The sequence below is a fragment of the Clostridium sp. UBA871 genome (assembly GCF_002295255.1).
Classification (GTDB): Bacteria; Bacillota; Clostridia; order Clostridiales; family Clostridiaceae; genus Clostridium_J; species Clostridium_J sulfidigenes.
In genome coordinates this window covers 1-57,671 of the sequence record NZ_DBFV01000011.1, presented here as the reverse complement: position 1 = coordinate 57,671, position 57,671 = coordinate 1, and the positions used below count along the sequence as shown (strand labels likewise).

Here is a 57,671-nt window from a genome sequence, read left to right as displayed (position 1 = left end):
CTATCTTATACGCCTTATCCATTTCATCTTCTAATACCGCATCTACATCAGCTTTAACGTATTCTGGCCATTTACATAGGTGAACACTCTCTTCTGCATCCTTATCAAAAGCAACAACAAGATTTTGATATAACTCTTCAGTTATAAATGGTATAAACGGTGCAGCTATTTTAGAGAATGATACAAGTACTCTATATAAAGTCATGTAAGCACCTATCTTATCCTCTGTAAGCTCTTCACCCCAGAATCTTGCTCTGTTTCTTCTAACATACCAGTTAGATAATTCATCTACAAAATCTTCTAGTTCTTTAGCTCCTTGAGTTATTCTGTAGTTTTCTAAATGCTCATCTATATTTTTAACTAATGTATTCAGTTTAGACATCATCCATTTATCCATTACATTTTCTGATTTAAAATCTTTATAATCTATTGGATTAAAATTGTCTAATTCTGCATATAGAACATAGAATGAATACACATTCCATAGAGTTCCTATAAATTTTCTTTGAGCTTCTATAACAGCCTCTTCATAGAATCTTGATGGAAGCCATGGTGCACTACCAGTATAGAAATACCATCTTAAAGCATCTGCGCCTTCATTTTCAAGTACTGTAAATGGACTAAGTACATTTCCTTTATGTTTAGACATCTTAAGTCCATCTTTGTCTAAAACGTGTCCTAGTACTATACAATTTTCAAAAGGATTATTCTCAAACACAGTTGTAGAAATAGCAAGAAGTGTATAGAACCATCCTCTTGTTTGGTCTACAGCTTCAGAAATAAACTGTGCTGGGAAGTTTGCTTCAAATAGTTCTTTATTTTCAAAAGGATAGTGATATTGAGCAAATGGCATTGAACCTGAGTCAAACCAACAGTCTATAACTTCTTCAACCCTTGTCATTTCTTTTTGACAGTGTGGACAAGTAACCTTAACCCTATCAATATATGGCTTATGGAGCTCTATACCATCTGGTACACTTACACCTTTTTCCTTAAGTTCTTCAACACTTCCTATTAACTCTCTGTGTCCACATTCACATTCCCAAATTGGAAGTGGAGTACCCCAATATCTATTTCTAGAAATTCCCCAGTCAATTACATTCTCAAGGAATTTACCCATTCTACCTGTTTTTACATTGTCAGGCATCCAATTTATTTTATTATTATTTTGAATAAGTTGATCCCTTACTGAAGACATTCTTACAAACCAACTTTCTCTTGGATAATAAAGAAGTGGCGTATCGCATCTCCAGCAATGTGGATATGAGTGTGTAAACTTCTCACTTTTATAAAGAATATTATTTTCTTTTAAATAAGCTAAAATCTTCTCATCTGCTTTTTTTACAAATATTCCAGCCCAAGGAGTTACTGCTGGAACAAAGTTACCTTCCCCATCTACTAGATTAATCATAGGAAGACCATATTTCTTTCCTAATTGATTATCGTCATCTCCATAAGCAGGTGCTATATGAACTATTCCAGTACCATCTGTTAATGTTACAAAGTCTCCATGAACTATATAAAATGCTTTTTCTTCAGGCACTTCGAACTTAAACATTTGCTCATATTCTTTTCCAAGCAATGTTTCTCCTTTAAATTCAGATACTACTTCATATTCGCCTCGAAGTTTGTTTAAAAGAGTTCTTGAAAGAATTAGATATTCACCTTCATGTAAAACTTCTACATAATCATAAGATTTATTAACAGCAAGAGCAACGTTACTTGGTAATGTCCAAGGAGTTGTTGTCCATACTAATACATATTTGTCCTCATCTTTTAGTTTAAATTTTACATAAGCTGAGCTATCCTTTACATCTTTATAACCCTGTGCTACTTCGTGAGATGATAAGGTAGTTCCACATCTTGGGCAATAAGGCATTACTTTGTGTCCTTTATATAATAAATCCTTATTCCACATTTGCTTTAAAGCCCACCATACTGATTCTATATAATCATTGTGATAAGTTACATATGGATTTTCCATGTCAACCCAGTAACCAAGCCTTTCAGACATTTCTCTCCACATTTCAACGTAAGAGAATACACTATCTTTACATTGAGTAACAAATTCTTCTACTCCATACTTTTCAATCTCAGGTTTTCCTGAAATTCCAAGTTTCTTTTCAATTTCAAGTTCTACTGGAAGACCATGAGTATCCCATCCAGCTTTTCTTAAAACCTTATAACCTTTCATAACTTTATATCTTGGGATTATATCTTTCATAACTCTAGTTATAACGTGACCTATGTGTGGTTTACCATTAGCTGTTGGTGGACCATCATAGAACGTAAAATATTCACCTTCATCATTTAAGTCGAAGTTCTTTTGTATTACGCCTTTTTCTTCCCAAAGCTTTAACATATCTTTCTCAATGTCCATAAAAGACTTTGAGTTATCAATTTTCTTATACATATATTTTTCCTCCTTACATAGTTTATCTGTACCATTTCTGGTTAATCTCATGGAATCATTTAAATATTGTTAAGTAATTATAAGGTAAAATTAATTTAATAGTATCTAGCCTTAATTTTATCCATAGCATTAATTAATTAATCTCATATATCATGGATAAAAATTAAAACTCCGCCCTACTAAGGACGAAGTTACTTCGCTATACCACCTACAGTGTTAATAATTTCGGATACTAACATATCCTATTCCTTAACGCAGAAATACGGAAAAACTTACTAAATTTCAGTTCTCAGCTCCTAGGTGATCTTCCTCTAATTATTCACTATGGGTTTTCACCTACCCCCACTCTCTTTAAGCTACCTTTTAGAGTACTGTCCTATTCTCAGCTTTTATATGTACTATGTTGTAAATTAATTTTACATCTATTATATTATATAAAAATTTTAATGTAAAGGGCTTTATTTCTAATAACATACTAAAATATTATTTAATCTATTACAATTGCATCTACTCTTATTATTGTAGTCATCTTATTATTGTAGTCTTCTTATTAAATTAAAATGTTCTTTTTACATACTAAAGCATAAATTAAGCAAAGCTGTTAATAATTAAAATAGACTAAATAGTTAACTTTACTTAATTAGGAGGTACTAACTATGGTAATTACTTGGTTTGGACATTCTTGCTTTCTACTTGAAAATTCTCATGGAGAAAAGATACTTATGGATCCTTTTAATAAATGTTTAGGTGGAACGCCCTATAAAGGTTCTGTAGATATAGTTACCATCAGTCATGACCATTTTGATCATAACTATACGGATTTAATAAACCCTGGTGCAATTATTATAAACACACCTTGCTCATATGAAAGCTCTTCTATTAAAATTCAAGGCTTTCCATCTTATCATGACAATATAAAGGGAGCTAGACGCGGTGATAATATAATTTATTTAATAGAAACGGATAACTTAAAACTATGTCATTTAGGCGATCTTGGACATATGCTAACAGCTGAAGAATTAGATTTATTAGGTACTGTAGATATACTCTTCATCCCAGTAGGGAGTAATTTTACAATTGCTCCTGAAATTGCTGCCACTCTTTGCAATAAAATCCAAAGTAAATTAGTAATTCCAATGCATTATAAAGTTCCACATATAGATTTTCCTGTTCATGGAATAGAAAATTTCATATCTTTTATGAAAAATGCTGTGAATATAAAATCTCATACATTAACTATAAACCCACCTTTAGAAGGTGTAAATTTAGTTAAAATTTTTGAACTCTAATCTTAAAACTAGATTAGAGTTCTATTCAATTAAAAAAATATAAATGTATTTGATGTTATTTGTTGTTATATATCATTTTTTACCTTATAATTTAAGTAATAATATGAAATATATTCTATGGGGAAATATTATTGAGAAAGGACTGTTAATTAATGAATGATAAAGCATTGAAAGTTTTATGTACACTTGCAACGGGTACAGCCATTGCTACTTCTATGCAAGTTATAGCTATAGCTGATCCAGCTCAAACTTCGAATTCTTCATACAACTCTACAGTTACAGGAACTATAACTGCAGATGTATTAAATATAAGATCAAATCATAATACTAGTAGTAACATTATTGGTAAAATAAATTATAATACTAAAGTATCAATTCTAGAGATAGCAAATGGATGGTATAAAATTAAATATAATAACACTACTGGTTGGATTTCTGGAGAATATGTAAAGCTAGATAGTAATTCTAATACAGTACAAGCATCTAAAACTGGAATTGTTACTGCTACTGCCTTAAATGTTCGTTCTGCAGGTAATACTAGCAGTAGAATTATTGGATCTCTTTCTAAAAATGCCAAAGTGCAAATAATATCTACTAGCAATGGTTGGCATAAAATTAAATATAATAATACTACTGGTTTCGTTAGTGCTGAGTACATTAATACTTCTTCAAGTAATTCAAACTCAGGTAATGGTAATACTAATAATAACAATAGTAACTCTTCTGATAGTACCGTTAAATCTAATGGTATCGTTAATGCAGATGCTCTAAATGTTCGTTCTGGAGCAAGCACTAGTAATAAAATTATTGGTTCCCTTCGTAAAAATGCTACAGTACAAATAATATCTACTAGTAATGGTTGGCACAAAATTAAGTATAATAATGCTATTGGCTTTGTCAGCGCTGAATATATTACCATTTCTTCAAATAATTCTGGTAATAATAACTCAAGTAGCGGAAACAATAATTCCTCTAACAACAATACCGTTATATCTACAGGCATTGTTAAAGCAGATGCTTTAAATGTTCGTTCTGGTGCAAATACTAGCTCTAAGATAGTTGGTACTCTATATAAAAATTCTAAAGTTGAAATATTATCTACTAGTAACGGTTGGCACAAAATTAAATTTAAAAGTGGTACGGCCTTTGTAAGTTCAGAATTTATATCAAACAATAATAATACTGAAACTACTCCTGGTACCGTTACCCCACCTGAGACGACTCCACCTTCTCACACTGTGGAAGGTAAAGTTGCAATTGTTAATGCTGATGCTTTAAATGTTCGTTCTGGTGCTAGTACTAGTTATAGTATAGTTACTACAGTAAGATATGGTAGTAAGCTACCTATAATTTCTTATACTAATGGTTGGTATAATGTTAAGGTAGGTAATACTAATGGATATATTAGCGGTGACTATGTAACCATAGCTGATGAAAATCAATCATCAAATCCCATAGTAAAGGAAACTCCTCTTATACAAAGTAGTTATACTGGAGAAAATATAGTTGCTAAAGCTGAAGAATATCTTGGAGTTCCATACCTTTGGGGTGGATTTACCCCTGTAGGCTTTGATTGTTCTGGTCTTGTTCAATATGTGTACAAGCAACTAGGAATATGCCTAGAAAGATCTACATACTATCAAGTACATCAAGGTATCGTCGTTGATCGTAAGGATTTAAAACCTGGAGATTTAATTTTCTTTACTACTAACGATGATGATCCTAATGATATATCTCACGTAGGAATCTATAAAGGTAATGATTTATTTATCCAAGCTCCTCAACCTGGTGATTGCGTAAGAGTTTCTAATTTAAATTCTGCTTATTATAGTAATAGATATTATGTTGCTAAACGTATAATAAAATAGTATAAAAAGTTTCAAATTGAGAACACTATAGTTAATATCTAAGAAGTTAGATATGGTCAAATATTTTGAAAGGAGATTCCGTGCTTATCTTAATAATATTAAGATTTGATGCCCTCGAGTACACGACCAACAGGAGTAGCACCGCAAAACTGAGTATGTTGAAAAGGGTGCAACTATTTAAGTTGCTTAACGGAGATTATATGGAAGTAGGAACAGTAAAATGGTTTAATAGTGAAAAAGGGTTTGGATTTATATCTATGGAAGGTCATGAAGATGTATTTGTACATTTCTCTGCTGTAACGGGAGATGGCTATAAGGTCCTTGATGAAGGACAAAAAGTTCAATTTGAAATAGTTAGTGGGGATAGAGGCCCTCAAGCAGCAAATGTTACAAAATTATAGATATATATTTTAAAGAAATATGTATTATTCATCATTTTAGAGACACGATTTAAATTCGTGGTCTCTATTTTTATTCGGTTTATATAGGGCTCTATTGAACTATAAAACTATGTATGCTATTATGAAAATATAAAATAATATATTGTGCTAGGGGTGCTCCGGCTGAGAAATGATTTTTCATTACCCTTTACCTGACCTAGATAATGCTAGCGTAGGGAAGCGATTAATAAGCTTAAGTTAATGCTTAGTTATTTAGCCGTGTTCTTACGAACATGGCTTTTTTTCAGAGTATAACTTCTGCTTTAACATTAGTCCTTAGCACTACTTAATTTAAGGAGGACTCTTTATGAATATCTTAGAAAATATGAAAAATATTCTAGCTAGTTGGACAACTCTTGCCACCTTACTTGGTGTCCTAATTCTATTATGTGTGTTTATAAAAGTTAAACACATCAAGTTTACTTCTAGGTTAACAACTCATATAGCTTTAGCAGTTGCCATGTCGGTAATTCTTCAATTTTTCAAATTTTTTGAATTTCCTTTAGGTGGAAGTGCAACTCTTGCTAGTATGCTACCTATAATTATAATATCTTTAATTTATGGACCTACTATAGGAATGTTCACTGGCTTTGTGTATGGTATATTAAACTTCGTTATAGGACCTACATATATTCTTCACCCCATTCAAGTTCTTTTTGACTATACTCTGCCTTTTATGGCAATTGGACTTTCAGGATTTTTTAAGAAAAATAAATATTTAGCTATAATAGTTGCTTTCTTTGCACGATTTACATTCCATTACATAGCTGGAATAATTTTTTGGGGAAGTTATGCTGCTAAATATAACTTAACTCCAGCAGTATATTCACTAGTATATAATGGTACTTATATTCTTATAGATTGTATAATTTGCATAGCTGTATGCTCAGTTATAAATTTAAATAGTCTTACAAAAAGATTAGCTCCTTATACTAATAATTCTATATAAAATAATTTAAAAAGGATATAGCATGACGATCATTCAATCATCATGCTATATCCTTTTAATTACTATATTTATTTTACTTTTAGAAATCTTCCGGTTTTTCATCACTTATGCTAAACTTCCATTCTCCACGATCATAAACGTTACTTATATAATAGCTAGTAGAGGAAGCATTTTTAGTCTTTTCAAATGTAACAATACCTTTATATTTCTTAGATGTATATCCTTCTGTTTTTATATTCATAACTACATTAAAATCATCTCTGGTAACAGAGGTATCCATGAATGTTACTGATTTAAGTTTATTTACTTTCTTCTTAAATTCCTCAATCTCTGTGGATATTTGAAAACGTGCAGCCATATTATCACTAGATACATTAACTCCAACATTACCTGCATCTTTATTAGCGGATACGTACTTATCTATACAACTTAAAATAGAAGTATAATATACATACTCAAAGTCGATAGGTTTTCTTATATTTGCAAAGTTTTTTATGATATCATTATCAAGCCTCTTAGAAACAATATACTTATTATCATCATTATACAGATTTGCCCCATCCTTTTTGTCAAGTCCAGCTACATAATTAAAGGTCTTAAATTCTGTTGGGCTCTCATATATCTCCAGAGTATAGTCTGGGTCTAAAGTTGACTTTTCTTCAACAACACTTGCACTAGAAAGTATACTATATATATCATTTATTACATCTTTGTCAGTAACAGTAAACTTATAACTTTTATCTCTAGTACTCTGAATTGTAACCTTCATAATGTTCCTTTCTTGCATATAGTTAAAATCACTATTTCCCCTTATACCACAAGCGGAAATTAGTAATGATGATATTATTAATAATATAACTATGAAATTACTTTTTACTCTTCTCACCTTTGCCCTCCACTTGAAAAATTCTTAGAATTTTTCATTCTTTATCATATGTTTTATTATAATAGTTGTTATACATTAAATCAAATAACTCTTTTACTTTTCAAAGGAAAAAGTTTTAACTATATTTTCAAATACCACTTGTGTATTCTCTCTAGCTTTTTTATCACTAATTATAAATGTTATTCTAGCCACATAATCATCGTATGGAACATAATATTCATAGGTTCTTTTTACATTTTCTTTACTACTTTTTAAATCATACTTAATATAATCTAATTCTATATTATCTATCTTCACTTTTTCTTTTTTATAGTCTTTTATTCCCATACCCTCTACATCTGCTATGCACTTATCTATTGTTGCTTTAACACCTTCGCTGTTACTTATAAGCTCTATAGAACCATAAGTATTAGCATCATCTGAAACAAATTCATTTAAGTATACAATTTTATCATCTTTATTCTCTTTTATTGTAGTTAACCAGCTACTAGGCAACTTATATTTTATTTTACCATCTAGAATATCATATTGCTTAAATTCAACCATACTATTCTGAGTTAATGTAGCTGTTCTTAGACTTTCTTCAAAATATTTTCCAACTCCTAATATAACTATCATAAGCCCTGCTAGTATTATTGCTAATCCTAATTTTCTCATATTATCATCTACTAATTTCATATGTTACCCTCCCTTTATTAATATACTATGTCCCTTTTTCAAAAAATAGAATAAACTCCGAATAAAATTCGGAGTTTTAAATTCACATATTATCTTACCTCTTAACTGGTACAACCACAGTATTGCCTTTTATATCATAATACATTAACCAATGACCTGTTTTATCATTATCTTCATCTGGCATGAAAGTTACGAAACCAGTCTTTCCTTCATATGGTTGGTCTGCCAAATCTCTTGTGCCTGGTATTGCATATATAATATATTTTAAATTACCTTCATCATCACATTTATATCCAACCATGAAATTTCCATGTCGTGATATATAAGGATAATAGCAAATCATAGGGTAGAACACCACAGAATATTTATTGTAATCATAAACACAATACATATCCTCTAATTTTTTTACATGAGCTTTGTACCAAAAACAATTTTTAATATTCTCATTACTACCAATCTTTTCTAAGCCATAGATAACTTCTTTAAAAAATTTACCCATAGTTCCCATTGGATAATCCTTATCATTCCATTCACTTTTTTTATGTTTCTCAGGTTTGCAATCTTCACATTTTTTATCTATATCGTCATAATCATATGATTTTTTCACCTTACAATCATCATATTTATTCTTCTTTTTAGAGTGTTTTTTTCTATAATCTTTTAACCTTTCTATTTCTTTTTCATATTCTTCAAATATTCTATTCTCATCATCAATATAGTCTTCATCATTACTTTCTAATTGTTCATTTATTAGATCATTCTTTACTAAAGGTTCAATTTCTTCAACATCAATAATATCTACTTCATCACTTATATAATTTTCATCGCTCCTTGTATTAGACATTGGAGTAGGGGTGATTCCAGGTATATTGATATTAGGAATAGGAGTAGAAGTACTTCCAGGTATATTAGGAATAATTCCACCATATGGAGTATTAGTAATGTTTGTATTATCAGTTCCTATATTTTGTGGCATTCCTGTTTGTTGCTGTATATTATTGGTGTTGTTTTGTATAATTCCAGCATTACTTTCTTGCTGCCCTAAATTTGTATTTTGAATTTGAGGCACTACTTTATTCATATTTCCATTATCTGATTTTGGAGTTTCTTTTACTGGTGTAGTTGTACTATTATTTTCTTTTACAGTATTACTATCACTCTTAGCTAGAGGATAGTTCTGCCAGTTTTTAAGCTCTTCCCCTCCAATAAACCCTACCATTACAGGCATAACTTTATCTGCACTTATCTTACCAATAGCTGCTCCTTGCACCTTGTTCATACCTATGTTTGTATTTACTAAATTATTGGCATCAAACTCATTGCTAACATCAGCTTTTCCGCCATCATCTATATTGATTCGACCAAGATTTATTAGTTCATTACCATTGTTTCCTTGAACTATTAAAATCATAAAGTATGGGCCCTTTTGCTTTTTAAGATTTTGAGCATAAAATGAGGCTTTTGCTTTATCATTTCTTACCTCTAACTTAGCGTAGCCTGAAGGTGTTTTATTGGAATCTAGTCCATATCCTTTTTGATCTTCTTGTAATATTATAAAAAATCTATTATAGCTTTTTCTAGACGGCATACTCTCTACCTCCATTTTTATTTATACATTATAATATATGACTATTATGTATAAAAAATGAAGGATATTCTTTATTTATTTTTATAAGAAAAAAGATTCGTCTATTTAAGGCGAATCTCGTATATCTTATTTGCTAAAGTAGCAAACTCTTCTATTGTTAGAGTTTCACCTCTTCTAGTTGGATTAATACCCGCATCTTCAAAAGCCTTTTCTTGCAGTTCCTTAGATAATCCTATAGCCTTCATACTATTCCATAGAGTTTTTCTTCTCATATTAAAAGACTGCCTTATTATATTAAAGAAAAGTTTTTCATCCTTCACTTCAACTCTAGGTTTATCTAATTTATCTAATCTAATAACTATAGAATCTACTTTAGGAGATGGTATAAAACAACTTGGAGGTACATTCCTTATAATTTTTGTATCACAATAATACTTTGCAAGTAGAGTAAATGCTCCATATTCTTTAGTACTTGGTTCTCCATTAATTCGTTCTGCAACTTCCTTTTGAATCATAATAGTTATAGATTTTATATCTAATTTATCATTTAAAAGATTTGCTATTATAGGCGTAGTTACATAATATGGTAAATTAGCTACTACCTTTACACTTTTTTCTTCACCTATTAGTTCTCTATAATTTACCTTTAAAGCATCTTTATTTATTAAACTAAAATTCTCATAACTAGATAACTCTGATTCCAAAATAGGTATTAATCTAGAATCTAACTCTATACTAGTAACTCTTTTAGCCCTTTTAAGTAACTCCCTAGTTAAAGTTCCAACACCTGGACCTATCTCTATTACGTAGTCATTCTCAGTTATATTTGCACCTTCTACAATATCCTCAAGCACTGTGTAATCAGTTAAAAAATTTTGTCCTAAACTTTTAGTAAACTTAAAATTATATTTTTCAACTAGTTCTTTTGTATTTAATTTATCCATACTAAATCTCCTTATCTACCTTCTTCATAGCTTCTACAAACTCATCCTTAGATATACCATAATTATTTAATCTAGTTAATAGCTGATTTGTATTACTATACCCTATTCCTAATTCTCTTCCAATAGCATCTCTTCTTTTTTTAGCATCTTTATCTGCTGTTAATCTAAAATAGTGCATATCTTGTATAGTAAACTCATGTCTAGGCTCTTTTAATTCACACTTTGCTCCATTTAAAGCCTTGATAATAGTTTCTGGTGAAGCATTTTCAACTCCTATATTATCACCTTTTCTTCCTTCACTTTGAGTTATATAAGCATGCTTAATATTAGGGACTCTTTTAGCTATAATTCTTCTTATTTTTTCTCCAGCAAAATCAGGGTCTGTTAAAACTATTACCCCTTGTCTCTTATTAGCCTCTTTTATTCTTTCAATAACTTTACTATTTATACCAAATCCACTAACTGATATTACTTCAGCATCAACAGCTCTTTTTACAGCTGTCACATCATCTCGTCCCTCTACCACTATTACTTCCTTAATCATAAAAGCCTCCGTCCTGCATTATGCTATATAAAATATTATGTAACCTTTATATAAAAATTATCCTATGACTACCTGCTCTAACCCCCCCCATCTTCTTCAAAGTGGGAGTAAAGAGCAGCTACGTCCCTGGATAACGATTTCTAAAGCTTCGAAGAAGCTAAGAACTCTGTTTATATATTTCTTTGTATTTTAAAATTTCTCAATGTAATTATATCATAGCATATTTAATTTTAGGCATCTGAAATAAAAAAATAGGAGCCTATGCTCCTATTTTAAAATATAAACGTTAACCTGTCTTCTTCCCCAGTTAACAGCTTCATCATAGCTATTAACATACACATCAACCTTATTACCTACTATGGCTCCCCCTGTATCTTCTGCAATGGCAAGTCCATATCCTTCGATATAAAGTTTTGTTCCTAATGGAATTACTCTTGGATCTACAGCTACAGTGCTGTATCCATTTGGATTACGTCTAACAGTTGTACCTGTTGCTGTTATAGTACCTGAATCTCCCCTATCGGAAGTATATGCAGTTGATACACAAGATATCATACTTGAATATGCAAAGTCTTTTGCATTGCCACCACGTGATGGTCTTACAACAGCTAAGGTTCCTATATCTATTATCTTATTTATAGGATTTTTACTAACAACCTCTTTTACAACTCTTCTATTAACCTCTTTACCATTTTCATACACAACCTCTGTTGTGATAGTTCTCTCACCCATAGAGCCTTTTTGAACTTCTTTTTCTACTCCTTGGTTAAGTTCAGAGTTTTTTCTTGTTTCAGTTTCAAAAGCTATTGGTTGAACTTCTTTTAAAAGCTCCTTCTTTACTCTTGTAACCTCAACAGTCATACCTGCTTGTAGATTTTCATCCATAGACGGAACTATCTTGTCCTCTTGACTTATTTTAATATTCTCAGCTTCTAACATATCTTCTACTGTTTTCTCTGCTGATGCTATTGATAAGTTTTTTCCGTCTACCATTACTTCTACATCTACTGCCTTATTAATATAAATTATGTCACCATCATTAACTTCGCTGTCTAGTTCCACAGAAATTTTATCCTTCTGAGCAACTGTTATGCCGTTGTTCTCTAGTATAGTATTTAAATTTTTTGATAATGTAGTTATTTCTACTTTTTGACCATCAACTACTACTTCAACGGTATTCCTTAACCCCCAAATAGTAACTGCGGCACTTAATAGAATTAATACAACAACGAACACCGTCTTTGGCCAAATTGAAAAATTGCTTTTCAATTTATCTTTGAATTTAATCATCATAAAGATTACCTCCCTCAGACAAGAGTACTTTGCTATTATATATTAGATACCATAGTTATGTCAAATTTAGCACTCTAATCATTGAATTGACTGAACTTAATGCATACTATGCATAATAAAATAATAATTAAAATAATAGCTTTTCTGTGTTTTAGTTTCAGTCTTTCCGGGGTGATAAGTACAGGTTTATACTATACATATGCAAAAATAAGTTCATTTATTCTTTATATACATTTGACTTAAAAACTAATGAAATTTATATCTATAATTTAATATATCTAAAACTACACTTTCAAATTTATATTTCAAATTATACCTCACTAATTTAAATTAAACAAGCTTTTTGTGTTAAATATTGTAATTTCTTCAATTTGTTTTCTGCTTGTACCTTTAATGTTAGCTATTTCTTCTATGATAAACTTTATATAATTTGATTGATTTCTCTTTCCTCTATTTGGTGTTGGTGCCATATATGGACAATCAGTTTCTACCAATAACCTATCTAGGGGTAATTCCTTTACCACTTCTTTTATAACCTTAGAATTTTTAAAAGTAACTACTCCAGTAACCCCTATATAATATCCTAATTTTAAACATTCTTTAGAGAATTCTACACTTCCTGAAAAGCAGTGAACTACACCTATTACATCAGGAAATTCCTTTAATATTTCTAGGGTATCTCCATGGGCATCTCTATCATGAATTATAACAGGCAAATTAAATTCTTTAGCTATAGCCATTTGCTCTCTAAAAACTTTCTTTTGTACTTCTCTTGAAGGGTTTTCTTCCCAATAGTAGTCTAATCCTATTTCTCCTATTGCAACTATCTTCTTGTCCTTAGCCAAGCTACGTATTCTCTCTTTAACTTCATCCCTAAATTCATCAGCATTCTCTGGGTGAATTCCTGCAGCGGCATAAATGAAATCATAATCTTCAGCTAGCTTTACAGACATTTCAAGACCTTTCAAGCTAGAACCACAATTTATTACGCCTATAACCTCTTTATCTTTTATCTCTTTTAAAATAACATCTCTGTCATCATCAAATTGTTCATCATCATAATGAGCATGTGAATCAAATATCATATTATCCCCGCTTTCATAAGTTAAATTTTTATCGATTCCATCTTTATCATTTAATTTATCATATATGGTAAATTAATCTTTGTCCATAGCTAAAATTCACTAATAAACAGAGTTCTTTACTTCAGAGGGAGTTTTTTACTCCCTTTGAAGGTTACTAATAGAATTCTAAGTATCAATTTATTTGATACTTAGAATTCGTTGTCCTTTAGGGGAAATCGTTATCCAGGGACGTAGCAGCTCTTTATTCTCTCTTCAAAAAAGATGAGAGTATTAGAACTGGTAGTCATCGGATAAATATAAAAGCTAGTAAGGTATTTAGATTTTATCCAACATATGTAAATTTATTCATGATACCAAAGGAGTAAATTTCATACTGTGTTATAATTATATAGTAATATTTAAGGGGGTAATCTTATGATTTTTGATAGCCACATACATACTTGTTTTTCTACTGATTCTAACATGAAGCTAACTGATGCTATTAATACAGCAGGTAAACACAACATAGGTTTAGTTATTACAGACCATATGGATTTAAATTATCCTAAGGAAGCTGGATTTCGTTTTAATGTAGATGATTATTTTGAAAAATACGGAGAATACAGAAGTAATAATCTATTATTAGGTATAGAAGTTGGAATGTCTCTAGATTATAAAGAAGATAATGAAAAGCTTATAAATTCCTATGGCTTTGATCAGGTTATAGGTTCTCAGCATACAATAAGCAATATTGATATTGGATACTGGGATATTTATGAAGGCTTATCCTATAGAGAAGTTCTAATTAAGTACTTTCAAGAAATTTGTGACTGTATAAAAACTCATCCTTACATAGATACTTTAGGTCATATAGATTATATATCCAGATACGCACCTGTAAGTGATAGTGAGATTTACTATGATAAATATAATGATTTAATAGATAGTGTTATAAAAACTTGTATTGATACTAATACTGCTATGGAAATAAATACTCGTAGAATAAAAAGCAATGTAACCTTTGATAATCTAAAAAAAATCTATAGTAGATATAAAGAATTAGGAGGAAAGTATATAACTATTGGTTCTGATTCCCACACCCCTTCTGCTATTAATAACAATTTTAAAGAAGCTCTTTTATTATGCCATCTATGTAATGTTAAACCAATATATTTCAAAAATAGAAAGCCTGAATTTTTCTAAATACTCAGGCCTCTATTTTTTTATTCTATAACTTCTCCCTTAACTTTCACCCTTCCTCCATCTGGACATGAAAGCTGAAACATCTTTCTACGTTCATCTCCAAAATCTAAATCTCCTCCATTAAGTAAAGTATATACACTTGGATAAATATTTTGCCACAATTCATGACAAATAGGAGGACAAATATCTTCCACTTCATATATGTCTCCTTTTTTATGATATCCACACCTACACTTACTTTCTAAAACAGTTATTCTTACCTTTCCCATATAATTCCCCCAATGATTTATTTACCTTTAATTATATAATAAAAAAAGCTACATCCAAAGGATGTAACTTTTTTTATTATCGTACTATTGAACCTGATTCAATGTCACCTGGATCTACTACACATAATTTTGAATCATCATCTGTAGCTGCAGAAAGAATCATACCTTGAGATATTTCACCTCTTAAAGTTACAGGTTTAAGGTTAGCAACTAAGACTACGTTCTTTCCAATTAACTCTTCTGGCTTGCAGTGCATTGCAATACCTGATATAACTTGACGAATCTCTCCACCCATATCTACCTTAAATTTCAAAAGTTTTTTAGCTTTCTTAACTGGCTCACATTCTAAAACTTTAACTACTCTAAGGTCAATTTTTTCAAAATCATCTATAGTTATTTCTTCCTTTATTGGAGTTATTTCTCTTTTTTGTGCAGCTTTTTTAGCTGCTTCAGCGATTTCTTCAAGTTCTTTTATTTTAGCTTCCACATCTATTCTTGGGAATATTACAGCGCCCTTATTAACATTAGTTCCTGCAACAGTACCATCAAAAGAAGTCAAACTTTCCCATGTAAAATTAGAAATATTTAATTGCTCATTTATTTTGGCACTTGTTGTTGGTAAAAATGCTGAAGTTAAAGAAGATATTATTCTTAAACTTTCACATAAGTTATAAAGAACTGTAGCAAGTCTTCCTTTTAAGTTTTCATCCTTACCTAATATCCAAGGAGTTGTCTCATCGATGTACTTATTGGTTCTTCTAATTAATGTCCATATAAGATCTAGTGCATCAGAAACTCTTAAATGCTCTATTTCAGCTTCAACCTTCTTAGGTACTTCTAATGCAACGGAAATTAACGCTTCATCGATAGCCTCCTTAACATCTGGAGCTGGAATTACTCCTCCAAAGTATTTCTCTACCATAGTTACAGTTCTTGAAACTAAATTTCCAAGGTCATTAGCTAAATCTGAATTAGTTTTCTTTATGAATATTTCATTATTGAAAAGTCCGTCAGAACCAAAAGGTATTTCATGTAGTAGGTAATATCTTACAGCATCTACTCCAAAGTGATCTACAAGTATCACTGGATCTACTACATTTCCTTTAGATTTAGACATTTTACCACCATCAACTAAAAGCCATCCATGACCAAATATTTGTTTTGGCAACTCTAATCCTAATGCCATTAACATAATTGGCCAATATATAGTATGGAATCTTAATATATCTTTTCCTATTAAGTGTACATCTGCTGGCCAGAACTTCTTATAAAGCTCCGTGTTTTCTTGGTTATAACCTAATGCAGTTATATAGTTTGAAAGAGCATCTATCCAAACATAAATTACATGACCATTATCAAACTCAACCGGTATTCCCCAATCAAAAGATGTTCTTGATACACATAAATCTTGTAATCCTGGTTTTAAGAAGTTATTTACCATTTCATTTTTTCTTGATTCTGGTTGTATAAAGTCTGGATGAGATTCTATATACTCTAAAAGTCTATCTGCATATTTAGACATTTTGAAGAAATATGCTTCTTCTTTTGCCTTTTCTACTGGTCTACCACAATCTGGGCATTTTCCATCTACTGCTTGAGTCTCTGTCCAGAAAGCTTCACAAGGTGTACAATACCAACCTTCATAAGAGCCTTTATATATATCTCCTTGTTCATATAGCTGATTGAATATTTTTTGTACAGAGCTTTTATGATAATCATCAGTAGTTCTAATAAATTTATCATAACTAATGTCCATAAGCTTCCAAAGATCTTTAATTCCAGATACTATTTCATCTATGTATTCTATTGGTTTAACGCCCTTGTCTTCAGCTATTCTTTGAAGCTTTTGACCATGTTCATCTGTTCCTGTTAAAAACATTACTTCATGACCTGTAAATCTTTTAAATCTCGCTATAGCATCAGCTGCCACAGTTGTATAAGTATTTCCTATATGAAGATTAGCTGATGGATAGTATATTGGTGTAGTAATATAAAATGGTTTCTTTGTCATATTTCTTCCTCCTAAAATTATTGTATTTTTATTATATCTTTTGGCTTTAAGTCTAAAAAAAATCTCTATGCAGAAATATTTCTACATAGAGACGTTATATACGTGTTACCACTCTAATTCATATCTACTTCACAGTAGACACCTCAATAAGTAACTTAGCCTTAGCCTTTATTACTTTGTCCTATAAGGGGGACTTCCCTATTTTCCTTGGTGACTACACTTCAGAAAATCTGCTCCAAGACCATGTTCCTAAACTTCTTTTTCGCTAGTTTTCACCTATTCTAGCTCTCTTTAGAAAATTTCATTTAGTACTCTTCTTTTCTTCGCATTAAATATCAATATTAATTAATATGATAATACTATAATTATTTTATGTCAACGGTATAATTAATATATTATGTTTATTAATATATTATTAAATAGTAGCAATATAATTATTCATAACTTCCCTTTAGATATATGTTTAATCACACCTTCAAAGGGTAGAATAGCCCTGAAACCCGCATGAGCACAACAAATAGTTAACTATTTAACTAGCCTTATAGTTTTATATACAGTTATTTATATAGGTATATATTTATATAGTAATTTATTCACTTTTATGAATTTTTATACTTTATTTATTTTTATTTGTATTACATCTATTTTTTTTTGGAAATATGAATTATCATTATATATGTGCCATAATTTTCTTACATTATTATTAGGCAATTAAAAGGGTATTTTTTAAAAGGAGGTAGTTATATGGAATTATTAAAAAAGAACCTTTATTTAAATAAATCTACAGTAAAGGATGTACTTAAACTATCCTTACCAGCTGTAATAGAAATGTTATTATATACAATGATATGGACTGTTGATACTATGCTTATAGGTCAATATGGAGGGGATATTGCTGTTAGTACTGTAGGAATGTCTAGTGAAGTTATTTATACCTTTACTAATATTCTAGTTGCTCAAAGCTTATCTGTTGGAATCACTTCAATTGTAGCAAGAAGATACGGTGCTAAAGAATTAGATAAGGCTAATGAATATGCAACCTTAGGATTTTCTTTAGGATTCCTAGTAAGTATGGCTACTACACTATTTATATTCTTATTTAGTAAAAAATTGTTAGTTCTAGCTGGTGCTGAGCCAAGCATAATAGGATTAGGTACAACTTATATAAACATTGTATGTATTGGCTTGCCCTTTAATATGTTATCTAGTATGTTAAATGCTGTTAATAGATCCTATGGAAATACTAAAACTCCAATGATTGTTTCTATTGTTATGCTTGTAGTTAACCTTTCATTAGATACTATATTAATATTTGGTTTACTTGGTTTTCCAGAACTTGGAGTTAAGGGTGCCGCTATTGCTACAACTATAGCTAATATATCAGGATTTATTTATTCAGCTATATATACCTATAAAAAATCCCTAATAAAAATTGAATTTAAGTACTTAAAGAAATTCAGCGGTGCTAGAATAAAAAATATTACTTCTTTATCTGTACCTGCTGGAATGCAAGAAGCTGCCTATAGTTTAGCTAGACTTTTTACAAGTATGATGATTATGCATCTTGGTACCATCGCCTTTGCTGCTAACCAAATCACTTTAACCTTAGAATCTATTTCTTTTATGCCTGGGTGGGGATTTGCCGTTGCTGCTACAACTCTAGTTGGAAATAAAGTTGGTGAAGGCGACTATAAAAAAGCTAGAGAGTATGGTCGTACTGCTATGATTTTAGGAATAGGTGTAATGTGCATATTTACATTACTATTCTTAATATTCCCAGCACAACTTATTAAAATGTTTATAGATAGTAGTAATACAGAAGTTATTTCTCTTGGAGCAGCTTGTTTAATGATAGCTGCTGCAGAACAGCCTGCCATGGCACTATCGATGATTGTAGGTGGAATTTTCAAAGGTTATGGTGATACTAAAACTCCATTTATTATAGCCTTCGTAACCTCTTGGTTTATAAGACTTCCACTAGTATTTATATTCATTTATTTACTAGGCACATCAATAACTGTGTTCTGGATTATATGTTTTGTTCAATGGTCTGTAGATGGACTTCTTCTTTATATATTCTATGTGAAGAAACTGAAGCCTATCAATAGTCATATAACAAAGCTAGACTAAAATATTGATAGCTATATATTAAAAACTGCCTAATAAAGTATGCTAATGCTCTTTATTAGGCAGTTTCATTTACTATTACTTTCTTAAGTAATCTCTTATATAATTTAATTCCTCTCTAGTGTAAAATTCTTTTTATTGTTGCAACTACAGCTCCTATTATAAAAAACAAGATAAGAAGATAAAAAAAATTCTCCATAAAAACATCCATAACTTTTTCTCCCATCTAGAATCTACTTATATATCATACTTTACAAAATATGTTATATATAGGCAAATTCTATACTTTTAATTAAACTCCTCCCCTGTATTAACAAATTTCTTTATCTCATTAACATTACTGCTAAATTAACTGCTAAGAGTACAGCACATAAATCAACTATTAGAGCTACCCATAAACTGTGTCTTACCTTCTTTATACCAACAGCTCCAAAATACACAGCAATAGTATAAAATATAGTTTCTGTACCACCCATTATTATAGATGATAGAAATCCTAAGAAAGAATCTGGTCCATAGCTTTTTACTATATCTGTGAAAACCCCAATTGCTCCACTACCTGATAGTGGTTTTATAAATATTAACGGAACGATTTCTGGAGGTATACCTACCACGTTAACAGCTGGCTTTATTAAGTTTATAACATAATCCATAGCCCCTGAAGCCCTAAAGCAATTTACTGCTATAAGCATAGCTAAAAGATAAGGGAAAATCCTTACACATACATTTATACCTTCCTTAGATCCTTCTACAAAACATTCATATACTTTTACCTTAGCAATAATGCCATATAGTACTACAGCACCTATAATTATTGGAATTATTCCCTTTAAAAAATAATCAAATATATTTCCCACGGCATTTTCCTCCTTTAAAAGTATCTTTGTAAAAACTTACATAAAATAATTCCAAGTATAGATGCAAAGGTTGTAGTACATAGTGCTGGTAGAATTATTGAACCTGGATTTCCAGAATTAAATGCAGCTCTAATAGAAACAACTGTAGTTGGCACAAATTGAATACAGGCTGCATTTAAAACTAGAAATAGTACCATATCGTTGCTTGCCACATCTTTATGCCCATTTATTCTATCCATTTCCTCCATAGCTCTTATACCAAAAGGAGTTGCTGCATTAGATAATCCAAACATATTAGCTGTAAGATTCATAACTATAGCTCCTAAAGCCTTATCATCTTTTCCTGCTTCTTTAAAGATTATTCTAAGTATAGGTTTTAATAATCTGGCTAATTTGTCTGTAAGGCCACTTCTCTCCGCAATTTTCATCACCCCACACCAAAGACACATCATTCCTAATAGCTCTATAATAAGCTTAACTGTATCTGATGTAGTTGATACTATGGTTTTAGATAAGAGCTCTCCATCTCCTGTAAGTACGCCAAAAGCTATACCTATAAATAAAATTCCGAACCATATTACATTTATCATACAAACTCTCCTATATCTTTAATAAATTAATATATATTTATATGTAATGTATATGTTCTTCCTTTAAACAATATTTAGCTTTTTTATTATATAGAAAATTCTATCCTCTATTTTATCATGCATAAAAACTGTCAATTTAGGAAAAACTATTAAAAATCATACTAGGAGGTATATTATGTTATGGATTTAAACGAAATAATAGAAATGAAAAATCAAAACCCTGGAGCTACTGGTTATTATAACAATAGAGAGTTATTCATTAGAAAAGTTTATGATAATTCTGGTCTTGTAGAAGTTGTTGATTTAGTTAATGGAGAAGTATACTCCCTTCATAGTAGCAAAATTGATAAGTCTTATACTAACTCCTATAATTCATTTCAATAAATTTATAGTTGAATTTAAATCTTCTCAATGATAACATTTAATGTATAGATTAAATAAAACAACTAAAGGAGATTTTTTATGAATGAAACTAATTTAAAGCAAGCGCAAAAAGAGATTGATGAAGCACTTTCTACTATTGAAAAACTAGAAGAAAATATTAAATTTAATTCTGTATCTGAGGATATGATAAAAGAAAACTTTATTTCTCTTGCTAAGAAAGTTCAAGAAATTGAATCTGTTCTTAAAAATGAAGGTATCTTATAATTAAATATTTACATAATGAAAGAGTATAACTTTATAAATTCAAAGTTATACTCTTTTATCATTAAAAAACCTGTGTTTCCACAGGTTTTTTATGTTTATTAATATTTTTTAGCAATTTCATATAATAATCTTGACCCTACTCCTGTTGCACCCTTTGAGAAATATTCTCTATTTGGTGTCTGTGATGTGAAAGCTGTAGCTGCAATATCAAGGTGTAACCATGGCTTATCTTCTACAAATTCACCAATAAATAATCCTGCTGTAATTGCTCCTGCACCTACAGGGCCAGTTGAGTTAACTAAGTCTGCATTACCAGTTTTTATTTTTTCTTTATATTCATCAAAGGTTGGGAATCTCCAAACTCTTTCATCACAATGTAAAGAAGCTTCCTCTAAAAGTGAGTAGAATTCATCATCATTAGTTACAACTCCTGTAGCGGCACTTCCTATAGCACCACCTACAGCACCAGTAAGAGTAGCAATATCAACTACCTTAGTTACATTTTCTTTTCTTATTATATAAGTAACTGCATCTACTAAAGTTAATCTGCCTTCAGCATCTGTATTTATAATTTCTATGGTTTTACCATTCATAGTATTAATTATATCTCCAGGTCTATATGCATCTCCTGAAATTAAATTCTCACAAGCAGCCACTACAGCTACAATATTTTTCTTTAATCCCTTTCTTGCTATGGTAGACATGGCACCGATAACAGCACCTGCTCCCCCCATATCACTCTTCATAGTCCACATACTTCCTGCAGTTTTTAGGCAATATCCACCTGCATCAAAGGTTAATCCTTTACCTACAAGACCTAATATATTTTCTTTATTATCAGCATCACCCATGTATCTCATTACAATTAGCTTGGGTTCATTTGAAGAACCTTTACCAACGGATAAAAATGATTCCATACCAAAGTTTTTAATTTCTTCTTTATTATATACTTCAACTTGGAATCCATGATCAAGGCCTAACTGCTGAACTTTTTTAGATAATGCCTCTGGAGTTAAAATATTTGCAGGCTCATTTACAAGTTCTCTTGAAATTAAATTTCCTTCTGCAAGTAGTCTTCCTTCTTCTACAGCTTCATTTAATTTAGCTAAATCTTGGTCCTCATGAAATATAATTCTTACTTCTTCTAATAGTACTTCTTTTTTATCACTTTTATATTTATCAAAATTATAAGTAGTCATTATAAGGGATTCAGTAATAGCTTTAACTTTTTCATAATTACAACAACAATCCATAGATTTCACATGTAAATCTAGAGTTTTTATTTTTTGTTTAATTACTTCCTTGATTAACTTAGAAGTATTATTTCTAACATTATCTACTTTACACTTAGATTTTTCACCAAGACCTACAAGTATAGTTTTTTGTATAGACCCATCTTCTATATTAGTTAATGTATATAAATCTCCTTTTTTGCCAGCGAACTCTTTACTTTCACTTAAGCAACTAAGGATATTATCTAATTTGTCACATGAAAATCCTTGTTGTAGTTCCATATAACTTTCAAATAAAAATATACCTTTGGAATTGTTATGTGATTGAACATTTTTTAAGTTCTCCACTTTTATATTCATATTAATCACCTATCCTTTCAAAATTGAATATACATCTTATACTTAAATAGTTTCTATACTTATTTTCTAAATCCTTCTATAATGTTCTATTTTTCTTCTTTGTATCCATCATACTGTGGTTGAGTAAATCCTCTTCCTACTACTTCTCTTACATCATTTATTATTATAAAAGCTTCAGTGTCTACTTCTTTTACAATTCTTTGAAGCTCAATTAATTCTTCTGTAGAGCATACAATATACAATATATCTTTACTTTTTCCAGTATATACACCCTTGCCATTTATACTTGTTATTCCTCTATTTAAGTGCTTCATTAATTCTTGTGCTATTTCACCAGACTTTTCTGAGATTATATGTACTTCTTTAGAGTAATTTACACCCTCTACTAAGGTATTTACTACTTTAGAAACTATAAATATAGATATCAATGCATACATGGCTTTTTCTACGCCAAAAACAAATAAACCTACTACTATTATCATTCCATCTATGCACATCATTATTTGATTTATAGGTATTTTCTTCAAATAATGCTTTATAATTATTGCAAGTAAATCTGTACCTCCTGTTGATGCAGATGATCTTAATACTAATCCAACTCCAGCTCCTACAAAAAGGCCTCCAAATACACTTGATATTAATAAGTCAGATTGAACCGGCGGGATAAAACTAGTATACCAAAGGGCAACAGATACAAAAGCTGCTCCAAATATAGATTTTTTTGCAAAATCCATCCCTTTTATTTTTATTCCTACTATAAATAATGGTATATTTACAATTACATTAGTTAACCATAGTGGAATGCTAAATACATAATCTAATATAATAGCTAAACCTGATACTCCTCCGGTAACTAAATGTTGTGGTGAATAGTATACGTTTATTCCTATAGCCAGTATTGTTATACCAACCATTATCATTAGATAATTTTTAAGTTCACTTTTGTTAAAAAACTCCTTCATTTTGCCCTCCCGTTTATTTTATGTTATACTATATTATTTATGTTACACTAGTTTTATAGCATAGAATTATACATGTTGCAAACACTAATTTCAATTATACTTTTATTATTATAATAATTATATAGTTTTTATAGTTTTTTATATGTATTTTTTATATGTTATGCTAAAATTTAATTATTATATTATAATAAGGAGTTTTTATGGATAATTATACTGTTTTTTTAAATATTATAAACCTTATATTTGTTGTAAATATTGCTTTTGCTATAATTGTAATTATATTTGAAAAGAGAAATACTAGTAATACTTGGACATGGCTTATGATAATGTTGTTTATACCATTTATTGGTTTTATAATGTATTTATTCTTTGGTCAAAATCTTCGTCGCAAAAAATTCTTTGTTCTAAAAAAGGAAGAAGAATCTGTTCTTATGCAATTCTCTGAAGAGCAAAAGCGCCTTCTCAGCGACAAAGCTATAGTTAATAATAACTCTCTATTAAAAGAATATCATGATGTAATAAATTTAAATCTATATAGTGATAATTTTATTGTTACTAATAACAATAAAGTAGATATTCTTAATAATGGAAATGAAAAATTTCCTATCATGATAGATTGTATAAAGAATGCCAAAAATTTTATTCATATTCAGTACTATATCTTTAATGATGATAATCTAGGCACTGAAATACTTAATCTTTTAGTGAAGAAAGCAAAGGAAGGTATTGAAGTTAAACTTCTTTACGATGGTATGGGTTGCATTCATAATAAAAAGCATTTTTTTGATCCACTGGTAAAAGCCGGTGGAGAAGTGTATTGCTTTTTTCCACCTTTTATACCTTATATAAATGTGAGAATAAACTATAGAAATCATAGGAAAATCTGTGTTGTAGATGGAGAACATGGTTTTGTTGGAGGTTTAAACGTAGGAGATGAATATTTAGGCCTATCTAAGAAATTTGGCTTTTGGAGAGATACTCATCTTCATCTTCAAGGTGACTCTGTAAATTATCTAGAAGTCAGATTTTTGATGGATTGGCGTTTTGCGAGCAAAAAAGACTTTTTCATGGAAGAAAGGTATTTTCCTAGAAAACCATACATAGATAATACAGCTGTTCAAATAATTTCTAGCGGACCTGATTCTGAGTGGTGTAGTATAAGAAATACTTACCTTAAATTAATAAGCAAAGCTGAAAATTCCATTTATATTGAGACTCCATATTTTATTCCAGATGAAAGTATCTTAACAGCTCTTAAAATAGCATGCCTATCTGGTGTAGATGTTAAAATTATAATACCTTGTAAGCCAGATCATCCATTTATTTATTGGGCATCTAAGTCCTATATTTGGGAACTTGTAGAATGTGGTGCTAAATGCTACACCTATGACAATGGATTTATTCATAGCAAAATGGTATCAATAGATGGTAAAATGTGTACTATAGGAACTGCTAATATGGATATACGTAGTTTTAATCTAAATTTTGAAGTTAATGCCATAATATATGGTACAATAACTACTTCTGAGGTTGATAAAGCCTTTGAATCAGATATATTGCAAAGTACTTTACTCACTCCTGAACATTATTCTAATAGATCTCTAATAATTAAATTCAAGGAAGCTATATCTAGACTACTATCTCCTATTCTATAAACAGGATTTTAGCTATTCTATAGATCATTTTATTGAGTATAACAAAAGTACTGTGATTATTAAATAAACCGTCATATCTATAACTATTAGAAGTTTAAAATAGATATGACGGTTTAAATTTTTATATTATTAATGGAGCATATATCATCAAAGTTAATAATGCATCAATTAATAAACTTAAAACAAATTTTGATATAAATATTCCCTCAAATTCACTTGTATAAGTACAGTATCCATAACTATATGTTATAACTGCTATTAATATACATAAGACAATACCAACATAAATAGGGGCTATAGCCGGTGGTAACATATATACATATTTAACATAGAACATTTTTATTATAAAAAAGATCTTTGCACAAGTTGTTAATATAGCTACTATTATATATGCAATCTTCTTTTGCTTATTAGATAGCTTATAGTCTAGGAATGTAACTGCTCCACTTAAAACTAAACCTATTGCTATCCATGGGAATCCAACAATTATTATAGATACAAAGCTATTCATAAGTCCCTCAATAGTATAAGTAAGTGCACTTTTCTTCTCTGACTCTCTTGGTAAATTATTTATAGCCTTAAATCCTTCATCTGTTGATGCTATGACAACATCATATAAATCTTCATCTCTAAAACTTAAGTAACTAATATAATCCTCATTTACATAAGGATTAATGCATACTCCTCTTGTTCTTGTAACTGGCTCAACTTTATTTATCTTACCATCTTTTACAACAAAGGATGCTATTCCTCTTCTTTCCTCTTTCTTCCCATAAGAGTTATCTATTGTAGAAAAAAACTTCCCACCTTCTTCGTCAGAGTAAGTTCCTATAGCATTTATTAGTTCATTTGATTCATTAATTCTTGGTTTACTTTCCTTAACCTCACCTCCAGCTATAGGAAACTCGAATAACCTACAAGAGTGAAGTTCACCTTTAACATATTGCTCGAACATTGTATATCCATTTTCTCTATCTGAAGAACAGGACATATTCTTATAAGTAACTCTATTATTCTTAGCTATTTCTTCCACTAATATAGGTTCTGAAACCCTATCTTCATTAAATGTAATTGCTTTAATATATGAGTTGTCTTCCATGTAACATATTAGAAAACCGTCTTTATTCTTACTGGCTGAAATCATGTCTGTATTTTTTGCTGGAATAGATATCATTTTATCTTCTACTGTATTTATTATCTCAAGTTTATCTTTGTAAGCAACTACTATATTGTTATTATCTAATTGATAAGTACTATTTATTCCTTTAATATTCTCTCTACTAACCTCATTTAAATCTTTATCTATATATACCTTTAATAAGTATCCCTCACAATCTTCTATGGAGTTAAGCATTAGTATATACCCATCTACACTTTTAGCGAGTAATACATTGTTTATTAATTCTTCATTAACTTCATATTGTTTATTATTCAAAACTTCTCCTACAGTATTGGTTTCAACAATATTAAGATTTTTATTATTATCATATGCTACAAGTATTCTATTATCTTCTTTCAAAATTACTGGAGCATTTTTCGTTGTTGCAGTTGCTATCCTTACTTCCTTACTCCATGTTTTAGATGGTGGTTGTATTTCTAAATTATAGTTATTCTTATAGTTTCCAGTAAGTATTAATATACACGTCACAATAATAAGAAAAATTAAAAGCATTTTTTTCTTTTTCATTTATATATCTCCTTAAACTATTTATTATTATGCATATGTTTTATATAACTTTAAGAGATTATTTCAATTAATTATAAGAAATAATCTCTTTTTAAATTCTAATTAAACTTTATTATTATATTATAAGAGGTACAAATATCATTAATGTAAACAATGCATCAATTAACATGAATATACTAAACTTACCTAGAAATATGCTCTCAAAATCATCTGTATAGACCATATATCCATATCCATATACAACTAGTCCAATTAAGGAGTTTATCAATATGCCTACAAATGATGGAGCTAAAATAGTAGGTAACATATGTGAATATTGCACATAAAAAGCTTTATTTATAGTATATATTTTCATTACTACAACAATAGTAGCTAGTATGATATACATATACCTTTTCTTTTTATCATCAAATTTGTAATCCATAAAAGATACTGCTCCTGCTATAACTAAACCAGGAACTATCCATCTAAATCCTATTATTATAATATAAGATATACTATACATAAAACCTTCTACTAAATACCCAAGAGATCTCAATCTTTCATCTCTACGAGGTCCATTATTTGCATCCTTAAAATTCTCATTACTAGATGCTATATTAACACTATATAATCCATCCTTCTCAAAACTAAGAAATGCTATATATTCTTCATCATTATATGGATGAATACATAATTCTCTTAGTCTAGTTATCTTCTCTGAACTTGAAACTTCACCATTTTTTATTTCAAAAGAAACTATAGCTTTTTGAAATTCCTTTTTACCAAAAGGCACTCCCATGGTGGCATAAAATCTTGCACCATTTTCTGAATAGGCTCCTTTAGTATTTATAACGTAACTGGATTTATCAACCACAAGCTTACTAACCTGGCCCTCTCCTCCACTTATAGGAAACTCCATTACTTCTGTAGCAAAGTATTCATTTCTATCATATTTCTCAACAAGCAAATATCCATTTTTTGCATCTGAAGACAATGACATTGCTCCATAAGTAATTTTGTCAGTTTTAATCATCTCTTTGATAAGAAATGGCTTTGATACCTTTCCACCTTTAACTGTGAATCCTTTAAATAATTTCTCTTTTTCTAAGTAACATATCAAAAGTTCATCTTTACTTTTATTAGCAGTAAGCATACTTAAGTTTTCTACTGGCACTTCTATATTTTCATTTGATACTGTGTTTACTAACTTAATTTTATCTTTATAGGCTAAAACTATATTTTTACTATCAATTTGTTCAGTAAATGTGATTCCTTCTTCTATTTCTCTTTTTACCAAATTTAACTCTTCATCTAAAACTAACTTTTCTAAATAATCTATACTTAATTTATTAGAATTATAAATCAAAGTATATCCTTTATCAGTTTTGGTAAATATTAAATTCTTAAGTAGTTCTTCTTCTACAGCATATTCTTTAGTTTTAATTTCTTTCCCATTTAAATCTGTTTCACATACTTTAATCTTTTTAGTATCCCCATATGCTACTAATAAACGATTTTCTTCTTTTATGATTACTGGTGTATTCTTTCCTAACCCACTTCCAATTTTTACTTCTTTGCTCCATTTTTCTGACGGTGGCTGTTTCAATAAATTGTAGTTATTTAAATAATTACCAATTACAATTATTAAAAATCCCATTATTATACTTAATAATAATATCCTTTTTTTATTCATATTAACTCTCCCCCAAGGTCTTAATAATTCTCCTTTTTTATCTATTAGTATAAATTATACTCCCGGTATACTGAATATTCAAACACTTTTTGCAAATATTAGCTAATATAATATTTTTTTGTAATAAAATATTTTCTTATGATGATGATTACTTTTGCTTTTATATTTTAAAATTGTATTGTAAAATATACTTATGTTGTAAATAAATTTAATTAGTGAAAGGTATTTATATGCGAAAATCTGGTAAAGTAATTAATTTTGATGATGATAAAGTTTATATAGTAACAAATAATAAAGAATTTGTTACATTAGAGAGAAATGATAAAGCTCCTATTAAAGGTAATATTTATGATGGTACTGTATATGTAGATAGGTCAAATCTTATAAAAGTATTTATAATACTAATATCTATTTGTGCATTAGTATTAAGTTGTATTTATTTTATCTTCTTTTCACCTAGAGCTAATATAATCCTCTCTTTAGATTCCAATATCAAAATAGGTATAAATAGAAACAAGATAGTTAAAATTACAGATTCTAGTGGGTCTACTTTAGGATTGGAAAGTTTAAGTTCACTAAAAGGAAACGAACTAAATTTAGGCTTAAATCTTTTATTTGACTCAGCATTAAAAGAGGAATTAATCCCGAAGTGTGATGAATATTCACCTGGCAGTATATATATATATATAACTAAGGATAACAAAAGAGAGCCTCTTAATTTTGATAATTTTAAAAAATATGCTGGAAAATATAATTATAAAGTTATAATTAATAGAAATGATAATGATCTTAATATTGACTAATATATTGATTTTATAATTTTAAAACCCTAGTCAATTTATGACTAGGGTTTTATACTATACTTATTATTTATACACCGGTATTTCAAATTGTGGTTTAACATTAGAATGCTTGTCCATTATTAATTTAATATTAGTTACTTGTTTATATGACCATACAATATCTGTAGCGTATTGATGCCATGGACTACTGTAATTGTGAACATTCCATCTCATTTCATATATAGTATCTTGAGCTGGTCTAGGGTTCTTTGCATTTTTATCTGAATGTATATAATTTTCAGCAATCCATTTAATACCACCTTTAATAGCTGCTTCTGGTGAAGTCCACCCATTTTTATAGGCTGATTCTGCTCCAGAGCTTACTGGTGAATTATCAAAGGCACAAATTCCAAAGAAATTATAAACCTTAACGGTAGTTCCATCTTCTTTTTTATAGTCTACTCCTTTTGCCAAGGTAGATGTACCATTTCCAGTCTCTAATAGTGCATGTGCCACTGCATAGGCTTGATTTACATTATTGGTTTTACAAGCATCGTAAAATGCTTGTCCCATACTAGATAATGTACCTTTACCCACTAATACATTATTTAGCGTACTTACACTTATATCTTGTATGAAGTTTAGTTTCATAAACATATATATACCATTTTTATCATTTTTATATCTGCTTGGTTCTAAATACTGTGCTATATCTGTTTTTCTTGCATCTCCAGAATATAAAGCTCTAAATATTGGTGGTTTCTTATTATATTGGATATTTGCAAAATTATCTACTGTAGTTCCTACTGAATAAGTAGACATTGTACCTAATGTGGATACATTATGGTTTGATGGCACTGTAGAAAATTCCTTTACTGCAGGTAATTCAATATATTTTCCTTCACTATCATATAAGCCAGATTTTACAATTATACTATAGGTAGTGCTTGTACTATATCCTCCAGAAGGCGGTGTTATTTTTATAGCCTTGTTAGTTGCATTGTAGCTTAAACCTACCTTTAATTCACCACCATTAGGTGAAAAAACTTTTACATAAGTACTAAGGTTATTTATTAAGTTTGTATGTAGTCTATTACTAAGCTTTATTGTCCAAGTTTTATTTGTTGGTATATTTATTTGATGGTTTAAATCCTGTATATTTACTGCTGCAAAGGCACTACCAGTTAATGCCAATGGTGTCATACACATTATAATTACTATTAAAATACTAGAAATCTTCTTTACTACTTTATTATTCATAGTTCCCCCCATATCCTCTAAAATTTTATTTATATAATATCTATTATATTGTATAATACTAATAACATTGATATTATGCTATAATTATACAATAAATTTAAAGTGAATGTAAGTAATTATATAATAACTAACATTCATTAAGTCTTATGCTAGGTGGTGATATAACTATATGGATAATAAAAACTTACTTAGACTTAATAAGTACATAAGCGAAAGTGGAATTTGTTCCAGAAGAGAAGCAGATAAGTTTATTGAATCTGGTAAAGTATATGTAAATGGTATCTTAGCTACCCTTGGAACAAGAGTTAGTCCTACTGATACTGTAGTAGTTGATGGAAAAACTATTAAACCTAAGTCAAATAAAGTATATATAGCCCTTAATAAACCTGTAGGGATTACTTGCACAACAGAAACTCATGTTAAGGGAAATATAATTGACTTTGTTGACTATCACGAGAGAATATTCCCTATAGGACGTCTCGATAAACCCTCTGAGGGATTAATATTTTTAACTAATGATGGAGATATGGTAAATAAAATATTACGTGCAGGAAATAATCATGAAAAAGAATATGTAGTTTCCGTTGATAAACCTATTACAAAAGAATTTATTAATTCAATGGAAAATGGAATTCCTATACTTGGTACTGTGACAAAGCAATGCAAAGTTAGAAAAATTGGCAAATGTACTTTTAATATAATTTTAACCCAAGGTCTAAATAGACAAATTAGAAGAATGTGCGAATACTTAGGATTCAAAGTAACTAGTCTTAAACGTATTAGAATTATGAATGTGTCCTTAAGTAATCTTCCTACGGGGAAATGGCGTTATCTAAGCTCTGAAGAAATGTCCACAATCATTAATCTTACTAAAGATTCAATAGGTACTATTTAAATTGAAACTCAAATATAAGTAAAAAAATAAAAAAGAAGAAGATATTTATTCTATCTCCTTCTTTTTTATTTTTTATTTTAATTAAAATTCACCTTTAAATAATTCTGCAAACTGTTTATGCGCAATTATGTCACTATTTTCTTTCACTTCTTTAAAAGTTATTTCAAAATCATCAGATACATCTGAATAAACTTCATATATTTTCTCTGCAGTATTATTATCTCCATAAGTAATTACATATGCAACTTGATCTTTTTTACCGTTTACATTTCTGTAATATTGATATATTTTTGCCTTTGATTTGTCTATTTTTTCATCAGTTAATACTTTATCAAGAGTAGTTTCTGCCTTTTTTACATATGCAGCTTCATCTTCATCAGTAAGTAATTTTAAAGTGTTTGCTTCATTATAATAATATTCTTTGTTAGCAAAACTATTTAATAGTGATTCAAAGCTTTCATAAGTAACCTCTGGTACTTCTGTGCTTTCTTTTTCTTTACTATCTTCAGTAGAAGCTTGCTCAGTAGTTTTAGCTGATGAATCCTCTGAAGTATTAGTTTTTGTTCCACATCCTACTAATGCTAAACCTATTGTTGCTGTTAATACTAATGCAATTATTCTTTTCATTTTAAATCCTCCATATTTCCAAATAAATTTAATACTTAGTAAATGATATACCAAATAGTATATAACTTTTTGTATACATTTACATAGTTGATACAAAATATTAAGAGTATTTCTACTCTTTATAAATCCATATAAAATTATATCATATTTTGTAATATTTTCAATACTAAATTTCTACATATTATTTTATTAACATACATTGTTAATAAAACTTTGTCGATGCTTCATAATATAATTTTATATACTGTTAAATTATCAACTTGTCCATATTATTAACATTATCCACAGGTATCCTGTTTATAACTTAGTGAATTCAATGTTAATACATAGATTTTCATCTTATAATTCTATAATTTCTCTTCTAGACTCCATATATACCTTATAAACACGTGAAATTTTATCAACATTATCCACACTAATGTGAATAACATGTTTATAACTTTTTAATTATACATCTTTACTCGGGAAATTAGATGTTACACACTTAAACTTTTTTATCTTTCTAATAGATACTAATGATTAAACTGTGTTAAACTTAAGTTGATATATTATTTATTATTTATTGGAGGTTTATATATGCGAATTGGTTTAGGATATGATGTACATAAGTTAATTCCTAATAGAGATTTAATTATTGGTGGAGTTAAAATACCACATACACTTGGGCTTTTAGGTCATTCAGATGCTGATGTTCTTATTCATGCAATTATGGATAGTTTATTAGGTGCTGCAGCACTTGGTGATATAGGAAAGCACTTTCCTGATACAGATGCTGAATTTAAAGGCATTTCTAGTATTAAACTTCTTAATGAAGTTAGAGAGTTATTAAGTAAAAATAATTATAAAATAGAAAACATAGATGCAACAATAATTGCACAGCGTCCTAAAATGTCTCCTTATATTACATCCATGAGAGAAAATATTAGTGAAGCATTAAGAATTTCTATAGATCAAATTAATGTAAAGGCTACTACTGAAGAAGGTCTTGGTTTTACTGGTATTGAAGAAGGAATTTCCTCTCAATCTATATGTTTAATAAGTAAAATATAAGATATATAAAAATACAAGTCCAAGGTTATTAAAATTCAACCTTGGACTTTTTAAAATGTTTATTACATATTCTCTATTATCTCTTCTAAATCTTTCTTAAATTCTTCTAATGGCTTATTCTCCTTAAAAGACTTCAACAATTTGGCTATTGACTCATATACATATTCGTCATCACTTATAGCTATGGTTTTGGCATTAGAATAGATGTCCTTAACTTTTTTTTCAACTTCCATTCGTAGTTCCGGAGATATATTATTGTAGTTATCCTTTAACTTTAATGCAACTAATACAGATTCATGGTTTATATAGGTTACTGATGATTGTATTTCTGGAATTTCTTCAATGTCTGCCATAATTCTCTCACAGGTGGATATAGCATTTCTAATTTCTACTTCTTTATCTATAGGCTCATCACTCATATCTTCAACAGTAGGACCGGCTCCCACAGTATCACTTTTTTTACTATTACTATTACATCCCATTAATACCACCGTTACTATAATTAATAATACTACAATAAATAATAATATATCATTTATTTTTCCTTTCATTTTATATCCTCCTATATATAATTATATTAATTTAGTTTCTATAATCTATAGAATTAATAATAAATAACTATATATAGTTTGGCTTATAAGCATAAGTATATTCCTATTCTAAATTATATCTCCACCTTTTACATCATATCTGAATTCTCAAATATATCTTTCGTAACAACAAAATTCCCATTGTTTTCAACTAAGTCAAATTCACTTATACTTGTTATTCTTTCCTCCCTTTCAACATGAAATACATATCCAACTCTTCCATGTTTCTTAAAGAATACTCTTGATGATTTTATAACTCTAAGAGGATTTTTATTTTTATCATATATAATACTAGGAACATCATTAATCATATTTACATTCTCCTTACACCAGTTGTTAATTAATGATATATAATATTATCCTATTATATAATTTATGACTATAATCATTAGTTATAACATAAAATTTATTTGCACCATCTCTTATAAAAAAATTCACCTCCCTATATAAAATCTATAAGTAAGGTGAACTTTATTACAACTTGGTTAATTATTCGATTATTTAATGTTTCTGCTACCCGGTTTTATATAAGGTATATCCTTTTTACATAGTGGGCATTCTTCCTTATCAAAGCTTTCTATTTCCAATTTACATGCACTATAAACCGGAAGAGTTAAAGCACAATTTTCAACTCTCCTATCGACTATACAACATACACCTACAACTTCTGCACCTAAACCTCTTAGTACTTCTACAACTTCCATAGTAGATTTTCCTGTTGTAACTACGTCTTCTGTAATTAAAACTCTTTGTCCTTGCTTAATTTCAAAGCCTCTTGTTAATGTCATTACACCGTCTTTTCTTTCAGTAAATATCCCTGGCTTTCCTAGTTGTCTTGCTAGCTCATAAGCAACTATTATTCCTCCCATAGCAGGACCTACTAACATATCAACATCTAAATCTTTAACCTTGTTTGCAACTACTTCCAATACTTGAGCTGCCTTATCTGGATACTGTAGTAATTTTGCACATTGACAGTATCTATTACTATGTTTACCTGATGATAGCAAGAAATGCCCTTCTAATAATGCCTCACACTGAACTAATATATCTACAATTTTATTTTCCATAATATTTTCCTCCTATACTATTCCTCTAATTTCACTAATATCTTTAATATTTTCTTTTATTAAAAAGTCTTCTATTCCTTTTATAATTTCTAATGGTGCAAAGGGATTTATAAAATTAGCTGTACCTATTTGGATCCCTGTAGCTCCTGACATTATAAACTCTATAGCATCTTCCCAATTTGTAATACCGCCAAGGCCAACTACTGGAACCTTACATGCCTTACACACTTGATGAACCATTCTTAAAGCCATAGGCTTTACTGCTGGTCCCGAGAATCCTGCATAGATATTATCAAATACAGCCTTTCGTTTTTTGTAGTCTATAGACATTCCTTGAAAAGTATTTATTAATGATAGTGCATCAGCTCCCGCTTCTTCACAACTAAGCGCCATCTCTACTATATTTTCTGCATTAGGAGATAACTTCACCATCAATGGTTTTTTACATACCTTCTTCACTTCTTTTACTGCCTCATAGGCAACCTTTGATTTTATTCCTAGAGCCATACCACCATGTTTTACATTGGGGCATGAAATGTTAAGTTCTATGATGTCTACATCAACCTGGTTTAACTTCTCGATTATACTTATATATTCTTCTACTGTAGCTCCACCAACATTAGCTATTATATTAGTGTTATATTCTTTCATCTTTGGAAGTTCATCTTTTATAAAGTTTTCTACTCCTGGGTTTTGAAGCCCTACACTATTAAGCATTCCACCTGTTGTTTCTTTGATTCTTACACCATCATTACCTTGTCTTGGATTTAAGGTTAAGCCCTTACTACAAAATCCTCCAAGTTTTGCTATATCATAAAACTTACTATACTCTTCACCAAAGCCAAAAGTACCTGATGCTGTCATTATTGGATTCTTGAATTCCTTATTACAAATATTTACCTTAAGCATAATTTCTCCTTTAAAACTCTAAATCTAATCCATTAAATACAGGACCATCTTTACATGTTCTTTTATTTCCACTAACTGTTTTACATGTACAACCAAGACAAGCTCCTACTCCACAAGCCATCTTCTTTTCTTCTGATACATATATCTTTGTACCCACTTCCTTGCACATATCAATTACTCTATACATCATAATCTCTGGTCCACAGCATAAAACTAAGTCATAATCTTTAGGATTAAATAGTTCCGTTACATATCCTTTATGTCCAACACTACCATCTTCTGTAGACACCTTTACTGATAAATCTAACTCACTTATTTCTTCTAACCCATAAACTTCATCTCTAAAGCCAGCAAATATATGAACTTCTGAATCCTTTATGTTATCTACCAGGTATCTCATTGGAGCAACCCCAATTCCTCCTGATACTACTGCAACCTTGCCTTTTATCTCTTCTACGTCAAAGCCATTTCCTAATGGACCCATAACCTTAACCTCTTGTCCTTGTATAAGATTACTTAATAATTTTGTTCCTTCTCCAACTAGTTGATATAGGAATTCTATAGAATTTGATGTTATATTATGAATACTAATAGGTCTCCATAATATAGGTTCCTTTTCCCAGGATCTTAGCATATAAAACTGTCCCGGTTCTCCTTGAAACTTACCCTCTATAGATAATTTAAATATTCCTTTAGCAACTTCTTTGTTCTCTATTACTTTACAAACTTTGTATTCATAATTATCTTTTTTCATTCTAATCTCCTAATAATTTATTCTAATATAATGCCATACAATAAAGTTGTATGGCATGAACTGTAGTTATAATTTATTTTTTTAGATTTCCTATAGCTGTTAGAATTTCATTTTTCATTCTAATTGCCTCTTCTTTTGCATACTTAGCAAAGTTTTCTTCACCATCTAGTTTTCCTTTATATGCAAGCATTATACCCCTTGAAGAGTTAACAACTCCTCCATTTCCATCCTTAAGATAAAGGGCTACATCTTCTGCTTTTCCACCTTGAGCACCATATCCTGGTATTAAAAAGAATGTACTGTCTAAGGAATTTCTTATTTCTATACCTTCATCTACATGGGTACATCCTATAACCCCACCTATAGAACTATACCCACACTTACCTATATAATTTTTACCTAAATTATTTATAGTTTCCCCTACTACATTAAATACTTTTCTACCACACTTAGTTTCTATATATTGAATATCCTTGCTACCCTTGTTTGAAGTTCTTATCAGTACAAAAACTCCTTTTTCACTATTTTCAATATAAGGTAAGTATGGCTCTATACTATCTAATCCCATATATGGACTTAGCGTTATAAAATCAGCTTCAAATTCTCCTGCAAAATGTGCTTTAGCATACATTTCAGCCGTTTTAGCAATATCGCCTCTTTTTATATCTCCTATAGATATTGCTCCCTTTTCCCTTATATACTTTAATGTATTAGAATAAGCTCTTAATCCTTCCAATCCATATGCTTCATAATATGCTATTTGTGGTTTATAGCAAGCTACATGGTCTATAGTTTCATCTATTATAGCTTTATTAAATTCGAAAATTGCATCACCTATGTTTTCAAATTTCTTCATAAAACTTTCTGGTATATATGATATATCTGTATCTAGTCCCACACATACATGTCCTTTTTTTGCAATTATATCGAATAGTCTATCTATAATCATATGATCCTCCCTCACTTTTCTATTTTTTATAAACAACTTTACCACCTTTTATGGTAGTTATAACTTCTCCATATACTTTCATACCATTAAATGGAGTATTTTTACCTTTTGATAAAAATTCTTCCTTACGTATCTCATATTCTTTTTCTAAATCTAGTATTACTAAATCTCCATCATAACCTATATCTATTTGACCCTTATTAACTCCTAGTATTTCACTAGGTCTCTTACTCATGATTTCGCTTAGCTTACTTAAATCTATATGACCTGACCTTACAAGCTTTGTATAAGAAACTCCAAAGGCTGTTTCTATTCCTGATATTCCTGGAGCTCCTTTTTTCTTATCCTCTTCAGTATGAGGTGCATGATCTGTAGCAATGCTATCCACATATCCACCTTTTATAGCTTGGATTAAATATTCCATATCTTCCTTTTCTCTAAGAGGTGGATTTACTCTATACTCTACATCATTTGTTAAAGCTATATGATGGGGAGATACTTCACAAGTAACTTTATGACCTTTTTCCTTTGCTTTAATGATATATTCCATAGATTCTTTGGTACTTACATGGGAAAAGTGAACTTTACACCCTGCATGTTTTGCTAAAGTTATATTTCTCCAAGTCATAGTATTTTCTGCCAGTCTCATATCTATATCAGATAGATTATGATTCTCACAATGGCACATAACAGTTATATCCTTCTCTTTAGCCTTAATCATAGCATTTAACATAACTTCGCTGTGCATAACATCTTTTCCATCTTCTGATATTACTTTTATATCACCTTTTTTTAGCTTATCTAAATGGCTTATGTCATCTCCACTAAACTCATTAGTTATAGATATAACTTGATTAATATCTATAAGTCCTACTTCCTTACCCCTATTTATAACATAATTAACTGTATCCATAGTGCTACATACTGGATTTGTATTTGCCATAAGGTTTACCATTACATATCCACCTTTAACTGCAGCATGAGAACCTGATTGTATATCTTCCTTATGTGTAAGTCCCGGATCCCTAAAATGCACATGTAAATCTACAAAGCCAGGCATTACTATCTTTCCTGTTGCATCTATAGTTTTACAATCCTTTATGAGATTTCTTCCTAGCTCACAAATTACTCCGTCCTTTATATAGACATCTCCAACAAAAGTTCCACTCCAGTCAACTACTGTACCATTCTTTATGCAAATTTCCATAAGTATTCTCCAATCCTATCTATTAATATAATGAAGTTACCTTTTGTAAATCATCACAGTAATGACATCTATATTCTTTTGTTTCTTCATCTACTAAGTAATGTATATGCTTTATGTTAGGTTCTATAGATGTAACGCATCTAGGGTTCTTACATTTAATAACATTTTCAACCTTTTCAGGAAGTGTAAGCTTAATTTTTTCCTTAATTTCTTCATTTTCTATTATATCTATAGTTATATTTGGATCTATTACTCCTAATATTTCAAAATCAATATCTATTCTAGTTTCTATTTTTATTATATCTTTTTTCCCACACTTATCACTATTAGCATTCATTATAAGAGCTACAGTGAAATCAGCTTTATCTAAGTTTAAGAAGTTAAATATTTTTATTCCTTCTCCAGCTTTTATATGATCAATTACTAATCCGTTTTTTATACTATTTATAGTTAACATATTACTTCCTCCTTATATACCTTAGTAAATTCCTAATAGTTTTAGTATTAATGCCATTCTCACATACATTCCATACTTAGCTTGCTTAAAGTACACAGCTCTATTATCACTATCTACTTCATATGCTATCTCATTTACTCTTGGTAATGGGTGAAGTACTATCATATCTTCTTTCGCAAGATTCATTTTCTCATTATCTAATATATAAGTATCCTTAAGTTTTATATAGTCCTCTTCATTAAAAAATCTTTCTCTTTGTACCCTTGTCATATATAAAATGTCTATTTCCTTCATAGCTTCTTCCATAGTTCTAACTTGCTTAAACTCTATATTTTTCTTTTTAAGGACTTCTTTCTTTATATACTCTGGTATTTCTAATTCTTCAGGTGAAATTAGTACGAACTTGTTGTTTTCATATCTACTTAAAGCTTTTATTAACGAATGTACTGTTCTTCCAAATTTTAAATCTCCACAACAACCTATTGTTAAATTATTTAGTCTTCCCTTTAGAGTTCTTATGGTTAGTAAATCAGTTAAGGTTTGAGTTGGATGTTGGTGTCCACCATCCCCTGCATTTACTACGGGAATATCACTATATTGTGCTGCAACCTGTGGTGCTCCTTCTTTAGGATGTCTCATTACAGCAATGTCTGCATAGCATGCAACAGTTCTTATGGTATCTGCAATACTTTCTCCCTTAGCTACTGAACTAGCATTGGGTTCTGAAAATCCGATTACGCTTCCTCCTAATCTATTCATAGCAGCTTCAAAACTAAATCTGGTTCTAGTACTTGGCTCATAAAATAATGTAGTAAGCAAGTACCCATCACAAGCATGTATAAATTTTCTTGGATCTTTTATTATTTCATCTGCTAGGTCAAATATTTCGTCTAATTCTTCTAAAGTAAGGTCCATTGGTTCGATTAAATTTCTTCCTTTTAACATATAAAACACTCCTTTTTAGCCTCTCTGGGATAATTTAAAGGTATTAAGATTTACTTATAAAATTCAATAAAAAAAAGCTTTCCTCAACAAGGAAAGCTATAAATATCTGTAAATACAACTTTGTATATGAATATATTATTGTAAATTTTATCATATTACAAATGTATTCATACCAAAATATTATCTTCCCTTGCCGGCATCTCTGTACCGTTTTTAAAAGGATTCTTTATTAAATTTTTACTATTTTTATTTTACTTTAAATAAACTGTAATGTCAATATAGTTTATCATAATACTAAATTTTTTAATTTAGCTTATTTATGTGATTAAATCACATATCTTTCTATATAAATATTGTATTATAAATTATATAAACAGTATAATTTTTACCCTAGTTTATCTTAAGAAGTAAATACCAAGCTTATCAAATATTTATCAGCATAAATGTAAAACCACATGGTATACTAAATAAAAGCAAATTAAAAGGAGGATATTAAAATGAAAATAACTTTTGATAACGAAACTAAAGATGCACTTTTAGAAAATTTAAGCAAACAAGGCAAATCTGTTGTTAGACTAGCTATTGCAGGTTTTGGTTGAGGTGGCCCTAACCTAAGCGTTGTTCTGGATGAACAAAAATCAAATGATAATGTAGAAACTGTTAATGGAATAACTTTTGCAGTTGATAAAGATGAAGAATATATTTTTGAAGATTGTATTGTTTCTTACAAAAAAACATTCTTTGGAAAAACTTTTAGAGTAATATCTAAAGCTATAGGTGAAAGTTCTTGTAGCTAAAATATAAAAAATAATGCACTCTTTAAAATGAAGAGTGCATTATTTTTTTAATATGTTAATCCCAATGACTAAAAACTTTATTTATTTGAAGTACTTACTTATTTCCTCTATTGAACTATTTAACACTGCTGCTATATTTTCTAATTCCTTAGAATTATTTAGATTTTCATGAGATATGGTTGAAGTTTCTTCCGAACTTGCCATGGTTTCTTGGGCTATACCCGATAGATTTGTAATGTTATCATGAATTTTTTCACTGCTATCTAAAATTGTAGATACCTTAGAAACCACACCTATCATTTCCTCTTTTACTGTAGATACATTTTTCTGAATAGTTGAAAATGCTTTATTTGTATCTTTAACCAATTGTTGTTGTTCATCATTAGCATGAACTAATTCTTCTACCTCTAAAACTGATACATTAGTATCTTCTTCTAGAGACTTCAGTATATTTCCTATCTCTAGTGAGTTATTTTTACTCTCAGCTGCTAATTTCTTTATTTCATCTGCTACCACTGCAAATCCTTTTCCACTTTCACCAACCCTAGCTGCTTCAATTGCGGCATTTAGTGCTAGAAGATTAGTTTGCTCTGAAATAGATGATATAACATTAGTTATTTCCGCAATATTAGATGATTTTTCAGCTAGTTCCTTCATAATGTCACTAACCTTTTTATTTTTGCTCATAATATATTCACTTTTTTTAGATAATTCATGAACAATTTTTATTCCATTGTCTATTACCTCATCAGCTTCCTCAGAGGATTGTTTAACAACAGTAGTTACCTTTTCAGTCTCTGTTATTTCATGCTTTATATTATTTACTAAATTAGTCTGACTCTCAATTTCTTTGCTAGTATTAGTTGCCCCTATTGCTATTTCATCTATAGATGAATTTACAATTTCTGTACTTTGACCTATTAAAGAAACAATTCCTCTAAGCTCATTAGATTTTTCTTTAACTACATTATATACATTGGATAAATCTATTAACATCTTTTGTTGTATCTTACTATTTTCATTTAATTCTTCTACATTTTTATTTATATCTTTATTCATTTTAGAAATAAATTGTGTAACTATTACAAGCGTTGGTAAAAACATTATAGTAGTACCTAAAATCCCACTTAATTCAGCACTATTTCCTAACTTTACCTGCATATATGCATATATTAGTATAGATATTAAATTTATTCCACCAACAGTAGTTATTAATTTTAAATCCAAGTATAAAACTAAACTTAGTATAAATGGAAATCCAGCTGCAAAAGCAGATGCACAGGATGATGTGAGTAATATATATGTATCTACTAATAAAAATCCTGTAGCCAAAACCCATCTCATTATGTTATTTGATGAGTTTTTCATATATAAGAATATGGCTATAACATAGGCTATACCTGCTACTAATATATTATATATTGCAAATCCAATCCTTCTATCTCCCCTATAAACTTGTAGAACTGAACCTGCTACTGTAACAAACATAATGCTCAAAAATACAATTAACATTAATTTATTTACTTTAGTAATATAATTGTTATAGTTATCTTTATATTCATTTTTCCCCATAGTAATCCCCCCATATTTTTACTTGATTGAATTATCGTACCATTGTATATACATCTTAATATATATTTTGAAAATAAAACCATAAAACAAACTACCTAAGTAATTCGCTTTATGGTTTTATATAAATAATTTAGTTTCTATCTTTTTTTCATAATCCGACCATGTATCATGTATTGTTTTATCTTTTACCTTTGATACCTTATTCATAGTAGCATCAAGATAATCTGCATAATGCACTATAAAAGCCTCTTCTGTATTTGGTCCTTTAGGAGATCCATACTCCGGTTTTCCATGATGTTGAACAATGCATCCTTTAATTCGATTTTTAAAGTCCTCACTATAAAATCCAGGATTATTTTTAAATGCTTCTTCTATCATAGTTATACCTATAACTATATGACCTTCCATTTCACCTCTAATGGTTGTTTTAAACCTTCCAATTGACGAATATTCATATATCTTTCCAATATCATGAAGTTTTGCTGCTAATATAGCAATTTCCTTATATCTACAATTATACCTATATGCAAGTTTCTTTGCCCAATAGGTTACATTAAGAGTGTGTTCTGCAAGCCCACCTATATATGTATGGTGTTCTAACCCTCCAATTCCTTGAGAAAAAATATTTATAAAACTCTTATTACCAAAAAAATATTTATCTAAAGACATAACCTCTTCACATTTAAATTGTTGAGTTGTCATTTCTTCTAATTCATCTAATATAAATTTTACATCTCTTTTTACACAGTTCATAAAATCATTTAAATTATAACTAGATTTTGATAAATCTATCTTCACTATACTATTGTCTTTTATACTAACATTTACTACATCACCTATATTTAATAATTTGTTGTAATTATTTTCAACTTTAAGCCTTAATTCGCCTGTAATATCTCCTATGGTATATATTATCTCATCTTTATATATTTTTTTATCTTTAATCATAAGTAACAATTCTACTAAATCCTTATTAGTACTATTAGCTACTTGAATCAAATATATTGATTTCATAACCTCATCTCCTTATAAAGTCATCTATTATGTATCTTTTCATAAGAAGATATTTTTATTCTTTGATCCATATAATATTTTACTTATATTTATCTCCAAATTCTTCAACTAATGTAGTAACCAGTTTTTTTATATTACTTGCATGAGCTACTAAAATCATAACTAATAAGAATATTAATATTCTTTCTTTATCTTCATTATTAAACTCATACTTTTCCAAGTGTCTTCTAATTATTTCTTCTAAATCCTTCTCTTCTCCACTAAAAAATAATTCTATATTCTTTTGCTGTAAATCACTAAATAATTTAAAGGTATCTTCCCATGAAAGAATATCATCCTCCCTATTATTTATATCATTAAAAGCTAATCTAAATACACTTTTTATTTCATCTGTTGTCAAAATCGGCCTCATATATCCTAATAAAACCAATTGAGCTAAATGCAGTTTAGTATATCCTCTTTTTTTACCATCTTCTGGCTTAGAAATAACTTCGCTCTTTATATAATTTTGAAGTATGCTATTAGTAAATTTATCGTGCTTAAACTTATCGTTAAGATAATCTTTAACTTGTGATAAGAATAAATCATACTGTGGTAATTCATCATACTGTATTATACTTTTTTCAGTATTCTCACCTATCATCTCCGAAAATTTAGATACCACCTCTTGAAAAATAGTCCCATTATCTCTATCTCTATCATTCATTTTCATCCCTCACTTTAATAACCTTTTTAATATTTAACATATTCTTGCCTTAATACTAGTTAAATATATGATAATGTAAATTTTTGTACACTACTTCATATTAATTATAAAAGATAATGTCTATATTTACAAATATCTTATAAAATAAAAGTCGAATTATTTATTCATGGATTATGAAATTAATATAAATTATTCATTCAAATATAAGCACATATCAATATTATTAACAATAATCACATTTTACTAACATATTATTATAAATAATATCAACATCAGCTGTTGATTAATATATACATGATAATTCCTATAATTCCATTAACTTTAGAAATTTTTATATATTATCCACATTATCCACAGATGGGTTGTGCATAATATTTTTTATTTTCTATCTAGAACACTGAATAATATGACTGTACCTCCTTCAAATTTTGATATTTTTTGTAGAATCAATTCGCAAACTAAATAAAATAGTATTGAAAATGAGCATCTTTATGTTAAAATATTAAATTATAAGTTAAATTATTCATCTTTTCCTTATTATGTGATTAATACTACTATAATAGATTATATATTAATGGCATATACTGTAATAAATTTATTTTTTTTATCATTTTTTATTGACTTATGATTTTTCTTGTATTATAGTTATTATATGGTATTAAATATAATATCTGCTAACTAAATTTTATTTGATTACATAATCAAAAATATAGGAGGAATTTATTATGAAATCAACTGGTGTTGTAAGAAAAGTAGACGAGTTAGGGAGAATAGTTATCCCAGTAGAGTTGAGAAGGACTTTAGATATTGACGTTAAGGACGCTCTTGAAATATACGTAGATGGTGAGCAAGTTATATTAAAGAAATATGAACCTGCATGCATCTTCTGTGGAGATGCTCGTGATGTGGTTAACTATAAATCTAAAAACATCTGTCAAAAATGTCTAAATGAATTAAAGAATCAACAATAAACAATAAAAACGTTACTTATTTCTAAGTAACGTTTTTATTATTTATATCGTATATACTATATAAATCTATTTACCCAACCTAAAATAAAAGACCAGCAATTAAATTACTGATCTTATCTTAAGAAATTAATATCTTCTTGCCCCTATATAATCGTGTCTACTCATAGGCGATATCTTTACAACCTCATTATCTTGAGGAGCATGAAGGTAAGAATTATTACCTACATATATACCAACATGGTACGCATATCCACCTGAACCAAAGAATACCAAATCTCCTGGTTGAGGATTAGAAACTGGCGTTCCTTTATTCATTTGATCCTGTGCTACTCTAGGAAGATTTATTCCATTGGCAGCATATACATATCTAGTTAAGCCTGAACAATCAAAAGTATTAGGACCATTTCCACCCCATTGGTATGGAACTCCTAAAAATTTATATGCATAGCCAACTATAGAGCTTCCTGAAGCATTTGGAGGTGCTATCACATTTGAATCACCACTGCCTCCCCTACTAGGTCTATTAGAACTAGTACTACCATTACTAACATACTGCGTTATTTGTCTCTTAGTCTCTTCTAATTGAGCTTCATTTTCCTTCACAGCTGCGTCAAATAAGTCTCTATTAGCTTCTGCTTTAGCTAAAGCCTTTTTATGTTCTGCTCTTTTTTCTTCTAATTGAGCTAATTTTTTATTGTTTTCTTCTTGTAATGCATCTAGCTTTACTTTTTCATCTTGAACTACTTTTTTCTCTTTTTCAATAGTTTCTATTTTTTCATTTAAACTACTAACAATTTCTTTATCAGAGCCTATCATTATATTTATGTTATTTAATCTACACATGAAATCTGATATACTCTTTGAGTTTAAAAGCGCCTCAACATAACTATCCATACCATTAATGTACATCGCTCTCATTCTCTCACTAAACATTTCATTTTGTTCTTTTATATCACTTTCAGTAGCTTGTACCCTCTTGTTGCTCTCTTCAATTTTGCCTTCTGCTTCAAGAATTTCAGCATTCAACTCTTCTATACCTATAGATATATCTTCCATCTGAGAATTTACTGACTGTATTGAAGCTTCTATCTCATCGACTTGCTCTTGAGCACTTTTATAGTTGTTTTTGTTTTCTTCCAACTTTTGCTCATATGTTGATCTATCACTATTTGGATCTGCAAATGCACTAGTTCCAACACAAGAAATAGCCAATGCTAAAGCAAGTACTAATGATATACTCTTCTTATTCAAAAAAATTCCCTCCCCCTCATTTATAAATCTCATTTACCATTATAACACTATAATGATTGTTATCTCAAGTAATTTAGAAAAAAAATGAGACAACCATCTATTTTTTAATAGATATACAGTAAATATATTCAATATAAATTATCATATTCCTTCTAATTTTAAAAACTTTTCAAAATGCTTTTGTTTATATATGAATTCCAAACTTATATACCTCTGATTTGTGTAGGTTTCTTTCCTTCGCAACTTTTTTTATTGCTTCTTTTTTATTTAATCCTTGATTTATATAATCTTTTATATGATCCTCAATACTCATATCTACCCACTTAGATTTCATTTCTTCCATAATCTCAGTCTTACTTTTTCCTTCTAACACTAGTACATATTCACCCTTAGGCTTATTTTCTTTATAATGGTCTATACACTCTTCTAATGTTCCCCTTAATATAGTTTCATGAAGTTTCGTAAGCTCCTTGCATATTGCAATATTTCTATTACCTAAGTTATCTTTTAAGAAATTTAAAGTGGATTCTAATCTATGTGGCGCCTCATAGAATATTAAAGTTTCTTGCCTATCTGCTAACCCCTCTATAACCTCTTTTCTATCCTTATTTTCTCTAGATAAAAATCCTACAAATAAAAATTTATCTGTATTTAGTCCAGAATAAACTAGCGCAGTAGTAATTGCTGTTGCTCCAGGATACACTTCAAATTCTATATTTTCTTCAATACATCTTTTCACTATAATAGCACCTGGATCTGAAATTCCTGGAGTCCCTGCATCGCTTATTATAGCTATATTTTTGCCTTCTATTAATCTATTTATTATGTCCTCACTTTTCCCGTTCTCATTATGTTTATGATAACTTATCAATGTTTTTCTTATGTTAAAATGATTTAAAAGCTTTAAACTCTGTCTTGTATCTTCACATGCAATTATATCTACACTTTTTAAAGTTTCAAGGGCCCTAAGAGTTATATCTTTTAGATTTCCTATTGGAGTAGGTATTAAATATAATTTACCACTCACTTTTACTCACCTCTTCTATCCTTTGTCTTATTAATCTAACCATTGTGAATTATACATTGCTTTAATTTCCTCTGAATAAGAATCATCCTCCATATGTACATATAATGGATCTTCTATTTTTAAGAATGCTCCCCCATCCCTTTGTCCTTCTACTAATAATATATTAGGTGCCTTTCCTGGTTTAGGATGAATAAATCTTATTCTCTTTGGTTCTATTTTATACTTTCTCATAAGAGTAAATATATCTACTATTCTATCTGGTCTATGTACCATAAAAAGTTTACCATTATCCTTTAATAACGTCCTAGCTGCGATTATAACATCTTCTAATGTGCAGCATACCTCATGTCTAGCAATGGCATTCTTATCACTGTCATTGAGTATACCAGAGCTATATAACTTATATGGTGGATTTACAGTAACTATATCTACTCTACCTAATGATTTTAAAAGTTCCTTATCCTTTAAATCCCCTTCTATGAACTTAATCTCATCACTAAAATTATTATACATAGCAGTTCTATTTGCCATTTCAGCAAACTCTCCTTGTATCTCTACACCCTTTATTACTCCACATTGACTCTTACCTTTAATTATAAGTGGAATTATTCCTGTTCCACTACACAAGTCAATAACAGTTGCATTTTTTTTTACCTTAGAAAAATTGGCTAAAAGTACTGCATCAACTCCAAATCTAAATCCCTCTTTTTTTTGTATGATATGAATACCCTTTAATTGTAAGTCATCTAACGTTTCATCTATGTTTATTAAACTCATAATATAAAATTCCTTTCTAATACCCAGATTACACATATCTTATTATATAATAAGTTGCTATGTTTTTCATCTTATCCATAATATCTATAAAATAACTACTAATTATCCAAAAATTTATTCTTAAAATTACAAAATCCCCTTGAGTAGTTATAAATATTTAACTATCAAGGGGAAATCTTTTAATTTTTACATACTATAATATAGGGGGATGCAATATGTTTTTTCTAGTATTTTATAAATAATATATACTAAATAAAACATATTGCATTTAGGGTTTATATTTATGATTTAATTTGTCATTTATCCGATGACTACCAGCTCTAATACGCCCATCTTTTTCAAAGTGGGAGTAAAGAGCTGCTACGTCCCTGGATAACGATTTCTAGAGCTTCGAAGAAGCTAAGAACTCTGTTTATATTATTACCAACATTAATAGGAATATACAATTATATTTAACTTATTACTTAAGTAGCAGTAATAACTAATGGTTTAATTTAATATAATACAATAATCATTCAGTATAATCAATTAAGAAAGGTTTGCATTATGGAAATATTATTTTACCCATTTTCATCAATAGATTTTCAATCAAGTACTTCTATATTGTTAGATGCATCATTTTTGTTAAGTTTAGTTTATGATGATGATATAAAACATACTGAATGTATAGAAGTATTCAGAATATTACTCAATAACCAGTGCAAACTTTTAGTTACAAATATAATTTCTGCTGAAGTTTTAAATCAAATTATGTATAAAATATTTATGATAGATATACGTCACAAAATTGATAAAGAAAGCGCCTTTAATTCTCAAACAAATATAAAACAAATTATATCATCCTTTAGTAAATATGATAGAAAAATTATAAAGGATAAAAGAATAGATAAGCTAAGAGAAATTCCCTATAAAAAGTATTTTGATAACCTATCTAAAAACAGTTCTAAAAGAGATCTGCTAAGTATTTATTATAAAACTGCTGTAACCATGCACAATCAACTTGAAAACACCGTTAAATACGAATATGTTGAAATAAATAAGCTCTGTATGAGTAAGACTAAAGAAATAATGATTAAAAACCTATTGTCTATAAATGATGCTACACATATAGCTACTTGTATATGTCATAATATACATTATTTATTAACTCTAGATAGTGACTTTGTTTATGCCAATTGTGATTCTGTTAAAATATTAAAAATATAGCCATGTAGTATTTCTACATGGCTATATTTCAGCCTATAAAACCTTAAAACTGTTTTATAGGCTATGGTATTACTTCAGATATCTCCTTAATCTAAAGTTAATTTATTCGTATATTATTTATTAGGTATACATAAAGTGTCTTCAACTTTTATTGTATCCTCATTTAGGTTATTATGTGCTTTAATTAATTCAATTCCATCCATTATATCCATATTGGATAAATACTCCTTAGATATGCTAAATAATGTATCGCCTGATTTAACAACATACTTAATGTGATCAGTATGTTCTGCTGCATTAGCTGAAGCTACCTCTTCTGATTTTTGGTCTGATTTTTTTTCTCCTGTTACCAATGAAGTTTCATAAGATATAATAAGTTTTTGTCCTGATGAAATAGTATCATCTTTATTCATATTATTTCTTGTTAATATTTCTGCTACTACTTCATTTGGGTCAGAGCTTGGCATGTAAGTTCTAGCTATACTATAAAGTGTATCATTAGCTTTTACTGTATAGTATCCTTCTTTTACTTCTTCCATACCTGTATCTTTTTTATCTTCTTGTCCTAGTGTAGTTTTATCATTGCCCTTTGTGCTATCAGTATTCTCTTTATTTTCATTTATAGCTTCATTAGTCTTTGAGTTAGTTGTTGTAGCTGGTTTGTTACTAGTTTCTTTATTTTGATCTTTATTTCCTATATAGCTTACAGAAAAAAATATTCCACCCAAAACAATTGCACAGCTTATAGCTATTATTATTTGTTTTTTAAATTTCATAATTAACACCTCTCTATATTTTAATACTACTATTTAAATAATTAACAAATTTATATAAAATATACATGTTTAATTAATTTTGTTTATTTTTATGCAAAAAAAATCCTTGTAGCTTTATATCTACAAGGATTCTGAGTACTTATATAACTGTATAACCACTATTCTCTATGGATTCAATTATATCCTCTATGTTTATAAAATAATTGTCATAAACAATTTCTACTTCTTTTTTAACTTTGTGTATTCCACAGGCTATAACCCCTTCATTGGCGGATATGGCATTCTTAACTCTTGTAACATCTTTACTTGTAACCATATCACAAACTTTAAGTGTAGTCTTCATATCCTTCCTCCTAATTTTCTTTAAATAGCTCTTTAATTAGTGTAGGGTCTTCAGCTTGATTTTCTAATTCCTTTAAATCAATTTCATTAATTATATCTTCATAGCTACCAGATATTAATGTTAAATCATTTATACTAACTACTTTAATATCATCTTCACCATCTTTTATGTTTACTTTTACTTTTACCGCCTCTTTAACTACACTATTAGAAACTACTTCTCCTTTTCCATAGCATGTATCTACTATAGAACCTACCTTAGGTAATCTTTTTCTTATCCCTTCATATGTTTCTTGCTCATAATTTAAACAACACATAAGTCTTCCACATATTCCTGATATTTTAGTAGGGTTTAAAGATAGGTTTTGTTCCTTTGCCATTTTTATTGATACTGGGGCAAATTCACCTAAAAATGTAGAGCAACATAAACTTCTTCCACAAGGTCCAAGACCTCCAGTCATCTTAGCTTCATCCCTAACACCAATTTGTCTTAATTCTATTCTAGTTCTAAAAATTGATGCCAGATCTTTAACTAATTCTCTGAAATCTACTCTACCATCTGCTGTAAAATAGAATATTACTTTATTATTGTCAAAAGTATATTCTACATCTATAAGCTTCATAGTTAAATCATGGGCCTTTATTTTCTCAAGACATATCTTAAAAGCTTCTTCTTCCTTTTCTTTATTAGTTTTATTTGCATTTATATCTTCCTCTAAAGCTTTCCTTATCACATTCTTTAAAGGAGCTACAATTTCACCTTCTCTGAGCTCTTTCATTCCAACTACACACTCACCAAACTCAATTCCTCTTGCGGTTTCAACAACTACAAAGTCACCTTTTTTTATATCCAAATCACCAGGATTAAAATAATATATCTTACCTGCCTTTTTAAATCTTACTCCTATTACTGTTATCATATTTAAACCTCCTGCATTCTCAAAACCATCGTTATAAATGCCAATGACGAGTTTACATTATTTTTTAAAGTTTTTCTTGTATCATCTACAACTTTAATCATACCATTTAATTTACTTAATGAAAATATATTAACTAAATCTTTAATATCGGATATTTTATCAATATTTATTATAATCTCTTCATCTCCAACTTCTTTATAAATAATTATATCTCTTATTATGGTTATAATTACATCTAAAATATCCTCTTCCATATTTTTATAATCACTAAAAAACTTTTCATATAATAAAGAAGTTTCATAATCTTTATCCTTAATTTTATATATAAGTTCAAAAATTGTATTTCTTATTAAACTAAAATCCTCATTTTCTATTAAACTCTCTGCTTTTCCTGGTATTCCTTTTGCAAAAGAAATAGCCACTAACATCTTATTTTCTTCAATTCCTGTATATCTATTCTTAAGAAATAAAATCATCTCTTCCTTTGATAGTGGTTTTAGTTTATGTATGCCACACCTGGATTTAATTGTATCCAACATGCTTTCTAATTCTTCACATAATATAAATATATAAACATTAGCTGGTGGTTCTTCTATAGTCTTTAAAAATGCATTTTGTGCTTGAAATGTAATCTTATCACCGTTGTCTATGATAATAACCTTTCTATCCCTCTCAAAAGGTTTCTTATTACATTCTTCTATAATAGTCCTAATAGTATTCACTCCTATGGATGCTTTTCCCTTATCTAAAGACCAATTAATTATATCTACATGTTCTCTTACTTCATCTATTCCTAAGAGCCTTGATGCTATAAATTTAGCTAAGACACTTTTCCCTATACCTTTTTCTCCAACTAGTATATGAGCATGAGTAAATTTATTATTATTAATTGCTTCAATTAAGCTATTTTTTATATTTTCATGACCTATCATACTCATTTGCTCCTTCCTATATAATAAATAATGTACAATAAGTTTAACCTATTGTACATTATTTTACTTAAATATATTATACTCTTAAAAACTTATCTACATCAACAACAAATATAGTAGCACCACCTATATTTACCTCTACAGGATACGGAACATATACTCCTGTAGATCCAGCAACCGGAGAAGGTGATGATATAAGTTGTTTTCTAACTTTGCAGATTTCTTCTATATATCCTAAAACAGTATCAACTTTCTCTACCTCTACACCTATCATTAATGTGGTATTTCCAGCTTTTAAAAATCCACCTGTAGTTGCAAGCTTTGTAACCCTTAACCCATTCTCTGTTAAGATATCGATTAAATCCATAGCATCGTCATCTTGAACTATCGCAATTATTAATTTCATATAATACCCCTCCTAAATATTTATTTATGCTCTATATAGGATTCAACTCTATTTACTATGTTCCTATAAATATTTTCTATAGAGTCGTCTCCATTTATTAATTCTATTTTATCATAAATACTACTAATTTTTGAATATCCTTCAAAAACTTTTTTATGAAAATCCATACCAACATTCTCAAGTCTATCTAATTCCCGTTGATTTTTCTTTCTTCCAATTCCTTTATCATATGGAATACTTATCATAAATACTAAATCCGCTTCAAGTCCACCTAAAGCACAATCATTTATAGATTTGACAGTGTCTATTCCCAAATCTCTAGCAATTCCTTGATAAACTATAGATGAATATACAAATCTATCACATAAGACTACCTTCCCTTCAGCAATTGCAGGCTTTATTACCTCTTTTATAAGCTGAGCTCTCGCCGCAGCATATAGTAAAGCCTCACACATGTTATCCATTTCTTGGTTAGCATTATCTAAAATTACCGCCCTAATTTTTTCGCTAATTTTAGTTCCTCCAGGTTCTCTCGTTCTTATAACTTCAATACCCTTATCTACAAAATATTTTTCTAATAATTCTATTTGTGTAGATTTTCCACTACCATCTGGACCTTCTAATGCTATTAATAACCCTTTATTCAAAAAACTTACCTCCAAACTTATCTTTTCCTATAGTTTCTTTGCTATTTTATTATAATTAAGTTATTTTCCTTCACTCCTAATAATGTAACATTATTATCTATATAATATCCTATTATATCAATAATATCTTTCGTAATAATCTCTCCTGGCATTATTAGTGGTACCCCAGGTGGATATGGGACAATAGCTTGTCCGCACACTTTATTTACGGAATCTTTAATACTACACTCAACTTTTTTCATATTTAGAGTTTCCCATGGTAATTTATCTATTAGTGGAATTTCATACTGCATAGGCTTTACATATTCATCTACTAAAGTATCCTTATTGCACTCTTTTAGTATTCTATAAAGTTTATCAAAATCATCTCTGGTGTTTGAAGTAGCAAAAATCAATACTACATTTCTTGAGTCACTCATTTCACATTGAATCTTATTAACTTTTAAATAATCTAGTAATAGATGTCCACTAAATCCTTTAGGTACATTTATAACATATCTAGTTTTATCTATATATACCTTATTTCTAGTTGATGAACTTTTCTTAATTATATCATGCTCATCTATTATATGATAAAAATCAATGTGATTTATTTTTTTTCTATATTCCTCACATAAATTAATTAATATACTGTAATCCTTACTTCCATACTTCTGTAAATAATATCTACTATAATCCATGCTGGCAAGAAATAAATATGAAGGACTCGTTGTCAAAAACATGCTAGTATAGAAGTTAACCTCATCTAAAAGATCATCACAATTAACGTGTAAAAATGATGTTTGTGTTAAGCTTGGTAATGTTTTATGAGCACTTTGAACAACCATATCGCAACCTAGCTTAAGCGGATTATCAGGCAATTCATCTATAACTCCAAAATGTGCTCCATGAGCACAATCTATTAATACCTTCATATTATATTTCTTGGCTTCTTTTACTATTTCATCTAACTCTGTACATATGCCATAATAATTAGGGTATGTTAATAATATTCCCCTAGCATCTTGATTTTCCTTTATTAATTTATATAGATGCTTCTTATTAATAGAAAAAGGAGCATCATATTTTTCATTTACCTCATTCATAACATATATAGGCTTTAACTTACGTAATATTATACTATTGAATACTGATCTATGACAGTTTCTTTCTACGATTATTTTTTCGCCTTCTTTAAATGTAGCAAATATCATAATCATGTTTCCTGATGTACTTCCATTAACTAAAAAGTAAGATTTTTTACTCCCATAGTAATTAGCAAGTTGTTCTTGTCCTTCTTTTATTATGCCTGTAGGATTATGAAGATTATCTAAGCCCTCTACCTCAGTAATATCAAAGTTAATGAAATTATCTAATAAAATCTTTCCTTCTTTTGTATCTTCATATGCTTTTCCCATTTTATGTCCAGGCATAGCAAAATAGCTATTTTCTTCTTTTTTATATTTCAATAGTGAATCTACTATCGGTAATCTTGGCACTTATCACTCACTCCTCTTGGTATAAGTTGAACTATATTCTTTTTAATACAGTTCTTATAAAATTCATAAAAATCTGTACTAGTTTCTATTGTTAATAATCTTCTTTCACAGTTCTCACAAATTCTTCGTCCATATATAAGTATACCATTATCTAGAGGCTTTCTGCATATAATACATTCCTTATTCATATTTTTCCCCCTCAAAATTTATCCAATAGAACTTGTTAGTCTATTATTATATTGTCTTTGAATAAGTCAACTTAGTTAAAATAGAGTAATCCTTCTAAGTTTTATCCATGTTAAGACTGTCTTAATTATCGCCCCTTATAATATATTTTATTCATGAAATCCTTTTTTTTATTTTGTCCAAAAAAAAAATTTCATCTTATAATTCATACTTTTTCTACCTTAAATAACATCAAGTATAATGTTAATAAATTAATAAACCCATATATCTATTAATCTACATAAATTGTCTAATTTTCTTGTATTCATAAATACATTTAATAAAAAACTTATTACAAATATAGATACTATTAAAATACTATTTATCTATAAATTTGTTACTGGATAATATAGATATATGTGCACATACTAATTACATAAGGTCAGATATTGATAATATTAGTATCTATAAAATTGTAGGGAGGGTTACAATTGAAACAAAATGTTCTAAGTTTTTTATCTACTATAAGATCTGAAATCCTAGATATTAATAAATTTTTATATGAAAATAGTGAAAACTGTTTTAATGAATATAAATCATCAGATTACATTATAAAACTTTTACAAAAATATAATTTTAATATTGAAAAAAATTTCATAGATATTCCAACTGCATTTCGTGCCAGAATTGGACACAGCCATCCTGAGATATGTTTTATATGTAAATATAGTAGTGGAAGTGATGATGGTCATGTTTTCGGTAATAATGCCAATGCTACTATGTCTTTAGGTGCAGCCATAGGTTTATCTTCTGTCATTGACAAAATAGGAGGTTCTATTCTAGTAATCGGATGTCCAGGGAAATACTCCAATGGTTCAGAAATTATAATGACAAAAGAAAATGTATTTGAAAATTGTAGTGTAATTTTTGCTCCTCATGTGGATAATATAACATCTATTAATAATACTTCTCAAGCATGCACAACCTTACAGCTTGATTATAATAATTTACTTGTTTCTAATGATAATGCTAACCAAAGTTCATTAGATGTTTGTCTACATACAGTACACTTTATAAACGAGTTAGTTAAAAACATCTCAAAAGAATGTTATATGGATCATTTAAATCTTACCTGTGATAATGCATTAGTTGAATATCCTTCATCTGCTAAGGTTAAATTTGAAATTAAATCAAAAGATCATAAGTTATGTCATAAAATCGAAGAAAATATAAGAAGCTATATTAAATGCATAGAAGATATCATAAATATAGATTGCTCTATTAAGCTAATTGAGCTTCCTTGCAAAGAACTTTTAGATAATAAAATAGTAAATAAATTATTTGAAAATAACTTAAAAGAAACTGGATTAATTGAAATGAACTACGGGAAAAAAATGCTATATCCCTTAGGAATTGGTACTGTAAGTCATACTACGCCTACTATATATCCGTCTATATCAATAGTAAGTGATCCATCAATTCACTGTCCATCAAAACAGTTTATGGATTTAACATTAACAGAATATGCTAAATGTAATATATGGAAAGCTATTGAAGCCTTAATTTTAACTTCTATAGATTTAATTGAACGCAAAGATTTAATCTATGAAAGCACTACCTCTCTCTCTAAAAACATTTCTAAAACTTTATAATGGAATAAAAGTGAATTCTTATGTAACATACTATATAAAAATTTATATACTAAATCTAATAATGATATACTATGATTTAATAAGTAAATAAAAAGACTTGTAAACAATATGTTTACAAGTCTTTTTGGAGGCGCCACCCAGATTTGAACTGGGGATAAAGGCTTTGCAGGCCTCTGCCTTACCACTTGGCTATAGCGCCAAACTGGTGGCTCGAGCAGGAATCGAACCAGCGACACGAGGATTTTCAGTCCTCTGCTCTACCGACTGAGCTATCGAGCCACACCTGACCTGGCAACAACCTACCC

General features: G+C 29.2%; 56 protein-coding genes, 2 tRNA genes, 1 riboswitch and 2 other annotated features (1 of these 61 running past the window's edge). Of the genes, 15 read left to right on the top strand and 43 right to left on the bottom strand.

Annotation, left to right across the window (positions count from 1 at the left end):
* Positions 1 to 2,413: the 5' portion of an isoleucine--tRNA ligase gene (gene ileS / locus B3086_RS13390; protein ID WP_346879780.1), read on the bottom strand. Its footprint begins 689 nt before the window's first position; the window shows 2,413 of its 3,102 coding nt (coding positions 1-2,413); its start codon is at positions 2,411 to 2,413; the stop codon falls past the left edge of the window.
* 178 nt (positions 2,414 to 2,591) lie between these two features.
* Positions 2,592 to 2,806, bottom strand: a binding site (T-box leader).
* Between the two features lie 263 nt (positions 2,807 to 3,069).
* Between ileS and B3086_RS13385 the strand changes: the two genes are divergently transcribed.
* From B3086_RS13385 to thiT, 4 genes are all read left to right on the top strand, one after another.
* Entirely contained in the window at positions 3,070 to 3,702 is a 633-nt protein-coding gene (locus B3086_RS13385; protein ID WP_346893631.1) for an MBL fold metallo-hydrolase, read from the top strand.
* 152 nt (positions 3,703 to 3,854) lie between these two features.
* Positions 3,855 to 5,570, top strand: coding sequence for an SH3 domain-containing protein (locus tag B3086_RS13380; protein ID WP_346879781.1), 1,716 nt, complete (start codon positions 3,855 to 3,857; stop codon positions 5,568 to 5,570).
* A 200-nt stretch (positions 5,571 to 5,770) separates the two neighbouring features.
* Positions 5,771 to 5,971 (top strand): cold-shock protein, encoded by a 201-nt coding sequence (locus B3086_RS13375; RefSeq protein ID WP_346847425.1) that lies wholly within the window; start codon positions 5,771 to 5,773, stop codon positions 5,969 to 5,971.
* A 139-nt stretch (positions 5,972 to 6,110) separates the two neighbouring features.
* Positions 6,111 to 6,206: riboswitch (TPP riboswitch) on the top strand.
* Between the two features lie 111 nt (positions 6,207 to 6,317).
* Positions 6,318 to 6,959, top strand: a complete 642-nt coding sequence (gene thiT, locus B3086_RS13370; protein WP_346846953.1) for an energy-coupled thiamine transporter ThiT — start codon at positions 6,318 to 6,320, stop codon at positions 6,957 to 6,959.
* A gap of 79 nt (positions 6,960 to 7,038) precedes the next feature.
* Here thiT and B3086_RS13365 read toward each other — a convergent pair whose 3' ends face one another.
* From B3086_RS13365 to B3086_RS13335, 7 genes are all read right to left on the bottom strand, one after another.
* On the bottom strand, positions 7,039 to 7,845 hold the full coding sequence (locus tag B3086_RS13365; RefSeq protein WP_346846952.1) for a hypothetical protein: 807 nt from the start codon (positions 7,843 to 7,845) through the stop codon (positions 7,039 to 7,041).
* Positions 7,846 to 7,938: 93 nt separating this feature from the next.
* Positions 7,939 to 8,523, bottom strand: a complete 585-nt coding sequence (locus B3086_RS13360; protein ID WP_346846951.1) for a hypothetical protein — start codon at positions 8,521 to 8,523, stop codon at positions 7,939 to 7,941.
* Positions 8,524 to 8,617: 94 nt separating this feature from the next.
* Positions 8,618 to 10,111, bottom strand: coding sequence for a hypothetical protein (locus B3086_RS13355; RefSeq protein WP_346879782.1), 1,494 nt, complete (start codon positions 10,109 to 10,111; stop codon positions 8,618 to 8,620).
* Positions 10,112 to 10,212: 101 nt separating this feature from the next.
* Positions 10,213 to 11,055, bottom strand: coding sequence for a 16S rRNA (adenine(1518)-N(6)/adenine(1519)-N(6))-dimethyltransferase RsmA (gene rsmA, locus B3086_RS13350; RefSeq protein WP_346846949.1), 843 nt, complete (start codon positions 11,053 to 11,055; stop codon positions 10,213 to 10,215).
* A 1-nt stretch (position 11,056) separates the two neighbouring features.
* Positions 11,057 to 11,599 carry a ribonuclease M5 gene (rnmV, locus tag B3086_RS13345; RefSeq protein WP_035130849.1) on the bottom strand — a complete coding sequence of 181 codons (543 nt, stop codon included), beginning with the start codon at positions 11,597 to 11,599 and terminating at the stop codon, positions 11,057 to 11,059.
* 267 nt (positions 11,600 to 11,866) lie between these two features.
* Positions 11,867 to 12,892 (bottom strand): 3D domain-containing protein, encoded by a 1,026-nt coding sequence (locus B3086_RS13340; protein WP_346879783.1) that lies wholly within the window; start codon positions 12,890 to 12,892, stop codon positions 11,867 to 11,869.
* Positions 12,893 to 13,212: 320 nt separating this feature from the next.
* Entirely contained in the window at positions 13,213 to 13,977 is a 765-nt protein-coding gene (locus B3086_RS13335; RefSeq protein ID WP_346877498.1) for a TatD family hydrolase, read from the bottom strand.
* 414 nt (positions 13,978 to 14,391) lie between these two features.
* Between B3086_RS13335 and B3086_RS13330 the strand changes: the two genes are divergently transcribed.
* Positions 14,392 to 15,159, top strand: coding sequence for a histidinol phosphate phosphatase (locus B3086_RS13330; RefSeq protein WP_346879784.1), 768 nt, complete (start codon positions 14,392 to 14,394; stop codon positions 15,157 to 15,159).
* A 20-nt stretch (positions 15,160 to 15,179) separates the two neighbouring features.
* Here the strand turns inward: B3086_RS13330 and B3086_RS13325 are convergent, their stop codons facing one another.
* Both B3086_RS13325 and metG read right to left on the bottom strand, forming a co-directional pair.
* Positions 15,180 to 15,428: a TIGR04076 family protein gene (locus B3086_RS13325; RefSeq protein WP_346846945.1), complete on the bottom strand. Its 249-nt coding sequence runs from the start codon at positions 15,426 to 15,428 to the stop codon at positions 15,180 to 15,182.
* Positions 15,429 to 15,504: 76 nt separating this feature from the next.
* A complete protein-coding gene (metG, locus tag B3086_RS13320; RefSeq protein ID WP_346879785.1) occupies positions 15,505 to 17,439 on the bottom strand; it encodes a methionine--tRNA ligase in 1,935 nt (644 codons plus the stop codon).
* Positions 17,440 to 17,523: 84 nt separating this feature from the next.
* Positions 17,524 to 17,772: a binding site (T-box leader), on the bottom strand.
* Between the two features lie 411 nt (positions 17,773 to 18,183).
* On the opposite strand from metG, the gene B3086_RS13315 reads away from it, so the two are divergent.
* Positions 18,184 to 19,569, top strand: a complete 1,386-nt coding sequence (locus tag B3086_RS13315; protein ID WP_346846943.1) for an MATE family efflux transporter — start codon at positions 18,184 to 18,186, stop codon at positions 19,567 to 19,569.
* Positions 19,570 to 19,889: 320 nt separating this feature from the next.
* Here the strand turns inward: B3086_RS13315 and B3086_RS13310 are convergent, their stop codons facing one another.
* Both B3086_RS13310 and B3086_RS13305 read right to left on the bottom strand, forming a co-directional pair.
* Complete coding sequence (locus B3086_RS13310; RefSeq protein ID WP_346893629.1) at positions 19,890 to 20,423, bottom strand: spore maturation protein; 534 nt, start codon at positions 20,421 to 20,423, stop codon at positions 19,890 to 19,892.
* Between the two features lie 14 nt (positions 20,424 to 20,437).
* Positions 20,438 to 21,013, bottom strand: coding sequence for a nucleoside recognition domain-containing protein (locus B3086_RS13305; RefSeq protein ID WP_346846941.1), 576 nt, complete (start codon positions 21,011 to 21,013; stop codon positions 20,438 to 20,440).
* A 180-nt stretch (positions 21,014 to 21,193) separates the two neighbouring features.
* Between B3086_RS13305 and B3086_RS13300 the strand changes: the two genes are divergently transcribed.
* On the top strand, positions 21,194 to 21,397 hold the full coding sequence (locus B3086_RS13300; protein ID WP_035130841.1) for a hypothetical protein: 204 nt from the start codon (positions 21,194 to 21,196) through the stop codon (positions 21,395 to 21,397).
* Positions 21,398 to 21,475: 78 nt separating this feature from the next.
* Positions 21,476 to 21,661 carry a hypothetical protein gene (locus B3086_RS13295; protein ID WP_035130839.1) on the top strand — a complete coding sequence of 62 codons (186 nt, stop codon included), beginning with the start codon at positions 21,476 to 21,478 and terminating at the stop codon, positions 21,659 to 21,661.
* A gap of 98 nt (positions 21,662 to 21,759) precedes the next feature.
* Here B3086_RS13295 and B3086_RS13290 read toward each other — a convergent pair whose 3' ends face one another.
* Together B3086_RS13290 and B3086_RS13285 are read right to left on the bottom strand one after the other, a co-directional pair.
* Positions 21,760 to 23,253: a leucyl aminopeptidase gene (locus B3086_RS13290; RefSeq protein WP_346879786.1), complete on the bottom strand. Its 1,494-nt coding sequence runs from the start codon at positions 23,251 to 23,253 to the stop codon at positions 21,760 to 21,762.
* An 86-nt stretch (positions 23,254 to 23,339) separates the two neighbouring features.
* Entirely contained in the window at positions 23,340 to 24,215 is an 876-nt protein-coding gene (locus B3086_RS13285; protein WP_346846939.1) for a YitT family protein, read from the bottom strand.
* Positions 24,216 to 24,415: 200 nt separating this feature from the next.
* Here B3086_RS13285 and cls point away from each other — a divergent pair, with 200 nt between their 5' ends.
* Positions 24,416 to 25,870, top strand: a complete 1,455-nt coding sequence (gene cls / locus B3086_RS13280) for a cardiolipin synthase (protein ID WP_346846938.1) — start codon at positions 24,416 to 24,418, stop codon at positions 25,868 to 25,870.
* Positions 25,871 to 25,991: 121 nt separating this feature from the next.
* Here the strand turns inward: cls and B3086_RS13275 are convergent, their stop codons facing one another.
* Both B3086_RS13275 and B3086_RS13270 read right to left on the bottom strand, forming a co-directional pair.
* A complete protein-coding gene (locus B3086_RS13275) occupies positions 25,992 to 27,557 on the bottom strand; it encodes a hypothetical protein (protein ID WP_346846937.1) in 1,566 nt (521 codons plus the stop codon).
* 115 nt (positions 27,558 to 27,672) lie between these two features.
* Positions 27,673 to 29,232 (bottom strand): hypothetical protein, encoded by a 1,560-nt coding sequence (locus tag B3086_RS13270; protein WP_346879787.1) that lies wholly within the window; start codon positions 29,230 to 29,232, stop codon positions 27,673 to 27,675.
* A gap of 215 nt (positions 29,233 to 29,447) precedes the next feature.
* On the opposite strand from B3086_RS13270, the gene B3086_RS13265 reads away from it, so the two are divergent.
* A complete protein-coding gene (locus B3086_RS13265; protein ID WP_346893627.1) occupies positions 29,448 to 30,035 on the top strand; it encodes a hypothetical protein in 588 nt (195 codons plus the stop codon).
* A gap of 63 nt (positions 30,036 to 30,098) precedes the next feature.
* Here the strand turns inward: B3086_RS13265 and B3086_RS13260 are convergent, their stop codons facing one another.
* Positions 30,099 to 31,274, bottom strand: a complete 1,176-nt coding sequence (locus B3086_RS13260) for an N-acetylglucosaminidase (protein ID WP_346846934.1) — start codon at positions 31,272 to 31,274, stop codon at positions 30,099 to 30,101.
* Positions 31,275 to 31,443: 169 nt separating this feature from the next.
* Between B3086_RS13260 and rluF the strand changes: the two genes are divergently transcribed.
* Positions 31,444 to 32,169: a 23S rRNA pseudouridine(2604) synthase RluF gene (gene rluF, locus B3086_RS13255; RefSeq protein ID WP_346846933.1), complete on the top strand. Its 726-nt coding sequence runs from the start codon at positions 31,444 to 31,446 to the stop codon at positions 32,167 to 32,169.
* Between the two features lie 81 nt (positions 32,170 to 32,250).
* Here the strand turns inward: rluF and B3086_RS13250 are convergent, their stop codons facing one another.
* Positions 32,251 to 32,796 carry a hypothetical protein gene (locus B3086_RS13250; RefSeq protein WP_346893625.1) on the bottom strand — a complete coding sequence of 182 codons (546 nt, stop codon included), beginning with the start codon at positions 32,794 to 32,796 and terminating at the stop codon, positions 32,251 to 32,253.
* 576 nt (positions 32,797 to 33,372) lie between these two features.
* On the opposite strand from B3086_RS13250, the gene ispF reads away from it, so the two are divergent.
* The gene (gene ispF / locus B3086_RS13245; RefSeq protein ID WP_346846931.1) at positions 33,373 to 33,846 is read left to right on the top strand and encodes a 2-C-methyl-D-erythritol 2,4-cyclodiphosphate synthase; all 474 of its coding nucleotides are present in this window, start codon (positions 33,373 to 33,375) and stop codon (positions 33,844 to 33,846) included.
* 62 nt (positions 33,847 to 33,908) lie between these two features.
* Here the strand turns inward: ispF and B3086_RS13240 are convergent, their stop codons facing one another.
* The 12 genes from B3086_RS13240 to B3086_RS13185 all read right to left on the bottom strand — a co-directional run bounded on the left by B3086_RS13240 (position 33,909) and on the right by B3086_RS13185 (position 44,753).
* Positions 33,909 to 34,397: a YhcN/YlaJ family sporulation lipoprotein gene (locus B3086_RS13240; RefSeq protein WP_346846930.1), complete on the bottom strand. Its 489-nt coding sequence runs from the start codon at positions 34,395 to 34,397 to the stop codon at positions 33,909 to 33,911.
* Between the two features lie 128 nt (positions 34,398 to 34,525).
* Positions 34,526 to 34,747 (bottom strand): hypothetical protein, encoded by a 222-nt coding sequence (locus B3086_RS13235; protein WP_346846929.1) that lies wholly within the window; start codon positions 34,745 to 34,747, stop codon positions 34,526 to 34,528.
* Between the two features lie 186 nt (positions 34,748 to 34,933).
* Entirely contained in the window at positions 34,934 to 35,506 is a 573-nt protein-coding gene (gene pyrE / locus B3086_RS13230) for an orotate phosphoribosyltransferase (RefSeq protein WP_035130817.1), read from the bottom strand.
* A gap of 12 nt (positions 35,507 to 35,518) precedes the next feature.
* Positions 35,519 to 36,415, bottom strand: a complete 897-nt coding sequence (locus B3086_RS13225; protein WP_346846928.1) for a dihydroorotate dehydrogenase — start codon at positions 36,413 to 36,415, stop codon at positions 35,519 to 35,521.
* Positions 36,416 to 36,425: 10 nt separating this feature from the next.
* Complete coding sequence (locus tag B3086_RS13220; protein WP_346846927.1) at positions 36,426 to 37,169, bottom strand: dihydroorotate dehydrogenase electron transfer subunit; 744 nt, start codon at positions 37,167 to 37,169, stop codon at positions 36,426 to 36,428.
* Positions 37,170 to 37,242: 73 nt separating this feature from the next.
* The gene (gene pyrF / locus B3086_RS13215) at positions 37,243 to 38,118 is read right to left on the bottom strand and encodes an orotidine-5'-phosphate decarboxylase (protein ID WP_346877491.1); all 876 of its coding nucleotides are present in this window, start codon (positions 38,116 to 38,118) and stop codon (positions 37,243 to 37,245) included.
* A gap of 19 nt (positions 38,119 to 38,137) precedes the next feature.
* The gene (locus B3086_RS13210) at positions 38,138 to 39,325 is read right to left on the bottom strand and encodes a dihydroorotase (RefSeq protein ID WP_346880621.1); all 1,188 of its coding nucleotides are present in this window, start codon (positions 39,323 to 39,325) and stop codon (positions 38,138 to 38,140) included.
* A gap of 22 nt (positions 39,326 to 39,347) precedes the next feature.
* The gene (locus B3086_RS13205; RefSeq protein ID WP_150846193.1) at positions 39,348 to 39,782 is read right to left on the bottom strand and encodes an aspartate carbamoyltransferase regulatory subunit; all 435 of its coding nucleotides are present in this window, start codon (positions 39,780 to 39,782) and stop codon (positions 39,348 to 39,350) included.
* A 21-nt stretch (positions 39,783 to 39,803) separates the two neighbouring features.
* Positions 39,804 to 40,727, bottom strand: a complete 924-nt coding sequence (gene pyrB / locus B3086_RS13200; protein ID WP_035130807.1) for an aspartate carbamoyltransferase — start codon at positions 40,725 to 40,727, stop codon at positions 39,804 to 39,806.
* 878 nt (positions 40,728 to 41,605) lie between these two features.
* Positions 41,606 to 43,096, bottom strand: coding sequence for a methyl-accepting chemotaxis protein (locus B3086_RS13195; protein WP_346846924.1), 1,491 nt, complete (start codon positions 43,094 to 43,096; stop codon positions 41,606 to 41,608).
* 117 nt (positions 43,097 to 43,213) lie between these two features.
* Complete coding sequence (locus B3086_RS13190; RefSeq protein WP_346846923.1) at positions 43,214 to 44,110, bottom strand: HD domain-containing protein; 897 nt, start codon at positions 44,108 to 44,110, stop codon at positions 43,214 to 43,216.
* 79 nt (positions 44,111 to 44,189) lie between these two features.
* Positions 44,190 to 44,753 (bottom strand): DUF1836 domain-containing protein, encoded by a 564-nt coding sequence (locus B3086_RS13185; protein ID WP_414632299.1) that lies wholly within the window; start codon positions 44,751 to 44,753, stop codon positions 44,190 to 44,192.
* 788 nt (positions 44,754 to 45,541) lie between these two features.
* Here B3086_RS13185 and B3086_RS13180 point away from each other — a divergent pair.
* Positions 45,542 to 45,787 (top strand): AbrB/MazE/SpoVT family DNA-binding domain-containing protein, encoded by a 246-nt coding sequence (locus tag B3086_RS13180; protein WP_035130802.1) that lies wholly within the window; start codon positions 45,542 to 45,544, stop codon positions 45,785 to 45,787.
* A gap of 126 nt (positions 45,788 to 45,913) precedes the next feature.
* Here the strand turns inward: B3086_RS13180 and B3086_RS13175 are convergent, their stop codons facing one another.
* The 3 genes from B3086_RS13175 to B3086_RS13165 all read right to left on the bottom strand — a co-directional run bounded on the left by B3086_RS13175 (position 45,914) and on the right by B3086_RS13165 (position 48,842).
* On the bottom strand, positions 45,914 to 47,038 hold the full coding sequence (locus tag B3086_RS13175) for a C40 family peptidase (protein WP_346846921.1): 1,125 nt from the start codon (positions 47,036 to 47,038) through the stop codon (positions 45,914 to 45,916).
* A 184-nt stretch (positions 47,039 to 47,222) separates the two neighbouring features.
* On the bottom strand, positions 47,223 to 48,065 hold the full coding sequence (gene rsmI / locus B3086_RS13170) for a 16S rRNA (cytidine(1402)-2'-O)-methyltransferase (protein ID WP_346877485.1): 843 nt from the start codon (positions 48,063 to 48,065) through the stop codon (positions 47,223 to 47,225).
* A gap of 30 nt (positions 48,066 to 48,095) precedes the next feature.
* Positions 48,096 to 48,842 (bottom strand): tRNA1(Val) (adenine(37)-N6)-methyltransferase, encoded by a 747-nt coding sequence (locus B3086_RS13165; protein ID WP_346846919.1) that lies wholly within the window; start codon positions 48,840 to 48,842, stop codon positions 48,096 to 48,098.
* Between the two features lie 546 nt (positions 48,843 to 49,388).
* On the opposite strand from B3086_RS13165, the gene B3086_RS13160 reads away from it, so the two are divergent.
* On the top strand, positions 49,389 to 50,048 hold the full coding sequence (locus B3086_RS13160) for a type II toxin-antitoxin system VapC family toxin (RefSeq protein ID WP_035130799.1): 660 nt from the start codon (positions 49,389 to 49,391) through the stop codon (positions 50,046 to 50,048).
* A 113-nt stretch (positions 50,049 to 50,161) separates the two neighbouring features.
* Here B3086_RS13160 and B3086_RS13155 read toward each other — a convergent pair whose 3' ends face one another.
* From B3086_RS13155 to B3086_RS13120, 8 genes are all read right to left on the bottom strand, one after another.
* On the bottom strand, positions 50,162 to 50,824 hold the full coding sequence (locus B3086_RS13155; RefSeq protein ID WP_346846917.1) for a LysM peptidoglycan-binding domain-containing protein: 663 nt from the start codon (positions 50,822 to 50,824) through the stop codon (positions 50,162 to 50,164).
* 139 nt (positions 50,825 to 50,963) lie between these two features.
* Complete coding sequence (locus tag B3086_RS13150) at positions 50,964 to 51,167, bottom strand: heavy-metal-associated domain-containing protein (RefSeq protein WP_346846916.1); 204 nt, start codon at positions 51,165 to 51,167, stop codon at positions 50,964 to 50,966.
* A 10-nt stretch (positions 51,168 to 51,177) separates the two neighbouring features.
* Positions 51,178 to 52,086: a stage 0 sporulation family protein gene (locus tag B3086_RS13145; protein WP_346846915.1), complete on the bottom strand. Its 909-nt coding sequence runs from the start codon at positions 52,084 to 52,086 to the stop codon at positions 51,178 to 51,180.
* A 2-nt stretch (positions 52,087 to 52,088) separates the two neighbouring features.
* Entirely contained in the window at positions 52,089 to 53,018 is a 930-nt protein-coding gene (locus B3086_RS13140) for a DNA polymerase III subunit delta' (protein WP_346846914.1), read from the bottom strand.
* Positions 53,019 to 53,094: 76 nt separating this feature from the next.
* Complete coding sequence (locus B3086_RS13135) at positions 53,095 to 53,424, bottom strand: cyclic-di-AMP receptor (RefSeq protein ID WP_035130781.1); 330 nt, start codon at positions 53,422 to 53,424, stop codon at positions 53,095 to 53,097.
* 20 nt (positions 53,425 to 53,444) lie between these two features.
* Positions 53,445 to 54,071 carry a dTMP kinase gene (tmk, locus tag B3086_RS13130; protein ID WP_346846913.1) on the bottom strand — a complete coding sequence of 209 codons (627 nt, stop codon included), beginning with the start codon at positions 54,069 to 54,071 and terminating at the stop codon, positions 53,445 to 53,447.
* 41 nt (positions 54,072 to 54,112) lie between these two features.
* Positions 54,113 to 55,549 carry an aminotransferase class I/II-fold pyridoxal phosphate-dependent enzyme gene (locus B3086_RS13125; protein WP_346880626.1) on the bottom strand — a complete coding sequence of 479 codons (1,437 nt, stop codon included), beginning with the start codon at positions 55,547 to 55,549 and terminating at the stop codon, positions 54,113 to 54,115.
* Complete coding sequence (locus B3086_RS13120; protein ID WP_035130775.1) at positions 55,531 to 55,737, bottom strand: sigma factor G inhibitor Gin; 207 nt, start codon at positions 55,735 to 55,737, stop codon at positions 55,531 to 55,533. The genes B3086_RS13125 and B3086_RS13120 overlap by 19 nt, the downstream gene beginning before the upstream one ends.
* Positions 55,738 to 56,205: 468 nt before the next feature.
* Between B3086_RS13120 and B3086_RS13115 the strand changes: the two genes are divergently transcribed.
* Positions 56,206 to 57,366, top strand: coding sequence for a hypothetical protein (locus tag B3086_RS13115; protein ID WP_346880627.1), 1,161 nt, complete (start codon positions 56,206 to 56,208; stop codon positions 57,364 to 57,366).
* Between the two features lie 125 nt (positions 57,367 to 57,491).
* Here B3086_RS13115 and B3086_RS13110 read toward each other — a convergent pair.
* Together B3086_RS13110 and B3086_RS13105 are read right to left on the bottom strand one after the other, a co-directional pair.
* Positions 57,492 to 57,565 (bottom strand) — tRNA-Cys (locus tag B3086_RS13110).
* A gap of 4 nt (positions 57,566 to 57,569) precedes the next feature.
* Positions 57,570 to 57,645 (bottom strand) — tRNA-Phe (locus tag B3086_RS13105).
* Positions 57,646 to 57,671: the final 26 nt, after the last annotated feature.

Bases quoted from the DNA above. Each gene is read 5' to 3' on its own strand.
- B3086_RS13325 (WP_346846945.1), bottom strand. From the start codon at position 15,428: ATGGGAAAGGTAAGAATAACTGTTTTAGAAAGTAAGTGTAGGTGTGGA.
- B3086_RS13260 (WP_346846934.1), bottom strand. From the start codon at position 31,274: ATGAATAATAAAGTAGTAAAGAAGATTTCTAGTATTTTAATAGTAATT.
- rsmA (WP_346846949.1), bottom strand. From the start codon at position 11,055: ATGGATAAATTAAATACAAAAGAACTAGTTGAAAAATATAATTTTAAG.
- B3086_RS13340 (WP_346879783.1), bottom strand. From the start codon at position 12,892: ATGATGATTAAATTCAAAGATAAATTGAAAAGCAATTTTTCAATTTGG.
- B3086_RS13220 (WP_346846927.1), bottom strand. From the start codon at position 37,169: ATGAAAAAAGATAATTATGAATACAAAGTTTGTAAAGTAATAGAGAAC.
- B3086_RS13290 (WP_346879786.1), bottom strand. From the start codon at position 23,253: ATGAATATAAAAGTGGAGAACTTAAAAAATGTTCAATCACATAACAAT.
- B3086_RS13180 (WP_035130802.1), top strand. From the start codon at position 45,542: ATGAAATCAACTGGTGTTGTAAGAAAAGTAGACGAGTTAGGGAGAATA.
- B3086_RS13360 (WP_346846951.1), bottom strand. From the start codon at position 8,523: ATGAAATTAGTAGATGATAATATGAGAAAATTAGGATTAGCAATAATA.
- B3086_RS13295 (WP_035130839.1), top strand. From the start codon at position 21,476: ATGAATGAAACTAATTTAAAGCAAGCGCAAAAAGAGATTGATGAAGCA.
- pyrE (WP_035130817.1), bottom strand. From the start codon at position 35,506: ATGGAAAATAAAATTGTAGATATATTAGTTCAGTGTGAGGCATTATTA.
- B3086_RS13195 (WP_346846924.1), bottom strand. From the start codon at position 43,096: ATGGGGAAAAATGAATATAAAGATAACTATAACAATTATATTACTAAA.
- B3086_RS13190 (WP_346846923.1), bottom strand. From the start codon at position 44,110: ATGAAATCAATATATTTGATTCAAGTAGCTAATAGTACTAATAAGGAT.
- B3086_RS13250 (WP_346893625.1), bottom strand. From the start codon at position 32,796: ATGAAAAGAATAATTGCATTAGTATTAACAGCAACAATAGGTTTAGCA.
- B3086_RS13385 (WP_346893631.1), top strand. From the start codon at position 3,070: ATGGTAATTACTTGGTTTGGACATTCTTGCTTTCTACTTGAAAATTCT.
- B3086_RS13165 (WP_346846919.1), bottom strand. From the start codon at position 48,842: ATGAGTTTAATAAACATAGATGAAACGTTAGATGACTTACAATTAAAG.
- B3086_RS13285 (WP_346846939.1), bottom strand. From the start codon at position 24,215: ATGAAGGAGTTTTTTAACAAAAGTGAACTTAAAAATTATCTAATGATA.
- thiT (WP_346846953.1), top strand. From the start codon at position 6,318: ATGAATATCTTAGAAAATATGAAAAATATTCTAGCTAGTTGGACAACT.
- B3086_RS13210 (WP_346880621.1), bottom strand. From the start codon at position 39,325: ATGGAAATTTGCATAAAGAATGGTACAGTAGTTGACTGGAGTGGAACT.
- rnmV (WP_035130849.1), bottom strand. From the start codon at position 11,599: ATGATTAAGGAAGTAATAGTGGTAGAGGGACGAGATGATGTGACAGCT.
- B3086_RS13140 (WP_346846914.1), bottom strand. From the start codon at position 53,018: ATGATAGGTCATGAAAATATAAAAAATAGCTTAATTGAAGCAATTAAT.
- pyrB (WP_035130807.1), bottom strand. From the start codon at position 40,727: ATGTTAAAAGGAAGAAATTTAATCGAACCAATGGACCTTACTTTAGAA.
- B3086_RS13160 (WP_035130799.1), top strand. From the start codon at position 49,389: ATGGAAATATTATTTTACCCATTTTCATCAATAGATTTTCAATCAAGT.
- B3086_RS13240 (WP_346846930.1), bottom strand. From the start codon at position 34,397: ATGAAAGGAAAAATAAATGATATATTATTATTTATTGTAGTATTATTA.
- B3086_RS13120 (WP_035130775.1), bottom strand. From the start codon at position 55,737: ATGAATAAGGAATGTATTATATGCAGAAAGCCTCTAGATAATGGTATA.
- B3086_RS13135 (WP_035130781.1), bottom strand. From the start codon at position 53,424: ATGAAATTAATAATTGCGATAGTTCAAGATGACGATGCTATGGATTTA.
- B3086_RS13315 (WP_346846943.1), top strand. From the start codon at position 18,184: ATGGAATTATTAAAAAAGAACCTTTATTTAAATAAATCTACAGTAAAG.
- B3086_RS13335 (WP_346877498.1), bottom strand. From the start codon at position 13,977: ATGATATTTGATTCACATGCTCATTATGATGATGAACAATTTGATGAT.
- B3086_RS13185 (WP_414632299.1), bottom strand. From the start codon at position 44,753: ATGATAGGTGAGAATACTGAAAAAAGTATAATACAGTATGATGAATTA.
- B3086_RS13225 (WP_346846928.1), bottom strand. From the start codon at position 36,415: ATGCTTAAGGTAAATATTTGTAATAAGGAATTCAAGAATCCAATAATG.
- B3086_RS13375 (WP_346847425.1), top strand. From the start codon at position 5,771: ATGGAAGTAGGAACAGTAAAATGGTTTAATAGTGAAAAAGGGTTTGGA.
- B3086_RS13270 (WP_346879787.1), bottom strand. From the start codon at position 29,232: ATGAATAAAAAAAGGATATTATTATTAAGTATAATAATGGGATTTTTA.
- B3086_RS13330 (WP_346879784.1), top strand. From the start codon at position 14,392: ATGATTTTTGATAGCCACATACATACTTGTTTTTCTACTGATTCTAAC.
- B3086_RS13355 (WP_346879782.1), bottom strand. From the start codon at position 10,111: ATGCCGTCTAGAAAAAGCTATAATAGATTTTTTATAATATTACAAGAA.
- B3086_RS13300 (WP_035130841.1), top strand. From the start codon at position 21,194: ATGGATTTAAACGAAATAATAGAAATGAAAAATCAAAACCCTGGAGCT.
- pyrF (WP_346877491.1), bottom strand. From the start codon at position 38,118: ATGATTATAGATAGACTATTCGATATAATTGCAAAAAAAGGACATGTA.
- B3086_RS13145 (WP_346846915.1), bottom strand. From the start codon at position 52,086: ATGATAACAGTAATAGGAGTAAGATTTAAAAAGGCAGGTAAGATATAT.
- B3086_RS13205 (WP_150846193.1), bottom strand. From the start codon at position 39,782: ATGTTAACTATAAATAGTATAAAAAACGGATTAGTAATTGATCATATA.
- B3086_RS13155 (WP_346846917.1), bottom strand. From the start codon at position 50,824: ATGAAATTTAAAAAACAAATAATAATAGCTATAAGCTGTGCAATTGTT.
- B3086_RS13380 (WP_346879781.1), top strand. From the start codon at position 3,855: ATGAATGATAAAGCATTGAAAGTTTTATGTACACTTGCAACGGGTACA.
- metG (WP_346879785.1), bottom strand. From the start codon at position 17,439: ATGACAAAGAAACCATTTTATATTACTACACCAATATACTATCCATCA.
- ispF (WP_346846931.1), top strand. From the start codon at position 33,373: ATGCGAATTGGTTTAGGATATGATGTACATAAGTTAATTCCTAATAGA.
- cls (WP_346846938.1), top strand. From the start codon at position 24,416: ATGGATAATTATACTGTTTTTTTAAATATTATAAACCTTATATTTGTT.
- B3086_RS13275 (WP_346846937.1), bottom strand. From the start codon at position 27,557: ATGAAAAAGAAAAAAATGCTTTTAATTTTTCTTATTATTGTGACGTGT.
- rluF (WP_346846933.1), top strand. From the start codon at position 31,444: ATGGATAATAAAAACTTACTTAGACTTAATAAGTACATAAGCGAAAGT.
- B3086_RS13305 (WP_346846941.1), bottom strand. From the start codon at position 21,013: ATGATAAATGTAATATGGTTCGGAATTTTATTTATAGGTATAGCTTTT.
- B3086_RS13235 (WP_346846929.1), bottom strand. From the start codon at position 34,747: ATGATTAATGATGTTCCTAGTATTATATATGATAAAAATAAAAATCCT.
- B3086_RS13150 (WP_346846916.1), bottom strand. From the start codon at position 51,167: ATGAAGACTACACTTAAAGTTTGTGATATGGTTACAAGTAAAGATGTT.